Here is a 50,210-nt window from a genome sequence, read left to right as displayed (position 1 = left end):
GAATTCCCGGAGCGCCGCTTCCGCGGCGGGGGGGGCGGCGCGCCCGCCCGGCTCCGGTGCCGGGACAGGCCCCTTCCCGCCGCGGCGGGAACCGGTGCCGCGGCGGGAAGCTAGAACACCTTGCCCGGGTTGAGGATCCCGAGCGGGTCGAACGCGGCCTTGACGGCGCGCTGCATCTCCACCCCGACCGGCCCGATCTCGCGTGCCAGCCACTCCTTCTTCAGGACGCCGACCCCGTGTTCGCCGGTGATCGTGCCGCCGAGCTCCAGGCCGAGGGCCATGATCTCGTCGAAGGACTCGCGGGCGCGCCGGGACTCGTCGGGGTCGGTGGCGTCGAAGCAGACGGTGGGGTGGGTGTTGCCGTCGCCGGCGTGCGCGCAGACGCCGATGGTCAGGGCGTACTTCTCCGCGACGCGCTCGATGCCGTCGAGCATGTCGCCGAGCCGGGAGCGCGGCACGCACACGTCGTCGATCATCGTGGTGCCCTTGACCGCTTCGAGCGCGGTGAGCGACAACCGCCGTGCCTGGAGGAGGAGTTCGGACTCCGCCGCGTCCTCCGCCGGTACCACCTGGGTGGCGCCCGCGGCCTCGCACAGCGCGCCCACGGCGGCGAGGTCGGCCGCCGGGTCGTGGGTGTCGAAGGCGGCGAGGAGAAGCGCCTCCGTGGTCTCCGGGAGGCCCATGTGGGCCAGGGCGTTGACCGCCTTCACCGTCGTGCGGTCCATGAGTTCCAGGAGGGAGGGCACATGGCCGCCCTCCATGATCCGGCAGACGGCGTCGCAGGCGGCCCGCGCCGACCCGAACTCGGCGGCCAGCACCAGCTGCCGGGGCGGCCGCGGCTTCAGGGCCAGCACCGCCCGTACGACGATGCCGAGCGAGCCCTCCGATCCGACGAGGAGGCGGGTGAGGTCGTAGCCGGCGACCCCCTTCGCGGTGCGGCGGCCGGTGCTCATCAGCCGTCCGTCGGCGAGCACGACGTCCAGGCCGAGGACGTACTCGGCGGTCACCCCGTACTTCACGCAGCACAGGCCGCCCGAGGCGGTGCCGATGTTGCCGCCGATCGTGCACATCTCCCAGCTGGAGGGGTCCGGCGGGTAGTACAGACCGTGTTCGTCGACCGCGCGCGAGAGCACGGCGTTGACGACGCCGGGCTCGACGACGGCGATCCGGTCGACGGGGCTGATCTCCAGGATCCGGTCCATCTTCACCAGGGAGAGCACGATGCAGCCGTCCGAGGCGTTCGCGGCGCCGGACAGGCCCGTGCGGGCGCCCTGCGGGACGACCGGGACGCGCAGGGCGGTCGCGGTGCGCATGACGTGCTGGACCTGTTCGACGGTGCGGGGCAGGACGACGACGGCGGGTGTGCCGGCCTCGCAGAAGCTCGCCATGTCGTTGGCGTACGAGACCGTGACGTCCGGGTCGGTGAGGACCGCCTCGCTCGGCAGGCCCGCCAGGAGACGGTCGACGAGGGTGCCGGTGGCGTCGTCGCGCGGGGCTTCGATACGGCTCATGATCACAGCGTCGCACTCGGGGCCATCGGTGTGAACCCCGTCTGCCGCACCCTTCGTGTGCCGGGATGTGGTCGTCGTACTGACGCATGGTGAGCGGCATGGAGATCGAACAGCGGGAGCGGGCCGTCACCGGTTCCGGACCCCGGAGACCGTCCGGGCGGCGCCGCTCCCGCGCTGCCCGGCGCGCGCTGATCGGCGGGGTCGCGGGGTGTGCCGTGTTCGGCGGGGTGATGGTGCTGCTGCCCTCGGGCGGGTTCACTCCGACGCCGCCCGCCCCGGGGCCGGTGGCCGGTGCGATGACGGCGGTGGCGGCCGGGATGCCCGTGTCGCTGCGGGAGCTGACGGCGCTCGTCGGCGACCGCGAGACCTATCTGCGCGCCCATCCGCGGGACGCCCGGTCGTGGGCGGTGCTCGGGACGGCGTACGTGGAGCAGGGGCGGCGCACCGCCACGCCCGGATTCTTCCCGAAGGCCGAGCGGGCGCTGCGTACGTCGCTGACGACCGGGCCGACGAGGAACCTGGCCGCGTCGCAGGGGCTGGCCGCGCTCGCCAACGCCCGCGGTGACTTCCGCGAGGGCCGGAAGTGGGGGGAGACGGCGCGGAAGCTGGCGCCGAAGCAGTGGACGACGTATCCGCTGCTGATCGACTCCTACCGGGGGCTGGGCGACTACAAGGCGAGCCGCAAGGCGCTGGAGAAGCTTCAGGCGCTGCACTCCGGGCCGCCGGTGCTGGCCCGGGCCGCCCTCGTGTACTGGGACCGGGGCTGGCGCGAGGACGCGGTGGCGGCGTTCTCGGAGGCGGCGACGGGTGCCCGGACGCCGGCCGAGCGGGCGGCCTGGCTGGCGGAGTCCGGCAGGCTGGCATGGGAGCGCGGGGACCGTGAGCTGTCGCTGCGCTCCTACGAGGGCGCGCTGCGCAGCGACCGGAGCGAGCCGGCCGCGCTCGCCGGGCGGGGGCGTGCGCTGGCGTCCCTCGGGCGGGTGCCGGAGGCGCTCCGCTCCTATCAGGCGGCGTTCGCCGGGCGGCCCGCGCCGGGATACGCGCTGGAGCTGGGTGAGCTGTACGAGGCGCGGGGCCTCGGCCCGGCGGCGCGGGCGCAGTACGGCCTGGTACGGGCGCGGGTGCGGACGGAGACCGCGGGCGGTGTCGACGACGCCCTGGTCCTCGGGCTGTTGGAGGCGGACCACGGGGACGCGGCTCAGGCGGTGCGGGGGCTGCGCGCGGAGTGGAAACGGCAGCCGGGTATCGGCGTCGCGGACGCGCTGGGGTGGGCCCTGCACCGGGCCGGGAAGGACGAGGAGGCCCTGAAGTTCGCGGCGCGGGCGACGGACAAGGAGCACGGCGGCGGGGTGCGCAGTGCGCTGTACGTCTATCACCGGGGGCAGATCGAACGCGGCCTGGGGCAGACGGGGGCGGCCCGCCGGCATCTGACGGAGTCGCTCCAGATCAATCCGTACTTCTCCCCCCTTCTCGCTCCCCTGGCCCGGCGGACGCTGGACACGCTGGGTGAGCCGTCCACCTCGTCCACGGCGCTTCCGGACGGGCTGGAGGAGGAACCGGCGTTCCCGGAACCGGAGCCTCCGGAGCCGGTCCGCACCTCACCGGCGCCACCCCCGGCGGCCGGGTCCGTCCCTTCCTGGTCCGCTCCTCCGGCTCCGGCCGGTTCGCTCCCGGCACCGGACCCGGCGGTCTCGGCGTCGCCGGGATTCCCGGCCGACCCGGCCATGGGCGGGCGGCGGACGGAGCCCACACCCGTGCCCCGCCGTACCGGCCCGCACTGACCGGGCGGGCGGTACGGCGGGCGGGCGGGCGGGTGACGGGGCCGCGACGTCGTGCCGCGGGGCGCCGCTACAGGTTGCCGCGCTTCTCCTGCTCCCGCTCGATCGCCTCGAACAGGGCCTTGAAGTTGCCCTTGCCGAAGCCCATCGAGCCGTGCCGCTCGATCATCTCGAAGAAGACGGTCGGCCGGTCCTGGACCGGCTTGGTGAAGATCTGCAGCAGATAGCCGTCCTCGTCGCGGTCGACGAGGATCTTCAGTTCGCGCAGGGTGTCGACGGGGACGCGGGTGTCGCCCGCCCACTCGCCGAGGGTGTCGTAGTACGAGTCGGGCGTGTCGAGGAACTGGACCCCGGCCGCGCTCATGGTCCGTACGGTCTCGACGATGTCGTTGGTGTTCAGCGCGATGTGCTGGACGCCCGCGCCGCCGTAGAACTCCAGGTACTCGTCGATCTGGGACTTCTTCTTGGCGACGGCGGGCTCGTTGATCGGGAACTTGACCTTGAGCGTGCCGTCGGCGACGACCTTCGACATCAGGGCGCTGTACTCGGTCGCGATGTCGTCGCCCACGAACTCCTTCATGTTCGTGAAGCCCATGACCTTGTTGTAGAAGGCGACCCACTCGTTCATGCGGCCGAGCTCGACGTTGCCGACGCAGTGGTCGACGGCCTGGAAGGTGCGCCGGGCCGGCGGCTCGACGATCGGGTCGGCGGCCGCGTACCCGGGCAGGTAGGGGCCGTCGTACCCGGTCCGCTCGACGAGCGTGTGCCGGGTCTCGCCGTACGTGGCGATCGCGGCCAGCACGACGGTGCCGTTCTCGTCCTTCAGCTCGTACGGCTCGGTGAGCGGGCGGGCGCCGTGCTCGACGGCGTACGCGAACGCGGCGCGCGCGTCCGGGACCTCGATGGCGAGGTCGACGACCCCGTCGCCGTGTGCCGCCACGTGCTCGGCGAGGAAGTGGCCCCAGGGGGTGGAGGGCCTGATCACGGAGGTCAGGACGAAGCGCGCGGAGCCGTTCTCCAGGACGTACGACGCCGTCTCGCGGCTGCCGTTCTCCGGTCCGGAGTAGGCGACCAGCCGCATGCCGAACGCGGTGGAGTAGTAGTGCGCGGCCTGCTTGGCGTTGCCCACGGCGAAGACGACGGCGTCCATTCCCTTCACCGGGAAGGGGTCGGCCTGCCGGGCGGTGTCGGGAGCCTGGTCTGGGTTCGCGTCGATGAGGGACATGGCCGCAGGCTCTCGCCCTTCCACAAGGTGCGCAATAGTTTGCGTATCGACTGGGCAATGTGTTCAGCGGTCCGCCCCGGATGCCGGGCGGTCTGTACAGGATGACCACTCCGGAGGCGTGCATGGCGATCGATCATCTGGACGGCCGGCTCATCGTGCTGCTGGCGCGGGAGCCGCGGATCGGCGTGCTGGAGATGTCCCGGCGGCTGGGGGTCGCGCGCGGCACGGTGCAGGCCCGGCTGGACCGTCTTCAGTCGAATGGAGTCATCCGGGGATTCGGCCCGCAGGTGGACCCGGCGGCGCTCGGGTACCCCGTGACGGCCTTCGCGACGCTGGAGATCCGACAGGGGCAAGGCCCGGACGTACGGGCTCACTTGGCGACCGTCCCGGAGGTTCTGGAGCTGCACACGACCACCGGCAGCGGGGACATGCTGTGCCGGCTGGTGGCCCGCTCGAACGCCGATCTCCAACGGGTGATCGACCGGGTCGTCGGTTTTGATGGCATCGTCCGGGCCTCCACGGCGATCGTCATGGAGAACGCCGTACCGCTGCGGATCATCCCGCTGGTGGAACAGGCGGCGGCCGAGCACTGACCGACGACAGGGTGAGGCGGCGTGAACTTCTGGGAGTACCTGAGCAGCCGCCATCAGCAGCTGCTCATGGACGCGTACCAGCACGCCAGCGTGGTCTTCCAGTGCATGGTCGTGGCGACGCTCATCGGCGTGGTGCTCGGTGTGGTCACCTACCGCAGCGACTGGGCGGGCGGCCTCGCCACGACCACCACCTCCACGATCCTGACCGTCCCGTCGCTCGCCATGATCGGTCTGCTGATCCCGGTCGTGGGGCTGGGCGTCCCGCCCACCGTGATCGCGCTGACGCTGTACGGACTGCTGCCGGTGGTGCGCAACTCGATCGTGGGCCTGCGCGGGGTCGACCCCGCGCTGGTGGACGCCGCGAAGGGCATCGGCATGTCACGGCCGGCCCGGCTGCTGAAGGTCGAACTGCCGCTCGCCTGGCCACCGATCCTCACGGGTATCCGGGTCTCCACGCAGATGCTGATGGGCATCGCGGCGATCGCGGCCTACGCCTCCGGGCCCGGCCTCGGCAACGAGATCTTCCGAGGCATCGGGTCCCTGGGCAGCAAGAACGCGCTCAACCAGGTGCTCGCGGGCACGGTCGGGATCATCATCCTCGCGCTGCTGTTCGACGCCGCGTACGTGCTCATCGGGCGGCTGACCATCCCGAGGGGGATCCGTGGCTGAGACGACCGAGGCCGGGCGGGACCGGGACCGGCACGCCGCCGCCGTCGCGCACACGTCCACGACCGGCGCCACCATCGAGCTGGATCACCTCACCAAGCGCTATCCCGGCAGCCGCGACCCCGCCGTGGACAGCGTCAACATGGAGATCAAGGCGGGCGAGCTCGTCGTCTTCGTCGGCCCGTCCGGCTGCGGCAAGTCCACCACCCTCAAGATGATCAACCGGCTGATCGAACCGACCGGCGGCCGTATCCGCATCGGCGGCGAGGACGTCACCGACATGGACCCGGTGAAGCTGCGCCGCAGGATCGGGTACGCGATCCAGTCGTCCGGGCTCTTCCCGCACATGACGGTCGCCCAGAACATCGCCCTGGTACCGAAGATGGTCGGCTGGCCGAAGCCGCGCATCAGGGCGCGGGTCGAGGAGATGCTGGACCTGGTCGGCCTCGACCCTGGCGAGTTCCAGGGCCGCTATCCGCGCCAGCTGTCGGGCGGCCAGCAGCAGCGGGTGGGCGTGGCGCGGGCGCTGGCCGCCGACCCGCCCGTGCTGCTCATGGACGAGCCCTTCGGCGCCGTGGACCCGATCACCCGCGACCATCTCCAGGACGAGCTGATCCGGCTCCAGCGCGAGCTGCACAAGACGATCGTCTTCGTCACGCACGACTTCGACGAGGCGATCAAGCTGGGCGACCGGATCGCCGTCCTGCGCGAGCGCTCGCACATCGCGCAGTTCGACACCCCGGAGGCGATCCTCACCAACCCCGCCGACGACTTCGTGTCGGGGTTCGTGGGCGCGGGCGCGGCGCTCAAGCGGCTCAACCTCACCCGGGTGCGGGACGTGGAGATCACGGACTATCCGACGGTCACCGTCAACGACCGCCTCCAGGAGATCTTCAACAAGCTCCGGAGCAGCGGGACGAACGAGATCCTGCTGCTCGACAAGCGGCGCCGCCCCTACAAGTGGCTGCGGCGCGGTGACCTGATGCGGGCCAAGGGCTCGCTGGCGCGGGCGGGCACGCTGGTGCACGACACGGTGACCCGGGACGCCACTCTGCGGGACGCGCTGGAGGCCGTGCTCACCGACAACACCGGCCGGGTGGCGGTGACCGGGCGGCGCGGCGAGTACATCGGTGTCGTCGACATGGAGACGCTGATGAACTCCGTGCACGAACTGCTGGAGGAGGACCGGCTGGAGGCGATGGAGCACCAGCACGAGCTGGAGGACGCGCGCGCCCAGCAGACCCACTTCGAGCAGGAGGGCCCGGGCGGGGAGGCGAAGGCATGAGGACTCCCCCGCCCGGTCGCCGGCCCGAGGGCGAGCACGAGGTCAAGGGGCTCGCGTTCCGGGACGACGGCGCCTTCCCCGACGACGAGGCCCTTCCCGAGGACGCCGGCCTCCCGGACGAGCGGGAGGCCCCGCCGCCGCCCACCGCGCCGCGGCGCCGGATCACCTGGCAGAAGCTGACCGTCCTGCCGGCGGTGCTGGCGGCCGTGCTGCTGGCCACCTGGGTGTGGTTCCAGCAGGCCACCCTCGACCCCATCTCCAAGAACGCGCTGTCGAACGGACAGGTGTCGAAGGCCCTGTGGCAGCAGATCGAACTGACCGTGATCTCGACGTTCTTCGTGCTGATCATCGCGATCCCGCTGGGGGTCCTGCTCACCCGCGGGATGTTCCGCAAGGCAGCGCCGGTCGCGATGGCCTTCGCCAACATGGGGCAGGCCACCCCGGCGATCGGTCTGCTGGCACTGCTGGTGATCTGGCTCGGCACCGGCCAGAAGGCGGCGCTGATCGGCATCACCGTCTACGCCATCCTGCCGGTCCTCTCCAACACGATCGCGGGTCTGAAGGCGAACGACCCGACGCTCCTGGAGGCGGCGCGCGGTATCGGCATGTCCCCGATGGGGGTCCTGTCGAGGATCGAACTCCCGCTGGCCGTCCCGCTGATCCTGGCCGGCGTCCGTACGGCCCTGGTCCTGAACGTGGGCACGGCCACGCTGGCCACCTTCGGCGGGGGCGGCGGACTCGGTGTCCTGATCACCACCGGGATCACCAACCAGCGGATGCCGGTCCTGGTGCTCGGTTCGGTCCTCACCGTGACGCTCGCGCTGCTCGTGGACTGGCTGGCCTCGCTGGCCGAACTGCTGCTGCGACCACGGGGACTGGAGGCGGACTCATGAGACGGACGGGTCCGTGCGCGGTACTGGCCGGTGCGCTGGTCCTGCTCTCCGGCTGCGGTCTGACCAGCGGCTCCCCCATGGTCGACGACGTCGTTCCCGGCTCGATCGGACAGGGGCTGCCGCTCAAGGGCGCCCATCTGACGGTGACGTCCAAGGAGTTCACCGAGCAGCTGATCCTCGGCGCGATCATGGGTATCGCCTTCCAGGCGGCCGGCGCGGACGTCCTCGACCGGACCGGGATCCAGGGCTCGATCGGCGCCCGGGAGGCCGTCAAGAGCGGTGACGCGGACGGCATGTACGAGTACACGGGCACCGCCTGGATCACGTACCTCGGCAACAGCAAGCCCATCCCCGACCCGCGGAAGCAGTGGCAGGCGGTGCGCGACGCCGACCTGAAGAACGGGATCACCTGGCTGCCGCCGTCCGCGCTCAACAACACCTACGCGCTGGCCATGAACCAGGCCAACTTCAAGAAGTACGGCACGAAGACGCTCTCCGACGTGGCCGCGCTGTCCAGGAAGGACCCCGGCGCGGTCACGCTCTGCGTGGAGAGCGAGTTCGCCAACCGGGCCGACGGGCTGCCGGGCATGGAGAAGGCGTACGGGATGAGCGTGCCCGCGAAGAACGTCACGCAGATGGACACCGGGATCATCTACACCCAGGTGGCGAAGGGGAGTTGTACGTACGGGGAGGTGTTCACCACGGACGGGCGCATCCGGTCGATGCACCTGGCCGTGATGGCGGACGACAAGAAGTTCTTCCCCAACTACAACGCGGCGCCCGCGATCAACTCCAAGGCGCTGAAGCGGTATCCGGCGATCGCCCGGGTCCTCGACCCGGTGACGAGGAAGCTGGACAACACGGTGGCGCAGGAGTTGAACGCCAAAGTGGACGTGCAGGGGCAGGACCCGCACGAGGTGGCGCTGGACTGGATGACCGCGGAGGGGTTCGTGAAGCAGGGCTGAGGCCCGGGCGCTCCGCGTCGGCGTTCAGCGGGCCCGGCATCCAAAGAAGTACTTGCAAAGAAACCCTTGCAAGCTCTTCTTTGCAACGCTACCTTTGCATGCATGCAGGAGCACGGAGAACAGCCCGGACCGGCCGCACCCGGCACACCGGCCGAACCGTCCGCACCCGAACCCACCACACCCGAACCGTCGGTATCCGAACCGTCGGTATCCGATCCGACCGCACCCGGTCTGACCGCCCGCACCCTCGACGCCCGCTCGCTGCGTGGCATCGCGCATCCGCTGCGGATGCAGCTGCTGAACTCGCTGCGACGCCGCGGCCCGGCCACCGCGTCGCAACTGGCCGCGAAACTGGGCGAGTCCAGCGGGGCCACCAGCTACCACCTGCGGCAGCTGGCCGCACACGGCTTCGTCGAGGACGCCCCGGGGCAGGGCAAGGGGCGGGAGCGCTGGTGGCAGGCGGTCGATCAGGCGCTGGTCTTCGACAGTGACCGGTTCGAAAGCTCGGACCCGGAGGTGCGGGGCGCCGCCGACCTCTTCCTGCACGAGGTCGCGACCGTCCACAACCGCGAGCTGTCCACCTGGATCGCGAACCGGGACGACTGGCTGCCGGTCTGGTCGCGCGCCAACGACATGAGCGACTGGACCCTGCGGCTGACACCCGAACGCTCCGCGGAGCTGGTCACCAGGATGCACGAACTCCTGGAAAGCTACCGCGCGGGCGCCTCGGCCGAGGACGACCCCGAGGCCGCCGAGGTCCGCGTCCACAGCCACGTCTTCCCTGTCCAGAAGGGCTGAGCCCGCCCCACCGCCGCCACCTCCGCAAGGACAGAACCTTCCCCACCGACCCCCCTCACCAGGGACCGACAGGACCGAGAGGTACTCCGATGATCAACGCTCAGACGCATCTCGCCCTGCACCACATCCGCGCGGCCGACCTCCGCGCGGAGGCCGACGCCCACCGGCTCGCCGTCGCCGCCCGGGTGCCGGGCGAACTGCGCACCCGACTCGGCTGGACCCTGGTGGAGGTGGGCCTGCGCCTCGCCTCCGCGCCCAGGCCGGCCGTCGCTTCCTAGGACACGTCCGGCTTTCGCGGCCCCCGGGGATCACGGGACCGCCTCTAGCAGCCGGGAACCGCGCCCTTCCCCTTCTCCAGGGACACCAGCGCGTCGACCGCGCCCTTGAGCGTGGTCACCGCCACCAGCCGCAGCCCCTTCGGCAGCTCGGCCTTGGCGTCCGAGCACTCCGCCTTCGGGACCAGGAAGACGGTCGCGCCGTCCCGCCGCGCGGCCTGCGCCTTCAGCGCCACGCCACCGACCGCGCCGACCCTGCCGTCGGCGTCGATCGTCCCCGTACCCGCGACGGTGCGGCCGCCCGTGAGGTCGCCCCCGCTGCCGTCGCCGTCCAGCTTGTCGACGATGCCGAGCGTGAAGAGCAGCCCGGCGCTGGGGCCGCCCACGTCGGCCAGCTTGAGCGTGACCTTCACGTCGTTCTTCTCGTGCAGATAGGACAGGGCCGCCTCGGTGGCCGTGTCCTGCGACTGCTTCATCTCGTCGGCGTTGTGCTGCTCGATCTCCTTGACGCTGTTCCCGCTCGGGTAGACCGAGTCGCGGGGCATCACCGCCCGGTCCTTGGCGAACCAGCCGCTGATCACGTCACCGAGCGAGACGTGCGCGTCCGGCCCGGTCGCCTCGATCGTCGTCATCCGCAGCTGACCGCGGGTCTGCCGGACGGGCGCCCCGCTGATCGTGATCACCGGGTCGCCCTTGTTCTCACCGAGGACGTTCGCCGTCAGACCGGGCTGCGCGAGGGAGAACGGCAGCGGCGCGAAGACAGCCGTGGCGAGCAGGGCCACGACGGGAACGGCGCAGACGGCGACGGCCTTGGGACGTGTGAGGCGAGAGAGCACGGGATCAATCTAACGTCCGTGCCGTCCCGGATCTTCAGGGAGTCGTCCGCCGGGCCACCCGGCCGGCCTCAGCGCAGTGCGTCCGCGACCTCGCGGGCCGCGTCCATGACCCGCGCCCCCACCCGTTCCGGCACGGAGTCCGCGAGCATGACGACACCCACGCTGCCCTCGACACCGGTCACGCCGAGGAGCGGAGCCGCGGCGCCGCTCGCGCCCGCCTCCAGCTCTCCGTGCGTGAGCGTGTAGCCGGGCTCGCCCACGGGTGCCTGGCGCGCGGAGAGGATCGCGCGGCCCGCCGCACCCCGGTCCAGCGGGTGCCGGAACCCGGCGCGATAGGCGACGTGGTAGTCGGTCCAGGTGGGCTCGACGACGGCCACGGCGAGGGCCTCGGTCCCGTCGACGAGCGTGAGATGGGCGGTGGCCCCTATGTCCTCGGCCAGTGCGCGCAGCGCGGGCAGCGCGGCCTCCCGGACCAGCGGATGCACCTGGCGGCCCAGGCGCAGCACCCCGAGCCCGACCCGCGCACGGCCGCCCAGATCACGGCGTACCAGCGCGTGCTGCTCCAGCGTGGCGAGCAACCGGTACACGACCGTGCGGTTGACACCCAGTTTGTTCGAGAGCTCGGTGACCGTCAGCCCGTGATCCGTGTCGGCGAGCAACTTGAGGACGCGCAGTCCCCGGTCGAGCGTCTGAGAGGTCTCCGCGGTCACGACGCCCACTCCTTAGTGGTGAGGTCGGCGGCCCCCTCCCGGCGGTCGCGCCGCCGAGTCCCGTCGGCGACGCGCTTCAGAGGCCGCCGTCGGCTGACGACCCGGGCTCTTCCCGGGCGGAGTCGCTACACGGCTGCGCTCCGCGGCTGCGCTGCCACGGGGCGTGTGCGTAGCGTGACAGTAGCGAGCCGGTCCGCTCAGCGGAAGTCTCCGTCCAGAATCCGGGCATCGGCGGGTACGGACTCTCTCCCTTTGTCCCGTTACACGCAGCGCCCGCCACACGGCGCGCACCACCCCCACGCACAGCGCACACGCCCCGGGGGTAGCTGCCCCGGCACACACGAGAGCGCGCGACGGCCTCGATCGGCGCCGCGGTGGACGGACTCAGTGGTGGACGCACTCACTGGTGGACGGACCCGGGTGCGGACGGACCCGCGAGTGGGCGGACACGGCGGTGGACGGACCCGCGAGTGGCCGGGCTCGGTGACGGACGGACCCGCGAGTGGCCGGGCTCGGTGACGGACGGACCCGGGGCACGGGTCGTCACCGCATCCTGGTGGCCCACTCCTGCACCTTGGCGATCCGCTGCCGCAGCTGTCCCGCGGTGGCCTCCGCGCTCGGCGGGCCGCCGCACACCCGCCGCAGTTCGGTGTGGATCACACCGTGCGGCTTGCCGCTCTGGTGGACGTACGCGCCGACCATGGTGTTGAGCTGCTTGCGCAGTTCCAGCATCTCCTTGTGCGAGACCACCGGACGCCGCTCGGCGGGGAGTTCGAGGAGATCGGCCTCCTCCGCGGGCTTCTTGCGGCTGTGCGCGATCTGCCGGGCCTGCCGCTTCTGCAGCAGCATCTGCACCTGGTCGGGTTCCAGCAGCCCGGGAATGCCGAGGTAGTCCTGCTCCTCCTCGCTCCCCGGATGGGCCTGCATCCCGAACTCGGCGCCGTCGTACAGCACCCGGTCGAAGACGGCCTCGGACTCCAGCGCCTCGAAGGAGAACTGCTCCTGCTCGCCGGTGTCCTCGTCCTGCTCCTTGTTCGCCTCGTCCATCTCCTTCTCGGACTCGGCGTACGGGTCCTCCTCGCCCTCCTTCTTGGGCTTGTCGAGGACGTGGTCCCGCTCGACCTCCATCTCGTTGGCGAAGCCGAGAAGGTCGGGGACGGTCGGCAGGAAGACGGAGGCGGTCTCGCCGCGTCGCCGGGAGCGGACGAAACGGCCGACGGCCTGCGCGAAGAACAGGGGGGTCGAGATCGTGGTCGCGTACACGCCGACCGCGAGACGCGGGACGTCGACGCCCTCGGACACCATGCGGACGGCGACCATCCACCGGTCCTGGCTCGCGGCGAAGTCGTCGATGCGATTCGAGGCGCCGGTGTCGTCGGACAGGACGAGGGTCGCCTTCGTACCGGTGATCTCGCGGATCAGCTTGGCGTAGGCACGGGCCGAGTCCTGGTCGGAGGCGATGACGAGGGCACCGGCGTCCGGGATGCCCTTGCGCACCTCGGTCAGCCGCTGGTCGGCGGCGCGCAGCACACTGGGCATCCACTCGCCGCGCGGATCGAGCGCGGTGCGCCACGCCTGGCTGACTGCGTCCTTGGTCATCGGCTCGCCGAGCCGCGCCGCGATCTCGTCGCCCGCCTTCGTGCGCCACCGCATGTTGCCGCTGTAGGAGAGGAAGATGACCGGCCGCACGACGCCGTCGCCGAGCGCCGACCCGTAGCCGTAGGTGTAGTCGGCGGAGGAACGCCGGATGCCGTCGTTGCCCTCCGCGTACGTGACGAACGGGATGGGATTGGTGTCGGAGCGGAACGGCGTACCGGTGAGCGCGAGCCGCCGGGTGGCCGGCTCGAACGCCTCCAGGCAGGCCTCGCCCCAGGACTTGGAGTCACCGGCGTGGTGGATCTCGTCGAGGATGACGAGGGTCTTGCGCTGCTCGGAGCGGTTGCGGTGCAGCATCGGCCGGACACCGACACCGGCGTACGTCACGGCGACGCCCTGGTACTCCTTGCTGAGCGGACCCGCGCTGTACTCGGGGTCCAGCTTGATCCCTATCCGCGCCGCCGCCTCGGCCCACTGCTTCTTCAGGTGCTCGGTCGGCGCGACCACGGTCACCTGCTGCACCACGTGGTGGTGCAGCAGCCAGGACGCGAGGGTCAGCGCGAACGTCGTCTTGCCGGCGCCGGGTGTGGCGACGGCCAGGAAATCGCGCGGCTGCTCCTGGATGTACCTCTCCATCGCCCCCTGCTGCCAGGCGCGCAGCTTGCCGGCGGTACCCCAGGGGGCGCGCCCGGGAAAGGCGGGTGAGAGGTGGTGCGAGGAGGAAGCGTTGGCGGCGGTGGTAGTCACGGTCTCCGTGGGGTGGTCGAGCGGCTCGGCTACGTATGACAACCGGGCCACCCTACCGGCGACCCGGATGTGTCACGGCGCGGACGAGGCCGGGTCACCCGCGGATGCGACCCACCTCACAGCGCGCGCAGCCGGGTCGTCACCCACGCGCCGGTCAGTGCCACCGCCGCCATCGGCAGGAACACGACGGCGAAGGCGGCGGGGTGGGCGTCGGCCGCCGAGGTGGCCGTGTCCGTGACCGTGCCGCCGCCCAGGGAGGCGAAGGCCGCGCCGCCCGCAGCGAGCAGGACTATGTTCGAGAGCGCGTCGGAGATCTGCAGCGAGGCGGAGTTCGCGCCGGCCTCCTCGGGCGCCGAGAGCTTGAGCAGCAGCACGCTGGTGGAGGCGATCACCAGCCCCATCCCGAAGCAGCCGAACCCCCAGGCGACCGCGACGGTCCACACCGGCACGGCGGGCACCAGCACACTGGGCACCGCGGCGATCGCGGCGGCGACCAGCACCATCCCGAAGAACATCAGCCGTTCCCGGTACGGCTCCACGCGCGGCCTCGACTGCACGTACGAACCCAGCGCCCAGGTGCCGCCGCCCGCCGCGAGCGAGAACCCGGCGAGCGTCGGCGACAGTCCGCGCTGGGTGACCAGCATGAGCGGCACGAAGGACTCGGCGGCGACGAAGGCACCGGCCGCGACCCCGCGCAGCAGGACCACGGAGGGCAGGCCGCGCGCGGCCCGGTAGGTGCCGGCCGGGAGCAGTCTGAGCACGGCCGGGACGAGCAGCGCGGCCCCCGCCGCGGCCGGGACGAGCGACAGCCACCTCAGGTCCTGGGCGGCGTACTGGAGCAGCCCCGCGCCGAGAGCGATCCCGAGCGCCGAGTGGATGCGCCGCCGGCCCGGGGGGAGCGCGGCGTCCGCCGTCCGTCCGCGCGTGCGCCGCCGGATCTGCGGCAGGGCGAGGGCCAGCGGGAGGACGACCAGCACCGGTATGCCGACGAAGACCCAGCGCCAGCCGAGGTGTTCGGTGACCGCGCCCGCCGCGAGCGGTCCCACGACGGACGGCACCACCCAGGCCGCGGCGAAGCCCGCCATGATGGCCGGCCGCAGCCGCTCCGGGTAGGCCTGCCCCACGACCACGTACAGCGCGACGATCACCAGGCCGCCGCCGAGCCCCTGCACCGCCCGGCCGAGCACGAACAACCACATGCCGCCGGCCGTGCCGGACAGGATCAGTCCCGCCGCGAAGGCCCCGATTCCCGCGGTCAGCGAGCCGAGGGGACCGTCCCGGTCCGACCACTGGCCGGCGAGCACCATCCCGAACAGGCTGGTCGTGAAGTACCCCGAGAACGCGAAGGCGTACAGCGCGACCCCGTCGAGTTCCCTGGCCGCCACCGGCATGGCCGTGCCGACCGCCGTCGCCTCGAACGCGATCAGCAGCACGACGGAGACGATCCCGACGGTGAGCGCCCGGTACGGCCGGCTCAGCACCCCTTCCACGGCCTGGGCCCCGGCCTGCGGCCGGGCGGTTGCGGCGTCCTTCGGTTCCAGTGCGGTCATGGCCTTCAGCGTAAGGGGCACAACCCGCACTGACTCCTGTCCGAAGACCGTGATCAGCTGGTTCTTTGGTCGTACGACCACTCTCGCGCCCCGCCCCGCGAGGCGCTTCGTGAACGGCGTGTGGCAGTCCCGTTGCGGCGGGCCCGGACCCCTTGAGCCCCGCCGCCGCCCCCGCCTACGGTCGACCCATCAGGTTCGGAACGAGTGAGCCGTGCCGCACCTGACACGGCCGTGTGCCCGAGTGGTTCAGGGACTCGCCTGCAAAGCGAGTTACGCGGGTTCGATTCCCGCCACGGCCTCTGCATGCCTGACCAGGCAAAATGATTGGGTGGCACTCCTACCGAGTGCCACCCAATCCGCCGCCTGTCAGTTCCCGTCTCATTTGGGCTTCCCGACACCCGCCGAGGCAGAGCCGAGACCTCCCCTTGTTGAGGGGCCCGAACCGTCGGCCGTAGGGCCTCGATGGTTGTATCCCCGACGCGGTACGTCAGCGTGTAGGACCCGCCGTCGCCCCTTCGAAGTTCCGTACAGTGTTCCCCGTCGGACTCATTGCGGTTTATGTCCACCCAGCCGAGCGAGCCAGAGCCGAGCGGAGAAGCCGGGGTTCCTCGCTTCTTGAGCAGCACAAATAAAAAACGGACGCAGCCTTCATTCGAGGTCGCGCCCTTCTCTTCTTCCGCTCCCTCGTCACGGCGAGTGTCGTTCAGTATCCCAGCATTCTTTAATGCGGATCACGGGACAACTCTAGGTGGTTTCCCTCAGCTTGGAAGCCGGGGCGAAGTTATCCACCTGCCACCCTCCGCCGGCCAACGAAACCCTTGCGCGTAGATGTCCAATAATGCCGTAGGGGTCACGGGGATTCTTCGCCATGGATCCAAGTTTGGCCGCTTCCCTCCTGAAGGCCTTATTCGGAGTAGGGTTACGCGGGGAAGTAATCCACGCCTTGTCGGTGCGACTTGCGAAGTAGGCAATTTCCTCTTCGCTAGGGATACTCACATTCCCTCCACGAAACGGGGCAATCAATACAACTGGGTTGTCGGCCAGTAGATCGCTCCACAGCCCTTCGTGGTGAGATGTCTTCGAACCATGGTGCGCAGCCTTGTAAAGGGTCGCAGGTTGCGTAGGGGTGAAACTTTGCAAAACCGCCCCCCAACCACACCCCTCAGGCCCTCGGAGGATATCTGCGCCAAGCAGCACGTTTATCTCGCCTGCGGCTACCCACAACGCAATAGAAGCCTCGTTGGGATCATAAGTTGAACGGCGAGTTCGCTCACCCAGCGCGAACAGATGATTTTTTGCGAGCACCTGTTGCGCCCTGTATACCCCATGTTCTGACGGCGATAGCGCTGTAACCCTTGTCGCAGGCGCAGCACCCTGAGCGGACAAGTCGAGCAGGATTTTATTCTCTTCGGCGCGGCGGCCAGGCACCTTTCCTGTCTCTCTTCTCCGCCGTTCGATGATCTCGAAAATGCGCCGATATTCTTTGTATGCGGCCGTGTTGGTGACTCCTGCGATCTCGCGTTCAGCTTCAACGAGCGCCAGAAATTCACGGTTCATCAATGCATGCGAAGTGACGACGGTGGCCGCAGAGCAAGCTTCGACGACCTCCGCGATCCCATCAAAATGGTCATCGTGCGCGTGGGTGGCCACAACCGCGAGAACTTCAGTGGCGAGATCGACGCCCATTCCGCGAAGGTAGTCCAAAGCAGCGACCCCGCGAGTGCGTTGATCACGACAGGAATCTACTACCATCCATCGACGTCCACCGAGGTGCACAACAACTGACTCACCCTTGCCAGGACCAAATAGCGAAACCTCGAACACATCGAGCGGAGGAGGCTCAGTCGAAAAGCTGCTCAAGGCGCTCCATGAGTGCGTCGGCCTTATCGTACACGTTCTGCACTTCCTTCTGGGTGATGCGCCCAAGCCTCCGGAGTCGCAGACTCTCGGTGAGAGTCGGCCGAATTCCAGGCGACGTCACCTTGCGTACCGATAGATAGAAAACGTCACCCGGGACTACGCCGTCTGCATCGCATCCGAGCAATTCTCGATCGAAGTCTGCCGTAATAGGCATACCTTCGCGATCAATCGGATAGAGCTCGGCGGTAAAGAAGTCCTCATCGACCACGAGGATCTTCCCCTCCCATTTACTGAGCCCCGTAACGGTACGCGAGGAACGCGGGCGCGCATGCAGCGCTTGAGTGCTCCACGTAGACGGCCCCGTATCGGGCTGTCCGGCCTCTGTGAGAGTCTGCACTTCCCTCACCGCACCCGAAGGCTCAATAGTTGGAGGAGTCAGCGCGACAGTCAACGAGAGAGCCTCTGTGCCCCGGGGAGGCAGAGGAATGGCAGTCGTTTCAGCGTCGAATCCGCTACCTGCTGACTGGGTTAGAGGCACAAATGGCGTAACGGTTCTCATTGACTTCCCCCTGTTGACTCTCCGAGAGAGGCGACGCGATCAATAACGGCCTGAGCGCGTCCGCGAGAAATGCTGAACCCTTCAGTCAAAATCTTCGTCGCGACGGTGATCTTTTCAGGCGACCGATCCAAATCCGTCTGCTCAGGGGGCGCCGGCTCGAACCGCTGCGTGGGCGAGTCGGCGTGGGTGAGCGTGTAGTGATCATTAATGGACACAAACACACCCGGCCGCACAGCAGCAGACGGCTGCACATTGACGTTGACGCTGCCGCTGTATCCGTCGTCTCGCGCCCCCATGAGGCCGACGCTCATCATTCCAGGCAAATGCAGCACGTCATTCCACGCTTCTTTAGGTGTCAGCGCATCTCCAATAGCATGCCATGCATCGAATGGGGTCGAAAAGTGAACGGTGCGATTGATGCCCAACGCACTAATAGTCGGAGTTCCTCCTGAAAGGAGAATCCCAGTCGCCAGATCTCGCGCTGCCTCTACGTCATTGGCTTCTTCGGTATTAACTTCAAGGGTATCGGGAACTACCTTGAGTTGAATCGAACCAAAGTTCACAACGGAGGCTTTGGGGCTAATCAGTTCTATCTGATAGGACTCGTAGTCCTCCGGGCCGATCAAATCCATCTGCCGTAGCCAACGTGGCGTGACGAGGAGCGGGTCGAACTCGCCCAGCACTACGACCGCCATGGCGTCGCTGGCCAGCTCCGGGTTGTCCACCTGACTCCTTCCCTCATATGATCTTGATCCGAGCCCTGGCGTCTTTTGGATGGCATGCTAGCTGTTACAGCATCCCCTAGGAACATCCTTCGGACCACTACAGACGAAGGTGCTGTAGGCCATCGTCGCGCTGCCGCACCGAGGCCGTCCCCTTCTCATCTGGCACTTTGAAGCTGATCAGCGAGGCCTGCCAGCTATTCCTCAGTGAGCTGATAGCGGTCTGGGTCCCACCGCACCTTGTAGTGCGGCTCCAGTTCCGCAATCGCCTTACGCATCTCGTGCGTGGAGTCAAGGAACCACTCCACGCGCTGGACGGGAAGGCGCTCGTTGACTCGCGGGCCCGTTCGCCGCCCCCGAGCATCACTGGATCCACGTGCACAGGTGCCGTCGATGCGTACAGCACGATCTTGACGGCTGTGATGGTTCGATCGCATGCCCGACGCCTGTCGGTATGGTGATCGAAGTAGGTCCTCGCCCACGGCGCCAGCGTGCCGCCGCTCAGCCCACCGATGAGAGCGGCCACGACGGGTACGGCGTACACCACATGTCCCCCCTGGTCTCAATGCTGGATGCCGTGAAGAGTAGCGACGCCCCCACCTCCCCCCGCGACTTGCCCCCGCCCCCGTCTCAGCTTCCGTCTCGTTCATCGCCGCACGCGGCCATTCAGAGCTGTTCAGTCTGCAGGTGTAGGCACGGCGTCCGTACGGGAACGAACTACGCTGCACGTGCCCGGATCATGCCCTAACCAGCACAGACAGACCTGCAAAGCGAGTTACGCGGGTTCAATTCCCGTCACGGCCTCCAGAGTCCGCCGGTCCCCCGCGTCGGGGCAGGCGAACGGGGCTCCGCGCGTGATAGGTGCGCGCGGGCCCCGGTGTCGGTGGGCCGGTGTCCCGGTGGGGACGCTCGGGTGGGGCGTCTCGGTTCTCAGTCGATGGTGGGCGTCTCAGTGGGGGCCCAGGCCTCCGCTGCCGAACGAGCCGCTGCCGCCCTCGGCCCAGCGTCGCCGTTCTTGCGACGCGCTCGGCCTGGACGAGTGGGACAGCTCGTACGGGGTGAGGGCATGCCCGCTCTTGTCCACCTTGGGGATCTCCGCCGACTCGCGCATCTCACGGACCTCGTGGACCGCGCCCTCCGGTGGCAGCTGCGGGTGCTCCTCGGGGCGTGGGAGCTGTTGGCTCGCCCGTATGCGGCAGCCCAGCCAGAGGCTGCCGGCCAGCAACGTCACGAGGGCCACGGCGACCAGGAACAGCCCGAGGCTGAGCAGACCGCTGGGCGCTGCCATCATCTCCATCGATGCAGTACTCATATCACCCAAATACCCACAAATACCCTGCCGAATCGGACGCCCCTACCGCGGACCACGGACCAGCCCCTCCGGTCCCGACAGGGCGGCCGGCCCGTGCCGACGACCCGAGGCCGGTACGGCCCGCCTCCGGGGGACCGACCGTCCGGGGCCGTCCCGGCCTTGTGCGACGCGGGCGCCGCGCGTGCCCGGGCACGTGAAACCGTCCCGTCCCGGCGGGAACGCGTCTCGTCGCGGGCGCCGAGCCACCCGGACCGAGCCGCCTGGGCCGAGCCGCCTGGGCCGAGCTGCCCGGGCCGAGCTGCGTGGACAGAAGCGAATCCGCCCCGTCACGGGGGGCGTCTCTCGTCGCGGCACTACGTGACCCGGCCCGGCCCGGCCCGACCCGACGCAGCCCGGCCCGCAGCGTGCACCCCGGGCCCAGCGCCCCGCCCCGCGCCCACCCCCGTCGGCCCCCCATCCGCCCCGCAGGGCTACGCGTACAGCGTGCCGCCCGCCTGGTCCTCGAATATCCCCGGCCAGTAGCGCAGGCCGTCGTCGCCGTCCAGCTTCGGGGTCGGGTCGCAGGCGACCGGGTCGACCGCGGCGAGGGTCTGGGCCATGGTGGCGGCTAGCTGCTCATAGGAGTCGGTGAGGTCGTACGCCGCGTCGATCGACTTCTCGCGGTGCAGCAGCCAGAGGGTGAAGGCGAGCGTGGAGATGTCGGCGTTGAGCGGGCGCAGCGTGGCGTCCGGCTCGCTCCAGGCGAGGACCGCGCCTGTAGCGCCGTCCACGACGAGGCTGGTGTCCTCCACGAGATAGCCGAGGCGTATGAGCCGGTCCGCCGTCACGGGCAGTTCCTCGGCGGTGAACTCCTCGGGGCGCTCGTCCGCGTAGTACTCGGTGAGGGCGGGCAGCGGCACCTCCGTGTCCAGCTGGAAGAGCAGGCCGTCCTCCGGCAGGCCCGTCTCGCGCAGGAAGCGGCGCGTCGGCTCGTGCACCAGCGCGGGCGGGAAGTCGACGTCCTCGAAGCGCATGATCGCGCCCGGACCGAACTCCTCGTCCAGGAGCCGCTGCGGCAGGTCGAGCAGGACCCCCTCGCCGGGGCCAGCGATCCGCGCGAGGGGGCGGATCAGCGCGGCCATCCGCCAGTACGCCGCCACCTCGCCGCCCGCGCCCGTCTCGAAGACCTCGGTCAGCGACTCGGAGGCCTCCGTGACCGCCTTCGGACCGAACCGGCCGCCTTGGGACGCGAACTGCCCCCGGGACGCGGTCAGTTCCTCCGTCGCCGCCGCGAAACGCACCAGCGCCGCCAGCGACGGGGCCAGCGGGGCGAGGTCCGTCAGGACGGGACGGGAGGAGAGGTACATCGTGGCGACCCTCCCGGTCGCCCCGTCCAGCACGATCGACTCCAGGTCCCGGTCGAAGGTCCGCAGCGCCCCGATGACCAGCTGGTCCCGGAGCTCCTCGGCGAGCTTGTCGGCGTCCCCGGCCAGGTCCGTCACCCTGCGCAGACCGTGCTTCCGCAGGGTGCCGAACTCCAGCAGGGTGCCCTCGGAGGGCAGTCCGGGACCCGTCAGCCAGTGCCGTGTGCCCGCGTGTGTGATGTACGGATCCAGCTCGCCCTCGGTCAGCGTGATCGCGCCGACGACATCGGTGTCAGTCGTACTCATGGCTCCCCCGCGCATGTGAACGCTTGTGTGCTTCCCCCGGGGAACACCCCACCGCCCAGCGGCTGTTCCCCACTGACCGAGAACCATACGCCGCTCCACTGACAACGCCGGAAACATGCAGGCACACGGTGGGCACAGCCGGGAAACACGCCGGTTCAAGCCACCTTCGGCAGGACCCGGCGCCCGGCGCGGACGCCCCACCGCCCCGTGTCGGGCGCGAGAGATCGCGGCGCGGGAGATCACGGCGCGGAAGATCACTTCCCGGGGCACGCGGTCGCCCGGGCGTCCCGCACGCGGAACGTCCGGCCCGCGGCCGGCGCCCTCAGGTGAAGTACACGCCGCCCAGGACGACCGCCAGGGCCGCCACGAAGAACAGCAGCACCCAGATCATCAGCTTGCCGATGCCGGGCGGGGGTTCGAAGCGCGGCAGGTCCCCGTCGCCGTCCCGCTGCTGCCGGGGTTCGTCCCCGAGGGGCCCGGTCGTGGTCATGCGGTCGTCACCACCGCGGCCTGCGGGCGGATCGGCAGGCGGTTGACCGGACGCCCGGTCGCCGCCCGTACGGCCGACGCGACGGCGGCCGGGGAGGTCACGACCGGCACCGCGCTGACCGCCTTCGCGCCGAAGGGCGCGACGACGTCCCGCTCCTCGACGAGCTTGACGATGCGGATGTCGGGCGCGTCCAGGGCGGTCGGCAGGGCGTAGCCGGTCAGGTCGGGGTGGCGGACCAGGCCGCGCGCGGTGCGCAGGTTCTCGGAGAGCGCCGCGCCGACGCCCTGGGTGACGCCTGCCTCGATCCGGGCCGTGAGCTGCGCCGGGTTGAGGATCCGGCCGACGTCCTGGGCGAGAGCGAGCTCGACGACCCGTACCGAGCCCAGCTCGATGTCCACGTCCACCACCGCGCGGATCGCGCAGAAGGCGAGGCCCACGAAGGCGTCGCCCTGTCCCGCGGCGTCGAGCGGCTCGGTCGGGTGCGGGCGGCACTGCGCCGTGGCCCACAGCTCCTTGCCGTCCATGGCCTCGGTGACGGTCGTGGAGAGCACGCCGTCGTACGACGTGATCTTGCCGTCGGTGATCTGGAGCAGCTCGGTGGACATGCCGAACTTGTGCGCCAGGGGCTGGAGCAGCTGCGTGCGGACCATCTTCGCCGCGCGTTCGACCGCTCCGCCCGACACCCAGGTGTGGCGGCCCCGGCAGCTCGGTCCGGCGGGCGGCTGGTCGGTGTCGACCGGTGCGACGTGCACCTCGTCGATGCCGAGCGTCTCCTGGACGATCTGCCGGGCCAGCGTGGTGAAGCCCTGACCGGTCTCGACGGCCGCGCAGAGCACCGTGGCGACACCGTCGTGGACCTTGACCGTGGCGGTGGAGACCTCGTCCGTGCCCTCCGCGCCGAGCATGTGGACCATGCCGAGGCCGTAGCCGACACCGCGGCGCACGGCGCCGGGCTCGCCCGCGCCCTCGGGGCCGCCGGGGAGCAGCCACTCGTCCTCGGGCGTGTCCTTGGGGAGGGCGGGGAGCGGGAAGTCCCGTACGGCCTGGAGGAGTTCCGCGACCGGGGCGGGGCAGGTCACCGTCTGGCCGGTCGGCAGCACGTCGCCGGTGGCCATCGCGTTGCGCAGGCGCAGCTCCGCCGGGTCCACGCCGAGTTTCTTCGCCAGCTTGTCCATCTGCGCCTCGTAGGCGGCGCAGACCTGCATGGCGCCCTCGCCGCGCACATGGCCGGAGGGCGGGTTGTTGGTGCGTACGGCCCAGCCCTCGATGAAGGCGTTCGGGACGACGTAGGGGCCGCAGGCGAAGGAGACCGCCGCGGCCAGGGACTCCGAGGACGTGTCGGCGTAGGCGCCCGCGTCGAGCAGGATCTGCGCCTCGACCTTGACCAGCTTGCCGTCGCCGTCCGCGTGGTGGCGGTAGCGCAGCAGGGTGGGGTGGCGGTGGGCGTGGCCGAGGAAGGACTCCTCGCGCGTAGCGGTGAGTTTCACCGGGCAGCCGGTCTTCAGCGCCAGCAGTCCGAGGGGGAGCTGGAAGCCCTGGTCCTCGCGGTCCGCGGTGGCGCCGGGCACGCCGGTGACGACGACCTTCACGCGCTCGGGCTCCAGGCCGTAGCAGGCGGCGGCCGTGTCGCGGTCGGTGTGCGGGTCGGTGGAGGCGATGTAGAGCTCCACCCCGCCGTCGGGGCGGGGCACGGCGAGGCCGGCCTCCGCGCCGATCGGGGCGGGGTCCTGGCGGCCGATGCGGTAGAGGCCCTCGACGACGATCTCGCCCGCCGCGTCGGGGTCGCCGTGGCGCAGCGGGATGTGCCGGATGAGGTTGCCGTCGGGGTGCAGCGGTTCGGCCTCGAAGGCCTGCTCGGGGTCGGTGACCGGTTCGAGGACCTCGTACTCGACGATGACGGCGGCCGCGGCCATCCGGGCGGTGTCCGGGTGGTCGGCGGCGACGGCGGCGATGGGCTCGCCGTGGTGGCGCACGACCTCGGAGGCGAAGACGGGACGGTCGGCTCTGCCGCGGCCGTGCAGAGCGGCGCCGGGCACGTCCTCGTGGGTGATGACCGCGCGAACGCCGGGCATCTCGCGCGCGTGGCTGGTGTCGATCGACACGATGCGCGCGTGCGGGTGGGGCGACCTGAGGACGGCCGCCCAGAGCAGCCCCTCGGCCCACAGGTCGGCCGCGTACGGGAAGGTGCCCTCCGTCTTGGCGCGGGCCTCCGCGGCGGGCAGCGACACGCCGAGCCCGTGCGGCAGCGGCTCCGGTCCGGTGTCGGTCGCCGCGGCGGCCGTGGTCACGGTCTCGTTGCTCACGCCTGGCCTCCGTCCTGGCCGTACGGCTGCTCGTACGGCGCCTGGGCGTCGTACGGAGCGGGGTCCTCGTACGCCGACGGGTTGACTCCCCCGGCGCCGGGGCCCGCCTGGTGCGGGATGCGCGGCTCGTCGGCGTCCGGCGTGGACTCGGCGGCGGCCGCGCTGTGCGCCTCGCGTTCGGCGACGACCTCGCGCACGGCGTTCAGGACCCCCCGGTAGCCGGAGCAGCGGCAGAGGTTGCCGCAGAGCGCCTGGCGGGCCTCCAGTTCGGTGGGGGCGGGGTTGCCCTCCAGGAGGTCGTGCACGGTCATGGCCATGCCCGGTACGCAGAAACCGCATTGCACCGCGCCGCACTTGGCCAGCGCGCGCTGCACGTCCGAGGGCCGGCCGTCGGCGGCCAGCCCCTCCACGGTGCGCACCTCGCTGCCCGCGGCGGTGACGCCGGGCACCAGGCAGGACGCCACGAGCCGTCCGTCCACCTGCACGTTGCAGGCGCCGCACTCGCCCTGCGAGCAGCCGTCCTTGGCGCCCGCGAGGCCGAGCCGCTCGCGCAGGACGTAGAGCAGCGACTCGCCGATCCAGGCGTCGGTCACCGGGCGGTCGGCGCCGTTGACCCGCAGGACGTAGGAGGCGAGGGGGTGTTCGTCGTGCGCGGGCGGCGCGTCGGAGTGCTCGTCGGCGGCGTCCCGGGGGGCGTCCTCGGGGTCGTCGGGGGCCGTGGAGCCGGCCTCGCCGGAGGCGGGGCCGGGCGGCCCGGCGGGGTGCGGTTCGCGTGCTTCGGCGGACGCGGAGGGATCACCCTCGGCCGACGGGCGGCCGGCGTCCGGCCCGGAGGCCTCATGGGCGCGCTCCGCGGCCCGCTGGGCGGCCTCGGCGGCCGGTTCGGCATGTACAGACCGCGAGGGCGCCACGGGGGCCCCAGCGGCCTCAGGAGCGGCCGACGGCGGTGCGGCGGACCAGGGTTCCCCGATGGCCTCCGTCGTCGCCCAGGGCGCGGACGCGCCGCCGGGGAGCGTGGCGGGCGGGGTGCCGCCCCACTGCTCGACGAGCGCCGACGTGGTGAACTCGCCCGATTCGTCCGGAAGATCACCTCCGGCGACCGGGATCGACCACTGTCCGGTGACGTCGTGCCCGGGCGCGTCGCCCGTGTGGTGACCGCCGGCGCCGCCCTCCCGGGCGGCCTCCCCGAAGTCCCACTGTCCGGTGGCGCCGGGGTGGTACGAGAACCCGTCGTGCGTGGTCCGGTGATGCCTGGTGTCCTGGTGCGCGGTGCCCTGCTCGGGCCACCGGCCCGCCTCGGCCTGCGCGTCCCACGCGCCCGTGCCGCCCTGGTCCTGCGCCGGGGGCGCCGTGGTGATCTCCGGGGGCACGTAACCGTGTCCGGGCGCCGCGAGCGGGCTGTTGCGGTCCCGTTCGGCGAGGAGGGCCTCGATGCCCCCCTCGGGCAGCTTGACGAACGCGGTGGCGCCGTCGTCGTAGTCGCCCTGCGGGAGGGGGTCCCAGCGGCCCCTGCCCTGCGGAGCGCCCTCTTCGTGCTGGTCGTCGGTCACGACAGTGCCCTCCCCAGTGCTCGTCGGGCCAGCGCGGCGACGGTGCGGCGCAGATGCAGTACGGCGGGCGGAAGCGGTTGTACGGAGCCGTCCTCGGCCGGGACCGGGTCGGGGATGCAGGCGGCGGCGACGTACTCGCCGAACGCGGTGAGTGCCTCGGGCACGATGGCGCGGTTGTTGTCCCAGTCGATCAGCTGGGCGACCCATGCCTCCGCGTCCAGGGGCCGCAGGGGCATCGGCGCTATGGCACCGACGGCGCACCGCACGCCGCGGCGGGCCGGGTCGAGGACCAGCGCCACGGACGCGATCGCCCGCCCGGGACCGGTGCGTCCCGTCGCCTTCAGGAAGACCTGCGGCGCGTGCAGCAGCGGAACGCGGACGTAGCCGATGAGTTCACCGCCGCGCAGCATCTCCATGCCCGCGAGCAGGTGCGACACCGGGATCTCCCGGCGGGAGCCGCCCTGGCCCGCGATGACCAGCGTGGCCTCCAGGGCGGCCAGCACGGGTAGCGCGTCGCCGGTGGGCGCGGCCGAGGCGATGTTGCCGCCCAGGGTGCCCGCGTTGCGGATCTGCGGCGGCCCCGCGGCACGCGCGGCGGCGGCGAGCGCGGGGATGAGGGCGGCGAAGTCGGGACGCCCCATGCGGGCGTGGGTGAGGCCGGCGCCGAGCAGCGCGTGGCCGTCCTGGTACTGCCAGCCCCGGATCTCGCTGATCCGGCCGAGGCCGACGAGCGCGGCGGGCCGCAGCTGGCCGGAGTTGACCGCGGCCATGAGGTCGGTACCGCCGGCCACCGGGACGGCGGCGGGCATGGCGGCCAGCGCCGCCACTGCCTCGTCCAGCGAGGCGGGCAGCGTCACGGCCTGCGCCGCCTGCGGTGCGTGCGTGGTCAAACCGGCTGCCCCTTCCCGCTGCCCCACCTGGTCCCACCTGTGTTGCGCGTACGGTACGTGCTGACAGGGCGGACGTGGCAACTCTGGCACATCTTCCCCGGCCCCCGACGCGGGGGTCCGCTAGGAGGCATTCGCCCCTCTCACCAGGGAGATGGTCCGTTTTCGTACGGCATCGCCGGTCAGTGCGAATTGCCACTCTTCGGTGAGCCTTGGGGGCCTTTTTCCTCGTCGGGCCCCGGTGGCGGGCCCGGCGGCCCGGGACACGCCGCCCGGGAGCCGCCTCACACGTTTGGGGGCGCCCCCTCGATCGGGCGTCCGAGCACCCCGGGGCGCTTCTGCCACGGAAGCGGCCCTCCGGGCGGCCGGTAGGCCACTCCCAGGGCGTCAAGTCGCCCGTAGTGGACGGCCATCCGCCGTTCGAAGCCGGCGAAGTCGCGCTCGGCGGGGGCGGGGAGCGCGCTCCAGGCGACCTCGGCGAAGGCCGCGAGCCGGGGGAAGACCTGGTAGTCCACGCGCGCGGGGTCCTCCATCACCTCGGTCCACGCGTTGGCCTGAGTGCCCAGCACATGCCGCGCCTCCGCCTCGGTGAGCTCGGACGGAACGGGCTCGAAGCGGTAGACGTCCTCCAGGGTGCGGACGTACGCGATGGGCACCGGCTCGTCGTCGCCGGCGGCCTGGCGGTAGTCCAAGTACACCTGCTGCTCGGGGCACATGACGACGTCGTGGCCCGCGCGGGCGGCCGTGATGCCGCCCTGGTACCCGCGCCACGAGGAGACCGCCGCGCCGTCCGCGAGACCGCCCTGCAGGATCTCGTCCCAGCCGATCAGCCGACGGCCGCGCGCGGAGAGCCAGTTGTCGAAATGCCGGACGAACCAGGACTGCAACTCGTCCTCGTCCGCGAGCCCCAGTTCCTCGATACGCGCCTGCGCGGCCGGCGACCGCTCCCACTGGTCCTTGGCGCACTCGTCGCCGCCGATGTGGAAGAAGTGCGAGAACGGCCCGGCGTCCGCCGGGAACAGGTCGAGGAGTTCCTCGAACACCCCCTCGTAGAAGCGCAGGGTGCTGTCGGTGGGGGCGAGTACGTTCTCGGAGACGCCCCACGAGTCCCAGACGGTGAGCGAGGCGGTGTCGACGACGTCGGAGTTGCCCAGTTCCGGATACGCGGCGATGGCCGCCTGAGAGTGCCCCGGGATGTCTATCTCGGGCACGACACCGATATGCCGCTCGGCCGCGTACGCGACGATCTCGCGGATGTCGTCCTGGGTGTAGAAGCCTCCGTGCGGCTTCTCCTCCCACAGCGGCGAGGCGCGGTGGCCGAATTTCGTGCGCGCCCGCCAGGATCCGACCTCGGTCAGCCTCGGGAAACGTTTGATCTGAACACGCCAGCCTTGGTCGTCGGTGAGATGGAAGTGGAAGACGTTGAGTTTGTGCGCGGCCAGCAGGTCGAGGTAGCGCAGGACGCCTTCCTTCGGCATGAAGTGCCGGGACACGTCGAGCATGAGACCGCGCCAGGGGAATCGGGGGGCGTCCTCGACGGAGCCGGCGGGCACGGTCCATCTCGCGTCGGGCGCGAGGGGCGCGCGCCGGAAGGCGTCCGGGCCGAGCAGCTGACGCAGCGTCTGCGCTCCCCAGAACACACCGGCCGGACCCCCGCCGCGGAGATCTACGGCGTCCGCGCCGACGTGCAGCCGGTAGCCCTCGGCGGCGAGGTCACCCGTGTCCGGCGGGTCGGCACGCAGGCGGATCACCCCGCCGTCGCCCCCGGCCCCGGGCGCCAGCGCGAACCCCGTCACGGCGCCGAGCGTGGCCCGCAGCCAGCGCGCGGTCGTCTCCGTGCCGGGCCCGGCATCGATCACGGTGGCCCCGTCGATGACGAAGTCGCCGGCACCGGGGACGCGCCACACGGCACCCGGCGCCGGAATCAGTGCGGAATCCGTCATGTCCATCAGTCCATCAGTCCTTCACCGCTCCGCCGAGGCCGGAGACCAGTCGTCGCTGTACGAGTACGAAGAAGATCAGCACGGGAATCGTCATCACCGTGGACGCCGCCATCACGCCGCCCCAGTCCGGCTCGTCGGGCTTGTAGAAGACGAGCAGCGCCATCGGCAGGGTGGACTGCGAGGTGTCGCTGATGATGAAGGACTTGGCGAACAGGAAGTCGTTCCAGGCCGAGATGAAGGAAAAGACACTCGTGGCCACCAGTCCCGGGAAGACGAGCGGGAAAAGGATCTGCCAGAGGAATCGCGCGCGGCTCGCCCCGTCGATGTACGCGGCCTCCTCCAGCGCGTCCGGTACGGCCTTCACGAAACCCCGCAGCATCCAGATCGCGAAGGGCAGCGAGAAGGCGATGTGGGGCAGGATCAGCGAGCCCAGTGTGTTCAGCTGACCGAAGTCCCGCATGAGGAAGAAGAGGGGGATCGTCAGCGCCTCCACGGGCACCATCTGCGCGACCAGGAACATGATCAACAGGGTGGTCCGGAATCGGAAGCGGAATCGCGTGACCGCCGTCGCCGCGAGAAACGCGATCAACGCCGAGACGACGACGACCGAGCCGGCCACCACCAGACTGTTGAGGAAGTAGCGGCCGAATTCCTGCTGCCCGAAGACACGCCGGAAGGAATCCAGCGAGGGCGAAAGCGTCCAGGGCCGGGGCTCGGTGGACCGGATCTCACCGGCCGGTTTGAAGGCGCTGAGCACCATCCAGTAGAGGGGGAACGCGACGGCCACCGCGATCAGCAGCGCGGAGGCCTCCGCGGCGAGCCGCCACGGCCGGCGTACGGCGATCCTCGGAAGGCTCACAGTTCCTCCCCCTGCTTGCGCAGCAGCCTCAGGTACCCGAGCGTGACCGCCAGCAGGATCACCAGCATCACCACACCGATCGCCGAGCCGAGGCCGTACTGCGAGGAGGCGAACGCCTTCTGGTACGCGTAGACGTTCAGCACGAGGTTCTGTCCGGCGATACCGCCCCCGTTCGTCATCACGTAGATCTGCGTGAAGACCTTGAAGTCCCAGATGACCGACTGGATGGTGACGACCACCAGGATCGGCCGGAGCATCGGCGCGAGCACCGAGCGCCAGATCCGCCACTGCGAGGCGCCGTCCAGCGCGGCCGCCTCCAGCACCTCGGCCGGTACGGCGCGGATACCCGCGTACACCGTCACCATCACGAACGGGAAGGAGCACCACACCACTTCGAGCAGGACCAGGGCGAAGGCGCTGTAGCGGCCGTACGTCCAGGAGTGGTCCCCGAGGCCGAGCATCCGGTCGACGGGACCGAAGTCGGGGTCGAAGAGGAACAGCCAGACGGTGGACCCGGTGACGGCGGGGGTCGCCCAGGCGCCGAGCGCGGCCAGCATCAGCGCCAGCCGCGGCAGGGCCCGCACCCGGGTGAGGAGCACGGCGAGCGCGCAGCCGACGGCCAGCGTGGAGACCACGCAGGCCGCCGCGAACACCACGGTGGCGGCCAGCACCTGCCAGAACTGGTCGTCGGCGAAGAGCTCCGCGTAGTTGCCGAAGCCCGCGAAGGTGGTCGGCTCGCCGCCGCTGACCTGCGCCTGGGTGTAGTTCAGGAGCGAGATCAGGCCGAGCTGGTAGACGGGGTAGACGAGCAGCCCGCCGAGGACGACGAGGGCGGGGGCGAGGTAGAGCCAGGGGACTGGGCCGGCACCGCGGGGCCGGCGCCGGGCGGGCGCCCGTTCGGTCACCGGAGCCCGCTCCGCCACCGCCTCTTGCGTGGTCATCCGCTCAGCCCGCGGAGCTGAACGCGTCGTTCATCTTCTTCGCCGCGTCCTTCGAGGCCGCCGGCACGTCCTTCTTGCCGCTGATGACCTCCTGGAACATGGTCGGCAGGACGAGCGAGGCGTCGATCTGCGACCAGGCAGGCGACGCGGGCACGAACCGGGCGCCCGAGGCGAGCGTCTTCACGAAGGGCGCGACGAACGGCTGCTTCCTGGCCACGTCGTCCCGCACGTCGGTGTACGTGGGCAGAAACCCCATGGCGTCGAAGAGGGCGGCCTGGGTCTTCTTGCCCGCCAGCTCCTCCATCAGGCCGACCGCCAGGGTGCGGTGCGAGGTGCTCTTCAGGACGCCGAGGTTGTTGCCACCCGCGAACGCCGGGGCGATCTCGCCCGCCTTCACGCCCGGCAGCGGCACGACGGCGTACTTGCCCTTGATCTTCCCGGCCTCGATCGCGGCGTGGCTGAAGTCGCCCCCGATGGCCATGGCCGCCTTGCCCGAGGAGAACGCGGTGACCGTGTCGTTGCCGGTCATCGCCGCGCACTTGGCGGCCGGACAGTTGTCGTCACCGAAGAGCGAGGTGTACGTCTTGATGCCCTTCTGGGCGGCGGCGCTGTCGATGGTCGCCGCGTACGAACCGCCCTTGCCCTCGGCGAGTTCACCGCCCCGGGACCAGATGAACGGCATCGCGCCGTACGTGTAGGCGCCGCCGACCGCGAGTCCGTACAGGTCCGGTTCGGCCGCCCGGACCTGCCGGGCGGCGGCGACCAACTGGTCCTGGGTTCTCGGGACTTCGATGCCGAGGTCCTTGAAGATGTCGGTGCGGTAGTAAAGGGCGCGGACGCCGACGAAGAAGGGGGCGCCGTAGATCTTCCCGTCCACCGTCACCGACTGCCTGGCCGTCGGGTCGGTGTCCTTGGACTCGCTCCAGTCCGCGAACTCGCCGGTGACGTCGGCGAGTCCGCCGTCCTTGACGTATCCGGCGGTGTCCGTGTTGCCGTACTCGATGACGTCCGGGGCGCTCTTCGGGTCGTTGAAGGCGGCCTTCATGCGCTGGGCGCGGGTCTCCACGGGGATGTACTCGATGGTGACCTTGGTGTCCTTGTGAGCCTTCTCGAAGGTGGCGACGGCGGCGTCCACGACCTTCTCCTTCGGCGCGTTGCTGACCTCCTGGAAGAGCCAGACGCGCAGCGTCCCGGTCTTCTCGTCCTTCCCGGAGGCGGAGTTGCCGGAGCTCTGGGGGGCGCACGCGGTGGCGGTGAGAGCGCCGACGGCGAGTGCCGTCGCGGCGGCGGCCGTGCGGACGGAGAGATTCACCGTGCGGATGGAGAGGTTCAACGGGAGCTTCATCGAGCGTCCTCCGGTGGGGGTGCGTTGCAACATGCGCAATGGGGGTTTTGCTCTGCACAACACACCGGAGGCTATGGAGTACATGAACATGCCCACAAGAGGTCTCCACCACTCTGTGACCACAGGACGCACTCCGTGCAACGCGCGCACGACGAAACCGCGGCACCCCGCTCAGGGATGCCGCGGTCCTGTGCCGCGGTCCTGCTCGCTCCACGCGGCGAACCGCGCCACGAGGGCGCGGAGGCGCCTACTTCTTGTCGCCGCCCTTGTCCTTGTCGCCACCGGCGCCCATGGACTCGTAGATCTCCTTGCACATGGGACACACGGGGTACTTCTTCGGGTCGCGGCCCGGGACCCACACCTTGCCGCAGAGGGCCACGACGGGCGTGCCGTCGAGGGCGCTCGCCATGATCTTGTCCTTCTGGACGTAGTGGGCGAAGCGCTCGTGGTCCCCGTCGCCGTGCGACACCTGCGGCGTCGGCTCCACGAGGGTCCCCGTCCCAGTGCCGCGCTGGGGCTGGGTCTCAGGCTCAAGAGTGCTCATGGGAGCAAGGGTAATCAACGACGCGCCGCTACAGCGACGGGCCCGCGTCACAGATGGACAGCCGTACGAAGAGCGACCGCGCGTTCCCGGTCGTCCGCCCCGCCGGGGACCCCGCCCGGGGCCGGGCGCGGGGTGCGGGAGGCGGGCTGTGCGCGGGTGCTGGAGGCGGGCTGTGCGCGGGTGCTGGAGGCGGGCCGGAGCACGCCGGTCAGTTGAGGGAAGGGTCGTCCGGATATGTCGCCACCATCGCCAGTTCGTTGCGCTGGCGGCGCAGCACCTCGCGCCACAGGCGTTCCGGGGAGGGGGACGAGACGTCTCCGGGTTCGGACTCGACCACGTACCAGGCGCCCTCGACCAGCTCGTCCTCCAGCTGGCCGGGGCCCCAGCCCGCGTACCCGGCGAAGATCCTCAGGGAGCCGAGGGCCGAGGCGAGGAGTTCGGGCGGTGCCTCCAGGTCGACCAGGCCGATCGCGCCGTGCACACGCCGCCAGCCGAGCGGTGCGCGCTCCCCGGACGCCATGCCGCCCGGGATCACCGCGACACCCAGCGCCGAGTCCAACGACACCGGGCCGCCCTGGAAGACGACTCCTGGCTCACCGGCCAGATCCGCCCAGGCCTCCAGGATGTCGCTGACATCCACCGGGGTCGGACGGTTGAGGACGACACCGAGCGAGCCCTCCTCGTCGTGGTCGAGGAGCAGCACCACCGCGCGATCGAAGTTCGGGTCCGCCAGGGCGGGCGTGGCCACGAGCAGCCGCCCTGTGAGCGAGGACACCTCGGTCATGCCAGACATGATCCCGCATCTTCCCCGCGTAGGGGGACCCAATACCCGTAACCGAGTGAATGCAGCTCAGGGCGCAGAGAAGCGTCCCCCGCGCACGGCGGCTCCGGTGACCCGGTGTGCCCGATACGGAACGGTTCGTGTTGTGGCAAAGCTATGACGCTGTCAGGTGGTACTCGGGCTTACGGAAGGGGGGTGGGCGGCGATTACCCTTGCTGTTCGGCTCCCGCCCAACAGGCCTGCCGATGCGTACCCATGCCCAACTCTTCGGATCGCGAGACACATGACCGTCAACGGCTCTGACGATGTACTGATTGTCCACGGCGGAACCCCGCTCGAGGGCGAGATCCGTGTCCGCGGTGCGAAGAACCTCGTACCGAAGGCCATGGTCGCGGCCCTGCTGGGCAGCGCGCCGAGCCGGCTGCGGAACGTCCCCGACATCCGCGACGTGCGTGTCGTGCGCGGACTTCTGCAGCTGCACGGCGTGACGGTGCGCCCGGGCGAGGAGCCGGGCGAACTGGTGCTCGACCCCTCGCACGTCGAGAGCGCGAACGTCGCCGACATCGACGCGCACGCGGGCTCGTCGAGGATCCCGATCCTCTTCTGCGGACCGCTGCTGCACCGGCTGGGCCACGCCTTCATCCCGGGCCTCGGCGGCTGCGACATCGGTGGCCGTCCCATCGACTTCCACTTCGAGGTGCTGCGGCAGTTCGGCGCGAAGATCGAGAAGCGGGCGGACGGGCAGTACCTGGAGGCCCCGCAGCGGCTGCGCGGCACCAAGATCAAGCTGCCGTACCCGTCCGTGGGCGCCACCGAGCAGGTGCTGCTGACCGCCGTCCTGGCGGAGGGCGTCACGGAGCTCGCGAACGCGGCCGTGGAACCGGAGATCGAGGACCTCATCTGCGTACTGCAGAAGATGGGCGCGATCATCGCCATGGACACCGACCGGACGATCCGCATCACCGGCGTGGACTCGCTCGGCGGCTACACCCACGCGGCCCTGCCGGACCGTCTGGAGGCCGCCTCCTGGGCGTCCGCGGCGCTGGCGACGGAAGGCAACATCTACGTCCGGGGCGCCCAGCAGCGCTCGATGATGACGTTCCTGAACACCTACCGCAAGGTGGGTGGCGCGTTCGAGATCGACGACGAGGGCATCCGCTTCTGGCACCCCGGCAGCCAGCTCAACGCGATCGCGCTGGAGACGGACGTCCACCCGGGCTTCCAGACCGACTGGCAGCAGCCGCTGGTCGTCGCCCTGACGCAGGCCACCGGCCTGTCGATCATCCACGAGACGGTCTACGAGTCCCGCCTCGGCTTCACCTCCGCGCTCAACCAGATGGGCGCGCACATCCAGCTCTACCGCGAGTGCCTGGGCGGCTCGAACTGCCGCTTCGGCCAGCGCAACTTCCTGCACTCCGCGGTCGTTTCGGGCCCGACCAAGCTCCAGGGCGCCGACCTGGTCATCCCCGACCTGCGCGGCGGCTTCTCGTACCTGATCGCCGCGCTCGCGGCCCAGGGCACCTCCCGGGTCCACGGCATCGACCTCATCAACCGCGGCTACGAGAACTTCATGGACAAGCTCGTGGAGCTCGGCGCGAAGGTGGAACTGCCGGGCAAGGCGCTCGGCTAGGGAGCGTCGCGAGGCGGGCGGGACTTTCGCAGCACGCCCTCGACACGGCAGGACGCGCCCGGCTCGTCACGGTCGCGGATACGACGATGGGGCGGCCCCCGGTGAAGGGGGCCGCCCCATTGGCGTTACCGGACCTCGTGCGCCGTCCCGTGGCACACGCAGGAACCTACTTACCCTTGGCCGCTTCCTTGAGCTTGCTGCCCGCGGAGACCTTCACGCTGTAGCCGGCCGGGATCTGGATCGGGTCGCCGGTCTGCGGGTTGCGCGCGGTGCGAGCGGCACGGTGGGTGCGCTCGAAGGTCAGGAAGCCGGGGATGGTGACCTTCTCGTCGCCCTTGGAGACGATCTCGCCGACGGTCTCGGCGAACGCGGCCAGAACGGCGTCGGCGTCCTTGCGGGTCACCTCGGCGCGGTCGGCCAGCGCGGCCACCAGCTCACTGCGGTTCATGTTCTTACTCCCGTGTTCTTCTTGCCGTTGAGGCGTGCCACGCGGCGGAGCCGCATGTCGGATGCGGCGAAGCCGATGCTGCCAGGGTCCTCGGTCGGTCCCCGGACCCGGGTCCGTAGCCAGACCCTCGCGCCCGAAGACGCATCCTGCCCCCACCTGCGGCGGGAAAGCCAATCCGGCACCCCTGGGAGTCACACGAACACCCTTGGGAGTCACACGAACACCCTTGGGAGTCACACGAAAAGCGCCACTGCCTCAATGTGGTGACGCTTCGTCCGCTCCCGGCAGCGGATCGCAGGGCCTGCGAAGGCCTGAGCCTGGCCGCCACCCTAGAGGGCGCCCGCGGGCCCCGCGTTCCACGACGCGCCGGTGCCGGACCGGCCGTGGCGATCGTCACAGCCGGTGCGCGCCCGGGCGTGTCCCGCTCCGGCGGTCCACGCGTCCGGCGCGCCCCCGGACCGGCGCGCCGGGGTCTACTCGGCCGCCGACGCCCCCGCCGCCTTCGCGGCGTTGCGCACCGCGCCGGCGACGGCGCCCGCGACCTTGTCGTTGAAGACGCTGGGGATGATGTAGTTCGGGTTCAGCTCGTCCTCGGTGACCACGTCCGCGAGGGCCGTCGCGGCGGCCAGCATCATCTCCGTGTTGACCGTGCGGGACTGGGCGTCCAGCAGGCCGCGGAAGACGCCCGGGAAGACCAGCACGTTGTTGATCTGGTTGGGGAAGTCGGAGCGGCCGGTGGCGACAACTGCCGCCGTCTGGCGGGCGATTGCCGGGTCGACCTCGGGGTCCGGGTTCGCGAGCGCGAACACGATGGCGCCCTCGGCCATGGCGGCCACGTCGTCGCCGTCCAGCACGTTCGGGGCGGAGACGCCGATGAAGACGTCGGCGCCGCGCACGGCCTCCTTCAACGTGCCCGCGAGGCCCTCCGGGTTGGTGTTGTCGGCGATCCAGCGCAGGGCGGAACCGGGGGCCGCGTCGACCAGGTCCGCGCGGTCGGCGTGCACGACACCGTGGATGTCGGCGACGACCGCGTTCTTGACGCCCGCCGCGATCAGCAGCTTGAGGATGGCCGTACCGGCCGCGCCCGCGCCGGACATGACGACCCGGATGTCACCGATCGCCTTGCCCGCCACCCGCAGCGCGTTGGTGAGGGCGGCCAGGACGACGATCGCGGTGCCGTGCTGGTCGTCGTGGAAGACGGGGATGTCGAGCGCCTCGCGCAGCCGGGCCTCGATCTCGAAGCAGCGGGGCGCGGAGATGTCCTCCAGGTTGATGCCCGCGAACCCGGGGGCGATGGCCTTGACGATCTCGACGATCGCGTCGGTGTCCTGGGTGTCCAGGCACAGCGGCCAGGCGTCGATGCCGGCGAAGCGCTTGAAGAGGGCCGCCTTGCCCTCCATGACCGGCAGCGCGGCCTTCGGACCGATGTTGCCCAGGCCCAGCACGGCCGAGCCGTCCGTCACGACCGCAACGGAGTTGCGCTTGATGGTGAGGCGGCGGGCGTCCTCGGGGTTCTCGGCGATCGCCATGCACACCCGGGCCACGCCCGGGGTGTAGATCATCGAGAGGTCGTCACGGTTGCGGATGGGGTGCTTGGACTGCATCTCGATCTTGCCGCCGAGGTGCATCAGGAACGTACGGTCGGAGACCTTGCCGAGGGTGACGCCCTCGATGTGGCGCAGCTGCTCCACGATCTCGTCGGCGTGCGACGTGGAGGTCGCCGCGATGGTGACGTCGATCCGGAGCTTCTCGTGACCGGAGGCGGTCACGTCGAGGCCGGTCACCGAGCCTCCGTGGGACTCGACGGCCGTGGTGAGCTGGGAGACCGCGGTTCCGCTCGCGGGCACCTCCAGCCGGACCGTCATCGAGTAGGAGACGCTGGGCGCCGTTGCCATGGCCGACTTCCTCTGCTTTCACCGTGTACTGCCGTGTCGCTGGTATGCCGTCCGATCGTCGCACCTACCGCGGAGTACGTGGTAGCCGCCCCGGGTTGCGAACGTTTTGTTCGCCGACGGATGACGCTTCGGAAAACAAATTCCACCATACGAGATTCAACCTGGCGGTGGTAGGGCGGGCCGGGAAGGAGCACGCGCCGCGAAAATGAACTTTCGGGACGGGAATTGCCTTGCGGGGATCCTTTGTTACCGTGGACGTGACACCGGCCCGATCCAAGCCCCCGGGCCCAACCTTCGTCGCTACGAGCGACCACTTGCCGCGAGGCGAGCATGGCGGGTCGGTGTCGTGAACGAACGAGAGGCCCACGTCACCCCGTGACGTGGGCCTCTCGCCCTGTCCGCCCTGTGCCCGGGCCCCGGGCACAGGGTGTGCCTCAGTCCCGCAGCAGGTCCGGCACCCCGTTCCCGTCCGGCTCGTCCCGCTCGCCGGAGACGATGGTCAGCTGCTGGGTCGCCCGGGTCAGCGCGACGTACAGGACCCGCAGGCCCGCGGGCGACTCGTCGGCGATCTCCGCCGGCGAGACGACCACCGTCGCGTCGTACTCCAGCCCCTTCGCCTCCAGGCTGCCGAGGGCCACCACCCGGTCGCCCAGGCCCGCGAGCCAGCGCGCGGCCTCCTCGCGCCGGTTCATGGCCACGACGACGCCCACGGTGCCGTCCACCCGCTCCAGGAGGTGCGCGGCCTCGGCCCGCACGGTCTGCGCGAGCGAGTCCTCCACGACCGCGAAGCGCGGCGCCACGCCGGTGGACCGGACCGCCGACGGGGACTGCGATCCCGGCATGGCCAGGGCGAGGACCTTGGCGGCCAGCTCGGCGATCTCGGCCGGGTTGCGGTAGTTCACCGTCAGGGTGAAACGGCGCCGCGGACGGCTGCCCAGCGCCTCGTCACGGGCCTGCGCGGCCTCGTCCGGGTCGGACCAGGAGGACTGCGCGGGGTCACCGACGACGGTCCACGTGGCGTGCCGCCCGCGTCTGCCCACCATCCGCCACTGCATCGGCGTGAGGTCCTGCGCCTCGTCGAGGATGACGTGCGCGTACTCGGTCCGCTCCTGGGCCAGCCGCTCGGCCCGCTCGCGCTGCGACTCCTCGCGCACGGGCATCAGCTCCTCCAGGCCGGTGAGCTGGTCCAGCGGGTCCAGATCGCGCCGCTTCCTGGGCCGGGCGGGCGCGCCGAGGATCGCCTGGAGCTCGTCCAGCATCGCCACGTCGTGCACGGAGAAACCGTCCCGCTTGAGCGAGCGCGCCACCCGGCGGACCTCGCCCGGGTTCAGGATCCGCCGCGCCCACCGCCCGAGCCGCCGCTCGTCGGCCATCGCCGCCAGTACCCCGCGCGGGGTCAGCTCCGGCCACCACGCGTCCAGGAACGCGATGAAGCTGTCCTCGGAGGCGACGTCCTCGTCGAACGACGAGCGCAGCTCCGCGGCCAGCTCGGGGTCCGAGTGCCGGGTCCCGGCGCCGGACTGCGCCCACAGCGCGTCCAGCAGCAGCTTGCGGGCGCGCGGGCGCAGCAGGTTCACCGGGGCGGTCCCGCTCAGCGCGTTCTGCTTGACGCGGTCCAGCTCGGCGGCCTCCAGCTCCAGGCGCCGCCCGAAGGCGACCACCCGCAGCCGGCCGGCCGGCGGCTGGGCGGGAGCCTCGGGGCTGTCCGCGCCGAAGGCGAGCTGCTCGCCGGAGCTCCCGGAGCCCGTGGAGCTCCGTCCGGAGCCCCTGTCCCCCCGTCGCGAGCCGGAGCCCTGGGAACCCTGCCGGGAGCCTCCCGGCGCCTCCAGTGCCCCGCGCGCCGCCTTCCGGAGCACCTTGAGCATGCGGTAGGAGCCCTTGGCGCGGGCGACGGCCGGGGAGTCGTACAGGGTCGCCTCCGCGTCGTCGACGAGGGAGCCGATGGCGCGGATGGCGACCTGGCCCTCCTCGCCGAGGGAGGGCAGCACGCCCTCGGTGTACGCGACCAGGAGCGGGGTCGGGGAGACGACCAGGATGCCGCCCGCGTACCGGCGGCGGTCCTGGTAGAGGAGGTAGGCGGCGCGGTGCAGGGCGACCGCGGTCTTGCCGGTGCCCGGTCCGCCCTCCACGTACGTCACGGAGGCGGCCGGGGCCCGGATCACCAGGTCCTGTTCGGCCTGGATCGACGCCACGATGTCCCGCATGGTGTGGCTGCGGGCCTGGCCGAGGGCGGCCATGAGCGCGCCGTCGCCGATCACCGGGAGCGCCTGGCCGTCCAGGGTGGCCTTGAGTTCCGGACGCATCAGGTCGTCCTCGACCCCGAGGACCCTGCGGCCCTTGGAACGGATCACCCGGCGGCGGACCACCCGGCCCGGGTCGACCGGCGTCGAGCGGTAGAACGGAGCCGCGGCGGGCGCCCGCCAGTCGATGACGAGCGGCGCGTAGTCCGCGTCCAGCACCCCGATACGGCCGATGTGGAGCGTCTCGGCGATGGAGGCGTACTGACCGGTCTCGTCGGCGCGGACCGCGCCCTCGGCCGGTTCGACGGCCGTGTACGCGCCGTCCGGCCCCTTCTTGCCGTCCTTCCCGGGCAGGAGGTCGATCCGGCCGAAGAGGAAGTCCTCGAACTCGTTGTTGAGCCGGTTGAGGTGGATCCCCGCCCGGAACACCTGGGCGTCACGCTCCGCGAGCGCTCCCGGCGTACCGACCTGGCCGCGCTGGGCGGCGTCGTTCATGAGGAACTCCGCCTCGTGGATCTTCTCCTCGAGGCGCCGGTACACCCGGTCCAGATGTTGCTGCTCGACCCCGATCTCACGCTCCCGTACGGAGTCGTCCTTGACGGACTCCTCCGGTACGGAACCGTGGACCGGGCCGAGCGCGGTTTCCTGCTGAGCCTGAGCGGCCACCGGGCCCCCTTCTGACGTGCTGGGCAGCCGTCAACCGTACGCGAAGGGGACCCCGGGAGGCTACGTGCGCGCCCCGGCCTCGCTCACGCCTTCACCTGTACGAGCCGCTTGCCGTCGAAGGTCATGACCTCGAAGTGGTCGATCTGGTTGGGCTCGAAGGCCGCTCCGCCGTGTACGTAGAGCGGGTTCTTCGCCTGCTCGGTCTTGGCGCCCGGGATGCCGTAGCCCCACTCGGGGACCGCCCAGGAGGTGACCGTCTCACGCTCGCCGTTCTTGCCCACGGCGATCAGGGAGCACTTCAGCGGGCCCTTGACGTTCGAGAGCTGGAGGACCGCGTGGGTGCCCCAGTCCTTCGACTCCACCGCGACGGTCGCCTTGGCCTTGGTCGTCGGGTCCGTGGCCGTGACCTTGTCGGTCATCGTCTGGAACGCCGCCTTGGCCGGACTGGTGGCCATCGCCGCGGGCGTCTTGGTGCCGCCGTCGCCGCCACTGACCGCCATCACGGTGAGCGGGCCGCCGATGATCAGCGCTGCCGCCGCGGCCACCAGGTACATTCCGCGCCGGCGCTTGACGGCGCGGCGCTGGGAGACCTCGTCGACCAGCCGTTCCGCGAGCCGTGGGCTCGGGCGGGCGGACAGCGACTCGCCGATGGCGGGGGTGCCCTGTGCCGCCGGCAGGTCCGCGAGGGCGGCGAGCATCGGTTCCATCCCGGCGAGCTCGTCGAGCTGCTGGCCGCACCACTCGCAGGTGGCGAGGTGGGCCTCGAAGGCCGTGGCCTCCGCGTCGTCGAGGATGCCGAGGGCGTAGGCGCCGACGGTTTCGTGGATGTTGTCACCGGGGTTCTGCTGTCCCCGTGGTCCCTGCATGGCTCCTGGACCGCCCGTTCCGAATCCCCCGTACGTGTTCATGCCGTCACCCCCCGCTCCTCCAGCGCCAGCTTCATCGAGCGCAGGGCGTAGAACACCCGCGAGCGCACGGTGCCGCTGGGTATGCCGAGCGTTTCGGCCGCTTCATTGACCGTACGCCCTTTGAAGTACGTTTCGACCAGAACCTCCCTGTGAGCAGGGGTCAGGTCGTCCAGCGCGTCCGACAGTGTCATCAGCCACAACGCCTTGTCGATCTCGTCCTCCGCGGGGATGACCTCCAGCGGTGCCGGGTCCACCTCCTGCGGCCGGGCCTGCCGGCTGCGGTGTCCGTCGATGACGATGCGCCGCGCGACCGTCACCAGCCAGGGTCGTACCGAACCGGTCGCCCGATTGAGCTGACCGGCGTTCTTCCAGGCACGGATGAGTGTTTCCTGCACGACGTCCTCGGCGCGCTGCCGGTCGCCGGCGACCAGCCGCAGCACGTATGCGAGCAAGGGACCCGCGTGCTCCCGGTACAGCGCACGCATCAGCTCCTCGTCGGGTTCGCTGTTCGACGAAGCCGACGCGGACGGATTCATGCGATGTCGGGCCCTTGACCTTCGTTCATCAGCCACGGCCGAATCCTTGCGCACGCCTACCTCCGGTGTCCGGGGGTTCCCCCAGTCGGTCGCTCATGACGGGGTACGTGCGGGGTCGGGCCCGTGTTCAAAGAGGCGGTACATATTTCCTGGTGGAGTTGTGAAGATCTCTCCATGACCACGCCGCGCGATCGGGAGATCACGTAGCGGTGGAGAAGAGGTCTTCGGAGGGCGGTTTCACGCTCGGGCGAGAGCGGCCCGTCGGCGGTGCCGGGCCACGCGCTCCCGGTTGCCGCACACCTCACTGGAGCACCATCGCCGGCGCCTGCCACGGGAGGTGTCGAGATAGACGATCGGGCAGTTGTCACCCGCGCATTGTCTCAGGCTCGCGCGCGCCGCCGGATCGGTGAGCAGGTCGAGTGCGTCACGGGCGATCACGGCGAGCAGCCCGGCACAGCCGGGCGGGGTGTGCAGCGCGCGCCGCAGCGAGCCGTCCTCGGCCCGTACGGCCGCGGGGGCGGGCGGGGCGGCGAGGGCGAGCGCGTTGACCCGGGCGAGCGCCGTCACGGCGGGCCGTCCGTCCAGTTCCCCCCGGACCAACCGGTCGACCTGACCGCGTAGTTCGCGAAAGCCGACGAGCCAGGTGGTGTCGGCGGCCGCCAGCGGTGTGGCCGCCGGGACGAGGCCGGACCGGGTGATCCAGGCACACAGCCGGTCCACCGCGTCGAGCCGTTCCTCCGGGTGGGTGGTCGCCAGGAGGTCCAGGCAGATCCGCCCGGAGTCGAACCGCAACTCGTACGAGGCCGTGGCCATGCCCGATGCCATGTGCCTGTCACCGCCTTGGGGTTACCGCCGTGGGGGGTACCTCCTACAGTGCATGCCCGCGCGCGCCGCCGGAAGACCCGGTACCGCACAGGCCGTGGACGGACGCGGGGGCAGCGGCACGGACGGCGGCGTGGACGTCCGCTTATGCGGCCGCGCGCCTCGGCCATGTCCCCTTCCCCGTCACGCCGGTTGACTCGGTGCCATGACAGAGAACAGCACGGGACGGCCGGGGGCCGCCGCAGGTGTCCTGGGCGCGGCCACGGTCCTGACGGGTCTGGTCGCGGGCGTCTTCTACATCTTCGCCTGCGCCGTCATGCCGGCGTTGGCGCGCAGCGACGACCGCGTCTTCATCGAGGTCATGGGGAACATCGACGACGTGATCCAGAACCCGGTGTTCTTCCTCGCCTTCCTGGGCGCACCGGTCCTCACGGCCGTCTCCGCCCGGCAGTTGCGAGGGTTCCCCCACCGGCGGTGGGTGTGGGCGGCCCTGGCCGCGTACGCGCTCGCCCTCCTCGTCACCACGGCCGTCAACGTGCCGCTCAACGACCGGCTGGCGGACGCGGGCGACCCGGCGCGGATCGCCGACCCGGCCGCCGTGCGCGAGCGCTTCGAGGACGCCTGGGTCACCTGGAACGTCGTACGGGCGCTGCTGTCGACGTTCGCCCTGGCCTGCCTCGCCCGCGCCCTGCTCCTCCACCGCGGGGCCTACCCGTCCGCGTACTTGGAGTCGGCGGCCGGGTCGAGGGCCAGCCGGTAGCCGCGCTTGACCACGGTCTGGATGAGTCCGGGGACGCCCAGCGCGGCGCGCAGCCGGGCCATGGCCGTCTCGACGGCGTGCTCGTCGCGTCCGGCGCCCGGCAGCGCCCGCAGCAGTTCGGCGCGCGCCACCACCCAGCCCGGCCGCCTCGACAGGGCCCGCAGCAGCGACATCCCGGCGGGCGGTACGGGACGCAGCGCGCCGCCGACCAGCACCGCGTGCCCGCGGATCTCCACCCGGCGGCCGGCGACCGGCAACGTGCGGGCGCGGCCCGGGAGTTCCTGGCAGAGCAGTTGGACGAGGGGGCCGAGCCGGAAGCGCTCGGGCTGGACGGTGGCGACGCCGTGGGCCTGGAGCGGCAGCGCGGTGACCGGGCCGACGCAGGCGGCCAGCACGTCGTGGTGGAGGGCGGCGAGCAGGTCGGGGAGCAGGCCCCGTCCCTCGGCGCGGGACAGCAGGGAGGCGGCGGCGGGCGCGCTGGTGAAGGTGAGCGCGTCCAGGCCCCGGGTGACGGTGGCGTCCAGCAGCCGGTCGACGGGGCCGATGTCCTCCGGCGGCATCCACCGGTACACCGGCACGGGCACCACCTCGGCGCCCGCCGCCCGCAGCGACTCCACGAATCCGGGCAGCGGTTCACCGTGCAGCTGCACGGCGATCCGGCGGCCCTCCACGCCCTGCTCCAGGAGCCGGTCGAGCACCTCGGCCATGGACTCGGAGGACGGCGACCACTCCTCGGTCAGTCCCTGGGCCCGTATCGCGCCCTTGACCTTGGGCCCGCGCGCGAGGACCTCGACCCCGCGCAGCCGTCCGAGCAGGGCCTCGCCGAGTCCCCACCCGTCGGCGGCCTCGATCCAGCCGCGGAAGCCGATGGCGGTCGTGGCCACCGCGATGTCCGGGGCCCGGTCGATCAGTTCCTCGGTGGCGGCGAGCAGTTCGCCGTCGTCGGCGAGCGGCACGATGCGCAGGGCGGGGGCGTGCTGGACACAGGCTCCGCGCCGCTGGAGCAGCGCGCCGAGCTCGTCGGCCCGGCGTGCGGCCGTCACGCCCACGGTGAATCCGGAGAGGGGGCCGTGGTCCTGCGGGGCGGGTCGCTGCGGTTCCTCGTACATGGCTCTCGTCTCGCGCTGGAGTCGTCGTGCACTTGCGGCCGGCCGAGCCTGTCAACGGCCCGTGACGGGCCCGGTTCCCCGTGATGTCACCCGTGTTACGTCAGACCCCGGCGTGGTCCGGCCGCGGCTTCGCCCCCGCGGCCGTGACGGACCGGGTCCGGGGTGCGGTCCGGCGAAGGTATACGGCCCAAGTGACCGCGACGCAGAGGCCGTAGAAGCCGAGGAAGGTCACGAAGGCCCCGGTGCCGGAACCGTAGGAGAGGAAGGACTGCCGCAGGGCGAGGTTGATGCCGACGCCGCCGAGCGCGCCCACCGCGCCGATGAGTCCCATGGAGGCCCCGGACAGCCGCCGTCCGTAGGAGGCGGCCTCCTCGCCCCGCAGTCCCCGGGCCACCGCGTCGGCCTGGAAGATCCCCGGGATCATCTTGTACGTCGAGCCGTTGCCGAGCCCGGTGAGCACGAACAGCGCGACGAAGGCGACGGTGAACAGCGGCAACGACCGCTGGACCGAGGCGGCCACGACGACGCCGGTGGCGCCGGCCATCGCGACGAAGTTCCACAGCGTGATCCGTGCCCCGCCGTACCGGTCGGCGAGCCGTCCGCCGACCGGCCGGACCAGCGAGCCGAGCAGCGGGCCGACGAACGTGACGTACGCCGCCTGGAGGGGCGTACGCCCGAACTGGTTCTGCAGCACCTGCCCGAAGGCGAAGCCGTAGCCGATGAACGACCCGAAGGTGCCGGTGTAGAGGAAGGACATGATCCAGGTGTGCGCGTCCTTCGCGGCGTCCTTGACGGCGCCGGTGTCGTTGCGCACGGAGGCGATGTTGTCCATGAAGACGGCGGCGAGCACGGCGGCGACGACGACGAGCGGGATGTAGATGCCCAGCAGTACGCGGGGGCCGCCGTGCGCGCCGATGATCGCGAGCGCCACGAGCTGGATGACGGGCACGCCGATGTTGCCGCCACCGGCGTTGAGGCCGAGCGCCCAGCCCTTGCGGCGCAGCGGGAAGAACGCGTTGATGTTGGTCATGCTGGAGGCGAAGTTGCCGCCGCCGACGCCGGCGAGCAGACCGACCAGCAGGAAGGTGGAGAAGGAGGTTCCCGGCTCCGTCACCACGAACGCGGCGACGGTCGGCACGAGCAGCAGGCACGCCGAGACGATCGTCCAGTTCCGGCCGCCGAAGACCGCCACCGCGAAGGTGTACGGCACCCGCACCACGGCCCCGACCAGCGTCACCACCGACGTGAGCAGGAACTTGTCGGCGGGGGTGAGTCCGTACTCGGGCCCCATGAAGAGCACCATGACCGACCACAGGGTCCACACCGAGAAGCCGATGTGCTCGGAGAGTACGGACAGGAGCAGGTTGCGCCGGGCGACCTTCGCCCCCGTGGCGTTCCAGAAGGTCTCGTCCTCCGGATTCCACTCCTCGATCCAGCGGCCTCCCCTGTTCCGGGCGGGGGCTGTGCTCGGGGCTGTCATGACGCCTCCACGGTTCTCCGGTGCGGTGCCCAGGTGTCGGCCGACGACCTGCTGGGTCCCGAAGGTAGGGAGGACGCGTTTCCGCGCTGTGGCCGCGGGTGACCGGAGCGGAACGTTGCTCTCACCGGGGAGCGGGGGCGACGGTGAGGTGGTGCCGTCGCCCCCCGCCGCGCGGGTCTAGGGCGCGGCCCGGTGGCCGCCCCGTGAGGCGCCGCCCTTCGGCTTCGCCCCGTTCGGCCACAGCCGCGGGCCGCGCTTGGCCGCGATGTCCTCGATCCAGCCGAAGGCCAGTACGGCCAGGCCGATGAGGGGCCACACCAGGACGAACGTCCACAGCATGTACGTAGCGTCCAGCGCCGCCGTCGCGCCGTCGCCGCCCATGAAGGGCAGGTCGTACATCCGGTCGACGATCGGGAACGTGGCCATGATCAGCATGTTGTGCCACAGATAGATGGTGACCGCGCGGTTGTTGGACAGCGTCACCAGCTTGTCCCACTTGGCCAGACGGCCCGGCAGTTCCCGCCAGGACGGGCTGTACTGGAGCAGGATCACGACGAAGCCGAAGGACCACAGCGCGTCGGCCAGCGGGATGTCGTTCAGGTCCCAGCCCTCCGGGCCCAGATGGCCCGAGGCCCACCACAGGGCCAGAGCCATCACCGCCGTCGAGCAGGAGATCGCGAGGTAGCGGGGGACCTTGACCAGCATCCCCTCGTGGTGGGCGAAGCCGAGGACCCAGCAGCCGCCGTAGACCGCGAAGTCGGTGACGGCGTTACCCGTCTCGCCGGGGAGGGTGACCAGCCCGGTGCCGACGACCGCCGTCAGCGCGAGCGGGGCCAGCAGGGTCGCCCACGGAACGCGGCGGAACGCCCACAGCAGGAGCGGGGACGCGACCACGAACCACAGGTACGCGCGCAGGTACCAGAGCGGGCCGGCGGCCTGCTCCGCCCAGGTGGAGTCCAGCAGACCCGAATCGGAGCCGGCGTGCGCGGGGTACGGCGGGGCGCCGACCGGGACGATGTAGTTGAGGACGTCGGCGACGCCCCAGCCGCCACCGCCGGTGTCCGGATCGTGCGCGGGGTTCCAGCCGCCCGCGAACATCAGGGCCAGCGCGACCGCGCTGAAGGCCCAGAGCGGGGGCAGCAGACGGCGCACGCGGCTCCGGATCACACTCCACGCGGGACGGCTCAGTGAGCGGGCCATCAGCGAGCCCGCCAGCGCGAACATCACTCCCATGGAGGGGAACAGGATCGACAGCCACGCCCAGCCGAAGAGGTGGTAGACGACCACCCGGACCAGGGCGATCGAGCGCAGCAGGTCGAGGTAGCGGTCACGGCCCGGCTTCCCGGCGGCCGCCGCGGGCGGCGGCGCGGACGCCGCCGGTTCGGTACGGACCCGGGCGGCACCCGCCTGCGGGGTCGCACCCGCCGTGTACTCGTGCGTCGTCACGCGACCGGCCTCCGGTCCTTCTCGTTCTCGTTCTCGCTCCGTGCCGTCCGCTGCCGGGGGATCGTCCCCGGCGCCTCCACCACACCCGTGCGCCGGAGCTTCTGCCAGCGCAGCCGGCCTCCGGTGAGAGCCGTGATCCAGGACTGGATCAGGACCATGTACATCAACTGCCGGTAGAGGATCTGCTGGAGCGGGAGCGAGACCAGGTGGGTCATGCGCTCGCGGTCCAGCCGGAAGGCGTACGCCGCGCAGACCCCCTGGACGGCGAGCACACCGAGCCAGGCGATGATCGTCTTCTGCGTCGGCCCGAACACCACTCCGTAGAGCAGGAAGACGTCGATCAGCGGGGCCAGCAGCGGGGCCAGCACCATGAACAGCGCCACCAGCGGCAGGCCCACCCGGCCGAAGCGGCCCGAGGGGCCCTTCTCCACGACGGCCCCGCGGTGCTTCCAGATCGCCTGCATCGTGCCGTACGACCAGCGGTAACGCTGGGACCAGAGCTGTTGCACGGACTCCGGCGCCTCGGTCCACGCGCGCGCCTTCTCCGCGTACACCACCCGCCAGCCGTCGCGGTGCAGGGCCATCGTGATGTCGGTGTCCTCGGCGAGGGTGTCGTCGCTCATGCCCCCGACCCGCTCCAGGGCGGAACGGCGGAAGGCGCCGACCGCGCCGGGGATGGTCGGCATGCAGCGCAGGATGTCGTACATCCGGCGGTCGAGGTTGAAGCCCATCACGTACTCGATGTGCTGCCAGGCCCCGATGAGGGAGTCGCGGTTGCCGACCTTCGCGTTGCCGGCGACCGCGCCGACGCCCGGATCGGCGAACGGCTGCACCAGCTCACCGACGGTGGCCGGTTCGAAGACGGTGTCCCCGTCCATCATCACGACGATGTCGTGGCGGGCGTTGGCCACGCCCCGGTTGAGGGCCGCGGGCTTGCCCGCGTTGAGCTGGCGCACGACACGGACGTTCGGCAGCCGCAGGTCCTCGACGATCCGGGCCGTGCCGTCGCTCGAACCGTCGTCGACGACCACGACCTCGACGGGGTGCTCGCTCGCCATGAGGGAACGCACCGTGTTCTCGATGCACTTGGCCTCGTTGTACGCCGGCACGAGCACCGACACCGGTTCGGTGACCGGGACCGGACCCCAGCGGAAGCCGTCGCGGCGCACCCGGCGGGCGTGCGCGGCGGAGAGCACGAGCATCATGCCGAAGCGGGTGAAGACCAGGACGCCGATGACGGCGATGCCGGCGACCAGGACGTCGGTGACGCCGTCGGAGGCCCCCACCAGGTAGATCCAGGCCCTGCCCTTCCACAGGTCGAGGCCGGTGACCGGGGTGTGCGCGCTGGGGGCGTCCAGCGCCTCGGTGAGGTTCTGGAACGCGTAGCCCCGCCGCTGGAGTTCGGGCAGGAACCTGTCGAGCGCCTCCACCGTCTGGTGCCGGTCGCCTCCGGAGTCGTGCATGAGGACGATCGCGCCCTTGCCGTCCTCGGGCGTGGCGCGGCGGATGATCTCGTCGACGCCGGGCTTCTGCCAGTCCTCGCTGTCGGTGTTGTTGACGACGGTGATGTAGCCGCGGCTGCCGACGTACTTCGTCACCGGCCAGGACTTGTTGTCCATGGCGTCGGCGAAGGAGGAGTACGGGGGGCGGAAGAGAGAGGTCCGGATGCCCGCCGCGCCCTCCAGGGCGAGCTGGCTCTGGGACAGCTCCCAGTCGATGCGTCCCTTCGACTGGTACGAGAGGTCGGGGTGGTTGAAGGTGTGCAGGCCGACCTCGTTCCCCTCCTCGACCATGCGTCGCACGAGCTCCGGGTAGCGCGAGGCCATCGTGCCGGTGACGAAGAAGACGGCGTGCGCGTGGTGCTTCGCCAGGACGTCGAGGACCTTGGGCGTCCACTTCGGGTCCGGGCCGTCGTCGAAGGTGAGGACGAGCCGGTGGTCGGGGACGCTCAGGCTGCTCGTGCGGCCACCGCGGGTGTCGATGACCGGGCCGCCGTCGAGGATCTTCTCCGGCACCTGGTCGGTCGCGGCCTCGGGCCGGACGCGGTGGTCGGCGAGGATCTCACTGTGGACGTAGCCACGCAGCATCAGCATCGCGAGCAGGGCGACGAGGAGCAGCGAAGGGACCAGGAAACGCATCGGCAGCCGCCGGCGCCGGGCGTTGGGGACCGGGCGCCGCGCACGGGGAGCGGACCCGTGCGCGCTGGTGCGGGAGGCCATCAGAGGAGGTTCCCCGTGGACGGGGTGCCGGTGGTGCCGGACGCGGGGCCGAGAGGGTGCGGCTCGACGGGGCCGTCGGCCACGGTTCCGCTGTCTCCGCCGAGCGGGCTCTGCGAGGTGCCCGGGGAGGGGTCCGCCGAGAGGGTCGGGGCGGGAGAGCTGGAAACCGGCGGGGACGGCACGACGACCGGTGCCTTGGTGGTGCTGGCGCTCGGCTTCGGCTTGCCGGTCGTGGAAGCCGAGGGCCCGGGGCCCGCGGGGGTGCCCGACGGTGTGGTGCTGCCCGAGACGGCGGGCTTCGGGGCGGCGCCCGACGTCGGCGTGGTGCCGCCACCGGCCGCCCTGCTCGGGGCGGGTGCCGCGCCGCTCGCTTCGGAGGGCCGCACCGACTCGGTGGGCAGCGGTGAGGTGTGGACCTGGCCGGCCGGCGGGTCGTCCTCCTGACCGGGCACCGGCAGCCAGGGCGCGGTGGAGTTGCCCGACAGCAGCGTGGCGCCGATGACCACGGCGTACACGGCGCAGGCGATGCCGACCAGGATGCCGAGGCGGCGGAATCTGCGGCTGCGGCGCCCCGACTCGTCGACGAAGACCGGACCGTCCGAACGCTCCGAGGTGCTCGGGACGTTCTTGGTCCGTTCGACGAGCCCGTCCTCCAGCCGGCGTCCGGCGCCGTCGAGTTGGACGGTCACCTCGTGGGGATCGTGGGTGTGGTCCGGCGCCTCGGGACGCTCCCAGGGAACGGCGGCGACGGGGCCGGAGGCGGCACGGGAGCCGCCGTCCGGTGCGCCCGCGACGGCACTCCGGTGGCTCGTGCCGACCGGACGGTCCGCGCCTGCCCGGCGGGGGGGGGGGGGGCGCGCGCCCGCCCCCCCCCGCGC

The 50,210-nt window shown here is 71.1% G+C and carries 42 protein-coding genes and 1 tRNA gene; 11 read left to right on the top strand and 32 right to left on the bottom strand.

Translation table 11 applies throughout. The features are described from left to right. Positions 1-110: 110 nt before the first annotated feature. A complete protein-coding gene (locus ACFV2J_RS33945) occupies positions 111-1,517 on the bottom strand; it encodes an FAD-binding oxidoreductase (RefSeq protein WP_385442262.1) in 1,407 nt (468 codons plus the stop codon). Between the two features lie 92 nt (positions 1,518-1,609). Here ACFV2J_RS33945 and ACFV2J_RS33940 point away from each other — a divergent pair, with 92 nt between their 5' ends. Beyond that, on the top strand, positions 1,610-3,292 hold the full coding sequence (locus tag ACFV2J_RS33940) for a tetratricopeptide repeat protein (protein WP_385082923.1): 1,683 nt from the start codon (positions 1,610-1,612) through the stop codon (positions 3,290-3,292). 67 nt (positions 3,293-3,359) lie between these two features. On the opposite strand, the gene hppD is transcribed toward ACFV2J_RS33940, so the two are convergent. Continuing rightward, on the bottom strand, positions 3,360-4,514 hold the full coding sequence (gene hppD / locus ACFV2J_RS33935) for a 4-hydroxyphenylpyruvate dioxygenase (RefSeq protein ID WP_385082922.1): 1,155 nt from the start codon (positions 4,512-4,514) through the stop codon (positions 3,360-3,362). A 122-nt stretch (positions 4,515-4,636) separates the two neighbouring features. Between hppD and ACFV2J_RS33930 the strand changes: the two genes are divergently transcribed. From ACFV2J_RS33930 to ACFV2J_RS33900, 7 genes are all read left to right on the top strand, one after another. Then, the gene (locus tag ACFV2J_RS33930) at positions 4,637-5,107 is read left to right on the top strand and encodes an Lrp/AsnC family transcriptional regulator (RefSeq protein WP_187285622.1); all 471 of its coding nucleotides are present in this window, start codon (positions 4,637-4,639) and stop codon (positions 5,105-5,107) included. A gap of 21 nt (positions 5,108-5,128) precedes the next feature. Beyond that, positions 5,129-5,776 carry an ABC transporter permease gene (locus tag ACFV2J_RS33925; protein WP_385082921.1) on the top strand — a complete coding sequence of 216 codons (648 nt, stop codon included), beginning with the start codon at positions 5,129-5,131 and terminating at the stop codon, positions 5,774-5,776. A gap of 73 nt (positions 5,777-5,849) precedes the next feature. Next, a complete protein-coding gene (locus ACFV2J_RS33920; protein WP_385082928.1) occupies positions 5,850-7,058 on the top strand; it encodes a betaine/proline/choline family ABC transporter ATP-binding protein in 1,209 nt (402 codons plus the stop codon). Beyond that, on the top strand, positions 7,055-7,951 hold the full coding sequence (locus ACFV2J_RS33915; RefSeq protein ID WP_385082919.1) for an ABC transporter permease: 897 nt from the start codon (positions 7,055-7,057) through the stop codon (positions 7,949-7,951). Before ACFV2J_RS33920 ends, ACFV2J_RS33915 begins: the two co-directional genes overlap by 4 nt. Next, positions 7,948-8,916: a glycine betaine ABC transporter substrate-binding protein gene (locus ACFV2J_RS33910; RefSeq protein WP_385082918.1), complete on the top strand. Its 969-nt coding sequence runs from the start codon at positions 7,948-7,950 to the stop codon at positions 8,914-8,916. The genes ACFV2J_RS33915 and ACFV2J_RS33910 overlap by 4 nt, the downstream gene beginning before the upstream one ends. A 102-nt stretch (positions 8,917-9,018) precedes the next feature. Continuing rightward, positions 9,019-9,714, top strand: a complete 696-nt coding sequence (locus ACFV2J_RS33905) for an ArsR/SmtB family transcription factor (RefSeq protein ID WP_385082917.1) — start codon at positions 9,019-9,021, stop codon at positions 9,712-9,714. Positions 9,715-9,803: 89 nt separating this feature from the next. Next, positions 9,804-9,992, top strand: a complete 189-nt coding sequence (locus tag ACFV2J_RS33900) for a hypothetical protein (protein ID WP_385082916.1) — start codon at positions 9,804-9,806, stop codon at positions 9,990-9,992. A gap of 44 nt (positions 9,993-10,036) precedes the next feature. Here the strand turns inward: ACFV2J_RS33900 and ACFV2J_RS33895 are convergent, their stop codons facing one another. The 4 genes from ACFV2J_RS33895 to ACFV2J_RS33880 all read right to left on the bottom strand — a co-directional run bounded on the left by ACFV2J_RS33895 (position 10,037) and on the right by ACFV2J_RS33880 (position 15,428). Beyond that, on the bottom strand, positions 10,037-10,825 hold the full coding sequence (locus ACFV2J_RS33895; protein WP_385082915.1) for a S16 family serine protease: 789 nt from the start codon (positions 10,823-10,825) through the stop codon (positions 10,037-10,039). Between the two features lie 68 nt (positions 10,826-10,893). After that, entirely contained in the window at positions 10,894-11,535 is a 642-nt protein-coding gene (locus tag ACFV2J_RS33890) for an IclR family transcriptional regulator (RefSeq protein ID WP_385082914.1), read from the bottom strand. A 543-nt stretch (positions 11,536-12,078) separates the two neighbouring features. Next, positions 12,079-13,878 (bottom strand): DEAD/DEAH box helicase, encoded by a 1,800-nt coding sequence (locus tag ACFV2J_RS33885; protein ID WP_385082912.1) that lies wholly within the window; start codon positions 13,876-13,878, stop codon positions 12,079-12,081. A 116-nt stretch (positions 13,879-13,994) separates the two neighbouring features. Then, positions 13,995-15,428 carry an MFS transporter gene (locus ACFV2J_RS33880; protein ID WP_385082910.1) on the bottom strand — a complete coding sequence of 478 codons (1,434 nt, stop codon included), beginning with the start codon at positions 15,426-15,428 and terminating at the stop codon, positions 13,995-13,997. 227 nt (positions 15,429-15,655) lie between these two features. Here ACFV2J_RS33880 and ACFV2J_RS33875 point away from each other — a divergent pair. Then, positions 15,656-15,727, top strand: a tRNA-Cys gene (locus tag ACFV2J_RS33875). Between the two features lie 445 nt (positions 15,728-16,172). Here the strand turns inward: ACFV2J_RS33875 and ACFV2J_RS33870 are convergent. From ACFV2J_RS33870 to ACFV2J_RS33800, 15 genes are all read right to left on the bottom strand, one after another. Continuing rightward, positions 16,173-17,252, bottom strand: coding sequence for an MBL fold metallo-hydrolase (locus ACFV2J_RS33870; RefSeq protein WP_385082927.1), 1,080 nt, complete (start codon positions 17,250-17,252; stop codon positions 16,173-16,175). Between the two features lie 16 nt (positions 17,253-17,268). Continuing rightward, positions 17,269-17,556 (bottom strand): hypothetical protein, encoded by a 288-nt coding sequence (locus ACFV2J_RS33865; protein ID WP_385082909.1) that lies wholly within the window; start codon positions 17,554-17,556, stop codon positions 17,269-17,271. Positions 17,557-17,843: 287 nt separating this feature from the next. Further along, complete coding sequence (locus tag ACFV2J_RS33860) at positions 17,844-18,572, bottom strand: hypothetical protein (RefSeq protein WP_385082908.1); 729 nt, start codon at positions 18,570-18,572, stop codon at positions 17,844-17,846. A 946-nt stretch (positions 18,573-19,518) separates the two neighbouring features. Next, entirely contained in the window at positions 19,519-19,881 is a 363-nt protein-coding gene (locus tag ACFV2J_RS33855) for a DUF6479 family protein (RefSeq protein ID WP_385082907.1), read from the bottom strand. Positions 19,882-20,351: 470 nt separating this feature from the next. Further along, a complete protein-coding gene (locus ACFV2J_RS33850; protein WP_385082906.1) occupies positions 20,352-21,530 on the bottom strand; it encodes an SUKH-4 family immunity protein in 1,179 nt (392 codons plus the stop codon). A 322-nt stretch (positions 21,531-21,852) separates the two neighbouring features. Beyond that, positions 21,853-22,020, bottom strand: a complete 168-nt coding sequence (locus ACFV2J_RS33845; RefSeq protein WP_385082905.1) for a hypothetical protein — start codon at positions 22,018-22,020, stop codon at positions 21,853-21,855. Further along, entirely contained in the window at positions 22,017-24,323 is a 2,307-nt protein-coding gene (locus ACFV2J_RS33840) for a xanthine dehydrogenase family protein molybdopterin-binding subunit (protein ID WP_385082903.1), read from the bottom strand. Before ACFV2J_RS33840 ends, ACFV2J_RS33845 begins: the two co-directional genes overlap by 4 nt. Continuing rightward, on the bottom strand, positions 24,320-25,873 hold the full coding sequence (locus ACFV2J_RS33835) for a (2Fe-2S)-binding protein (protein WP_385082902.1): 1,554 nt from the start codon (positions 25,871-25,873) through the stop codon (positions 24,320-24,322). The genes ACFV2J_RS33840 and ACFV2J_RS33835 overlap by 4 nt, the downstream gene beginning before the upstream one ends. Continuing rightward, entirely contained in the window at positions 25,870-26,763 is an 894-nt protein-coding gene (locus ACFV2J_RS33830) for a xanthine dehydrogenase family protein subunit M (protein ID WP_266699461.1), read from the bottom strand. Before ACFV2J_RS33830 ends, ACFV2J_RS33835 begins: the two co-directional genes overlap by 4 nt. A 281-nt stretch (positions 26,764-27,044) precedes the next feature. Next, positions 27,045-28,703 carry a beta-N-acetylhexosaminidase gene (locus ACFV2J_RS33825; RefSeq protein WP_385082901.1) on the bottom strand — a complete coding sequence of 553 codons (1,659 nt, stop codon included), beginning with the start codon at positions 28,701-28,703 and terminating at the stop codon, positions 27,045-27,047. Between the two features lie 13 nt (positions 28,704-28,716). After that, positions 28,717-29,562, bottom strand: a complete 846-nt coding sequence (locus ACFV2J_RS33820; protein WP_385082899.1) for a carbohydrate ABC transporter permease — start codon at positions 29,560-29,562, stop codon at positions 28,717-28,719. Beyond that, positions 29,559-30,503, bottom strand: a complete 945-nt coding sequence (locus tag ACFV2J_RS33815) for a carbohydrate ABC transporter permease (RefSeq protein WP_385082897.1) — start codon at positions 30,501-30,503, stop codon at positions 29,559-29,561. Before ACFV2J_RS33815 ends, ACFV2J_RS33820 begins: the two co-directional genes overlap by 4 nt. A 4-nt stretch (positions 30,504-30,507) precedes the next feature. Continuing rightward, entirely contained in the window at positions 30,508-31,815 is a 1,308-nt protein-coding gene (locus ACFV2J_RS33810; protein WP_385082926.1) for an extracellular solute-binding protein, read from the bottom strand. Between the two features lie 280 nt (positions 31,816-32,095). Continuing rightward, positions 32,096-32,392 carry a DUF3039 domain-containing protein gene (locus ACFV2J_RS33805; RefSeq protein WP_010986534.1) on the bottom strand — a complete coding sequence of 99 codons (297 nt, stop codon included), beginning with the start codon at positions 32,390-32,392 and terminating at the stop codon, positions 32,096-32,098. A 208-nt stretch (positions 32,393-32,600) separates the two neighbouring features. Beyond that, entirely contained in the window at positions 32,601-33,176 is a 576-nt protein-coding gene (locus tag ACFV2J_RS33800; RefSeq protein ID WP_266699464.1) for a YqgE/AlgH family protein, read from the bottom strand. Between the two features lie 280 nt (positions 33,177-33,456). Here ACFV2J_RS33800 and murA point away from each other — a divergent pair, with 280 nt between their 5' ends. After that, positions 33,457-34,803, top strand: coding sequence for a UDP-N-acetylglucosamine 1-carboxyvinyltransferase (murA, locus tag ACFV2J_RS33795; RefSeq protein WP_385082895.1), 1,347 nt, complete (start codon positions 33,457-33,459; stop codon positions 34,801-34,803). Positions 34,804-34,969: 166 nt separating this feature from the next. On the opposite strand, the gene ACFV2J_RS33790 is transcribed toward murA, so the two are convergent. The 6 genes from ACFV2J_RS33790 to ACFV2J_RS33765 form a co-directional block, all read right to left on the bottom strand. Beyond that, positions 34,970-35,251 (bottom strand): HU family DNA-binding protein, encoded by a 282-nt coding sequence (locus ACFV2J_RS33790; protein WP_148008648.1) that lies wholly within the window; start codon positions 35,249-35,251, stop codon positions 34,970-34,972. Positions 35,252-35,724: 473 nt separating this feature from the next. Then, entirely contained in the window at positions 35,725-37,146 is a 1,422-nt protein-coding gene (locus ACFV2J_RS33785) for an NAD-dependent malic enzyme (protein ID WP_385082893.1), read from the bottom strand. Positions 37,147-37,580: 434 nt separating this feature from the next. Next, positions 37,581-40,052, bottom strand: a complete 2,472-nt coding sequence (locus tag ACFV2J_RS33780; RefSeq protein ID WP_385089756.1) for a HelD family protein — start codon at positions 40,050-40,052, stop codon at positions 37,581-37,583. Positions 40,053-40,135: 83 nt separating this feature from the next. After that, positions 40,136-40,918: a zf-HC2 domain-containing protein gene (locus ACFV2J_RS33775; protein WP_385089759.1), complete on the bottom strand. Its 783-nt coding sequence runs from the start codon at positions 40,916-40,918 to the stop codon at positions 40,136-40,138. A gap of 38 nt (positions 40,919-40,956) precedes the next feature. Beyond that, positions 40,957-41,496 (bottom strand): sigma-70 family RNA polymerase sigma factor, encoded by a 540-nt coding sequence (locus tag ACFV2J_RS33770; RefSeq protein ID WP_148009411.1) that lies wholly within the window; start codon positions 41,494-41,496, stop codon positions 40,957-40,959. A gap of 237 nt (positions 41,497-41,733) precedes the next feature. Further along, positions 41,734-42,321, bottom strand: a complete 588-nt coding sequence (locus tag ACFV2J_RS33765) for a CGNR zinc finger domain-containing protein (protein ID WP_385089762.1) — start codon at positions 42,319-42,321, stop codon at positions 41,734-41,736. Positions 42,322-42,523: 202 nt separating this feature from the next. Between ACFV2J_RS33765 and ACFV2J_RS33760 the strand changes: the two genes are divergently transcribed. Next, positions 42,524-43,078: a DUF1772 domain-containing protein gene (locus ACFV2J_RS33760; protein ID WP_385089765.1), complete on the top strand. Its 555-nt coding sequence runs from the start codon at positions 42,524-42,526 to the stop codon at positions 43,076-43,078. Here ACFV2J_RS33760 and ACFV2J_RS33755 read toward each other — a convergent pair. The 5 genes from ACFV2J_RS33755 to ACFV2J_RS33735 all read right to left on the bottom strand — a co-directional run. Next, complete coding sequence (locus tag ACFV2J_RS33755; RefSeq protein WP_385089768.1) at positions 43,027-44,187, bottom strand: uroporphyrinogen-III synthase; 1,161 nt, start codon at positions 44,185-44,187, stop codon at positions 43,027-43,029. The two genes, ACFV2J_RS33760 and ACFV2J_RS33755, sit on opposite strands and share 52 nt — an antisense overlap. 100 nt (positions 44,188-44,287) lie before the next feature. Beyond that, positions 44,288-45,667, bottom strand: coding sequence for a nitrate/nitrite transporter (locus ACFV2J_RS33750; RefSeq protein WP_385089770.1), 1,380 nt, complete (start codon positions 45,665-45,667; stop codon positions 44,288-44,290). Between the two features lie 177 nt (positions 45,668-45,844). Next, positions 45,845-47,113 carry an acyltransferase gene (locus tag ACFV2J_RS33745; protein ID WP_385089773.1) on the bottom strand — a complete coding sequence of 423 codons (1,269 nt, stop codon included), beginning with the start codon at positions 47,111-47,113 and terminating at the stop codon, positions 45,845-45,847. Beyond that, the gene (locus tag ACFV2J_RS33740) at positions 47,110-49,332 is read right to left on the bottom strand and encodes a glycosyltransferase (RefSeq protein ID WP_385089776.1); all 2,223 of its coding nucleotides are present in this window, start codon (positions 49,330-49,332) and stop codon (positions 47,110-47,112) included. The genes ACFV2J_RS33745 and ACFV2J_RS33740 overlap by 4 nt, the downstream gene beginning before the upstream one ends. Then, on the bottom strand, positions 49,332-50,210 hold an 879-nt coding region (locus ACFV2J_RS33735; RefSeq protein ID WP_385442240.1), incomplete at its 5' end, for a hypothetical protein. The genes ACFV2J_RS33740 and ACFV2J_RS33735, both read right to left, overlap by 1 nt.

Origin of the sequence: Streptomyces sp. NPDC059668 (genome assembly GCF_042734135.1) — a bacterium.
Lineage (GTDB): Bacteria > Actinomycetota > Actinomycetes > Streptomycetales > Streptomycetaceae > Streptomyces.
This window is presented reverse-complemented; position numbering and strand designations above follow the sequence as displayed.

Bases quoted from the DNA above. Each gene is read 5' to 3' on its own strand.
- ACFV2J_RS33755 (WP_385089768.1), bottom strand. From the start codon at position 44,187: ATGTACGAGGAACCGCAGCGACCCGCCCCGCAGGACCACGGCCCCCTC.
- ACFV2J_RS33930 (WP_187285622.1), top strand. From the start codon at position 4,637: ATGGCGATCGATCATCTGGACGGCCGGCTCATCGTGCTGCTGGCGCGG.
- ACFV2J_RS33940 (WP_385082923.1), top strand. From the start codon at position 1,610: ATGGAGATCGAACAGCGGGAGCGGGCCGTCACCGGTTCCGGACCCCGG.
- ACFV2J_RS33800 (WP_266699464.1), bottom strand. From the start codon at position 33,176: ATGACCGAGGTGTCCTCGCTCACAGGGCGGCTGCTCGTGGCCACGCCC.
- ACFV2J_RS33760 (WP_385089765.1), top strand. From the start codon at position 42,524: ATGACAGAGAACAGCACGGGACGGCCGGGGGCCGCCGCAGGTGTCCTG.
- hppD (WP_385082922.1), bottom strand. From the start codon at position 4,514: ATGTCCCTCATCGACGCGAACCCAGACCAGGCTCCCGACACCGCCCGG.
- ACFV2J_RS33805 (WP_010986534.1), bottom strand. From the start codon at position 32,392: ATGAGCACTCTTGAGCCTGAGACCCAGCCCCAGCGCGGCACTGGGACG.
- ACFV2J_RS33880 (WP_385082910.1), bottom strand. From the start codon at position 15,428: ATGACCGCACTGGAACCGAAGGACGCCGCAACCGCCCGGCCGCAGGCC.
- ACFV2J_RS33765 (WP_385089762.1), bottom strand. From the start codon at position 42,321: ATGGCATCGGGCATGGCCACGGCCTCGTACGAGTTGCGGTTCGACTCC.
- ACFV2J_RS33770 (WP_148009411.1), bottom strand. From the start codon at position 41,496: ATGAATCCGTCCGCGTCGGCTTCGTCGAACAGCGAACCCGACGAGGAG.
- ACFV2J_RS33775 (WP_385089759.1), bottom strand. From the start codon at position 40,918: ATGCAGGGACCACGGGGACAGCAGAACCCCGGTGACAACATCCACGAA.
- ACFV2J_RS33910 (WP_385082918.1), top strand. From the start codon at position 7,948: ATGAGACGGACGGGTCCGTGCGCGGTACTGGCCGGTGCGCTGGTCCTG.
- ACFV2J_RS33825 (WP_385082901.1), bottom strand. From the start codon at position 28,703: ATGACGGATTCCGCACTGATTCCGGCGCCGGGTGCCGTGTGGCGCGTC.
- ACFV2J_RS33915 (WP_385082919.1), top strand. From the start codon at position 7,055: ATGAGGACTCCCCCGCCCGGTCGCCGGCCCGAGGGCGAGCACGAGGTC.
- ACFV2J_RS33790 (WP_148008648.1), bottom strand. From the start codon at position 35,251: ATGAACCGCAGTGAGCTGGTGGCCGCGCTGGCCGACCGCGCCGAGGTG.
- ACFV2J_RS33905 (WP_385082917.1), top strand. From the start codon at position 9,019: ATGCAGGAGCACGGAGAACAGCCCGGACCGGCCGCACCCGGCACACCG.
- ACFV2J_RS33785 (WP_385082893.1), bottom strand. From the start codon at position 37,146: ATGGCAACGGCGCCCAGCGTCTCCTACTCGATGACGGTCCGGCTGGAG.
- ACFV2J_RS33855 (WP_385082907.1), bottom strand. From the start codon at position 19,881: ATGAGTACTGCATCGATGGAGATGATGGCAGCGCCCAGCGGTCTGCTC.
- ACFV2J_RS33845 (WP_385082905.1), bottom strand. From the start codon at position 22,020: ATGACCACGACCGGGCCCCTCGGGGACGAACCCCGGCAGCAGCGGGAC.
- ACFV2J_RS33900 (WP_385082916.1), top strand. From the start codon at position 9,804: ATGATCAACGCTCAGACGCATCTCGCCCTGCACCACATCCGCGCGGCC.
- ACFV2J_RS33850 (WP_385082906.1), bottom strand. From the start codon at position 21,530: ATGAGTACGACTGACACCGATGTCGTCGGCGCGATCACGCTGACCGAG.
- ACFV2J_RS33750 (WP_385089770.1), bottom strand. From the start codon at position 45,667: ATGACAGCCCCGAGCACAGCCCCCGCCCGGAACAGGGGAGGCCGCTGG.
- ACFV2J_RS33740 (WP_385089776.1), bottom strand. From the start codon at position 49,332: ATGGCCTCCCGCACCAGCGCGCACGGGTCCGCTCCCCGTGCGCGGCGC.
- murA (WP_385082895.1), top strand. From the start codon at position 33,457: ATGACCGTCAACGGCTCTGACGATGTACTGATTGTCCACGGCGGAACC.
- ACFV2J_RS33815 (WP_385082897.1), bottom strand. From the start codon at position 30,503: ATGACCACGCAAGAGGCGGTGGCGGAGCGGGCTCCGGTGACCGAACGG.